Genomic DNA, 57671 nt, shown 5'->3' on the forward strand with positions numbered 1-57671 from the left:
ACCGTATCAACATCGTAGATACCCCTGGACACGCCGATTTCGGTGGTGAAGTTGAACGTATCATGTCAATGGTTGACTCTGTTCTTCTTATCGTTGACGCAGTTGACGGTCCAATGCCTCAAACTCGTTTCGTTACGCAAAAAGCTTTCGCACACGGTCTTAAGCCAATCGTTGTAATCAACAAGATTGACCGTCCAGGTGCTCGCCCTGATTGGGTTATGGACCAAGTATTCGACCTATTCGATAACTTAGGTGCAACTGACGAACAACTAGACTTCCAAGTAGTTTACGCTTCAGCTCTTAACGGTTGGGCTACACTAGAAGAAGGTGAAACTGGCGAAAACATGGAACCACTGTTCCAAGCTATCGTTGATAACGTAGATGCTCCAAACGTTGACGTTGACGGCGCACTACAAATGCAAGTTTCTCAACTAGATTACAACTCTTACGTAGGTGTTATCGGTGTTGCACGTGTTACTCGTGGTTCTGTTAAGCCAAACCAACAAGTAACTGTTGTAAGTGCTGACGGTTCTAAACGTAACGGTAAAGTAGGTACAGTATTAGGTTACCTAGGTCTTGAGCGTCACGAAGTTGAACAAGCTAACGCTGGTGACATCATTGCAATTACAGGTCTTGGCGAGCTTAAAATCTCTGACACTATCTGTGACGTGAACAACGTTGAAGCGATGACTCCACTTTCTGTTGATGAACCAACAGTAACAATGACTTTCCAAGTAAACACTTCTCCGTTTGCTGGTAAAGAAGGTAAGTTCGTTACTTCACGTAACATCCTTGAACGTCTAGAAAAAGAACTTGTTCACAACGTAGCACTACGTGTTGAGCAAACTGAAGATCCAGACAAATTCCGCGTATCAGGCCGTGGTGAACTTCACCTATCTATCCTGATCGAAAACATGCGTCGTGAAGGTTTCGAGCTAGCAGTATCTCGTCCAGAAGTTATCATCAAAAAAGATGAAAACGGCAACCTAACAGAACCATTTGAAACCGTAACTATCGATGTTCTTGAAGAGCACCAAGGCGGTATCATGGAAAACATCGGTATCCGTAAAGGTGAGCTAACTGATATGGCACCAGATGGTAAAGGCCGTGTTCGTATGGACTTTATGATGCCTTCTCGTGGTCTTATCGGTTTCCAAACTGAGTTCATGACTCTAACTTCAGGTTCTGGTCTTCTTTACCATACGTTTGATCACTACGGTCCTCACAAAGGCGGTACTATCGGTCAACGTAACAACGGTGTTCTAATTTCGAACGCAACTGGTAAAGCACTGACTTACGCACTGTTTAACCTACAAGAACGTGGTCGTCTATTTACAGAGCACGCTGATGAAGTATACGAAGGTCAAGTTATCGGTATTCATAACCGTTCTAACGACCTTACAGTTAACTGTCTGAAAGGTAAGCAACTAACTAACGTTCGTGCTTCTGGTACAGATGATGCGCAAGTACTTTCTCCAGCAATCAAGTACACACTTGAGCAAGCTCTAGAGTTCATCGATGACGACGAACTAGTAGAAGTAACACCTGAAAGCATCCGTATCCGTAAGCGTCACCTTACAGAGAACGATCGTAAGCGTGCAGGTCGTGCACCTAAGTAATTCTTGATTTGGATTTAGCTTTTAGTTAAATCACAAATCTAATAAAATTTAAAATCCCTTTGTAGGCAACTACGAAGGGATTTTTTTTATCTGTTATGATAATACCAACCCAAATAAGTCGATGATCATTCTTGCTTGTTAAAATAGCTTATAACAGCGTTATAAACTTTATAATTAGGCCCACTAGTTATTGCAGTTTATGCCTTGTTTTAATCTATTTTTCCTACGCAATATCTGGACACATACTTATTTGGATTGGTATATGTAAGAGTTGATATATGTTAAAGAGTGAATTGATGGAAGATAAAATAAAACACAAGCTGAGGATTGGCTGGTCATATCTACTTTTCTTAAAGCAAAGAGTTATTCATGACAGGTTAACGGTAAGTGCTGGTTATATGGCTTACATCACTTTGCTGTCTTTGGTGCCGTTAATTACGGTTCTGCTGTCTGTATTGTCGCAATTTCCTGTTTTTTCTGGGGCAGGAGAGACGGTACAAGCCTTTGTTATTCAAAATTTTGTACCCGCTGCCAGTGATGCAGTTGAAGCGAGCTTAAAAGAGTTTATTTCAAATACGGGTAAGATGACGGCAGTCGGTTCTGGTTTCTTATTTGTAGCCTCTGTAATGCTGATCTCATCGATAGATCGCAGTTTGAATTACATTTGGCGAGTAAAGAAAAAACGTCGTCCAATGTATTCATTTTCATTGTATTGGATGATCTTAACTTTAGGTCCTTTATTGGTTGGCGCAAGTTTGGCGGCAACGTCATACGTAACGTCACTAAAGATCATGGATGATGAAATAGTTTCCAGTTTTTATCGGACTTTATTGGGTTGGTTACCTATCATATTGTCATTCTCTGCATTTGTTGGTTTGTATTTATTAGTGCCGAACAAAAAAGTTCGAGTGACTCATGCGCTTATTGGTGCCATGTCTGCGGGTTGTCTATTTGAGTTTAGTAAGGTGGGTTTTGCTCAATACATAACGCAATTTCCTTCATACCAAGTCATTTATGGCGCATTAGCAGCCGTTCCTATTTTGTTTGTTTGGGTATATTTGTGTTGGATTATCGTTCTTATTGGTGCCGAAATTACCGCAAGTTTAGGTGAGTTTGAAGGATGGCTAACGGGTAAGGTCAGCGTTAATATACTTGAGTCAGATATAAAAGCATTAACAGAACAACAAGGGTTGATAGAAAGTGATAGCACTGATCCAGAGAGTAAGTGAAGCCGCTGTAAAAGTAGATGGCGAAGTGACTGGTGAAATTAATCAAGGTTTATTAATTTTATTGGGCGTTGAAAGAGAAGATGACGAAGCAAAAGCTAAGCGTCTAATGGAAAGAGTATTAACTTACCGAGTATTTGAAGACCAAGACGGTAAGATGAACTTAAATGTGCAACAAGTAAATGGTAGCGTATTAGTTGTATCGCAATTTACGCTGCCTGCAGATACTAAGAAGGGTACTCGTCCAGGTTTTTCAAAAGGAGCGCATCCTGTGGACGCTGAGCGCTTGTATGATTACTTCTCAGATCTATGTGAAGAGAAGTTGCATACGCAGCGAGGACGCTTTGCTGCGGACATGAAAGTGTCGCTAGTGAATGATGGGCCTGTGACGTTTTGGTTGCAGGTGTAAGGGTAGGGGCGAGATTTTAGGACGCTTCGCTCGAGGGGCGAGGAAAAGCAGAAGACTATACGCTTCGCTGACTAGAAACTAGAGACTATAAGAACGAGAGTGTTGATGTGGTGAGTTTTTAGGTTTCAGGAAGGGCAAGAACTGAGTTTGGTTTGCTTTTGCTCTTCCTGAAACCTGAAGCCTGAACCCTCGCTTTTTGCTCTTATAGTCTCTAGTTAGCGTAGCGTATAGCTTCTAGTTTCAGATTAATTCGTTGAAATCACAACGATTACCCCTGCAAGGGAGCTTGTGACCGATCTGAACCCTAAGCTCTTCCTCGAGGACGAAGTCCGTACTCATCTCTCGAAGCGTAGCGCTCTCGCCCCTAACAACAATAAAAGGATTTATATGTTTCGATTGATTACACCAACAACAGAAGCTGAATTAAAAGCTTACTACCATTTTCGTTGGAAAATCTTACGTGAGCCTTGGCGCCAGCCGGAAGGTTCTGAACGCGATGCGTATGATGATATGAGTCAGCATCGAATGATTTTAGATGGTCGTGATCAGCCTGTTGCCGTCGGACGTTTATATTTAACTCCTGATAATGACGGTCAAATTCGCTATATGGCGGTTGCACCGCATTGTCGAGGAAAAGGCATTGGTGCATTGATTATGGTTGCTCTGGAGTCTTATGCACGCCAAGAGAACGCCAAGCGCCTTGTATGTAATGCTCGTGAAGATGCAATTCCATTCTATGTAGGAAATGGATTTACTAGCCAAGGTGAATTGAGTGATGAGAGAGGACCTGTCCGTCACCAACAAATGCTCAAACATTTAGATCCATTAGCTGATGTGCTGCGACGTCCTGACTGGTGCGCAGAGCTTCAAAAGCGTTGGGAAAATGAAATCCCAATCAGCGATAAAATGGGAATTAAAATTACCCAATACACAGGTTATCGTTTTGAAGTCAGTGCCATTTTAAATGCCAACCTTAATCCACATAATAGTATGTTCGCTGGTAGTATTTTCACCATGGGTACATTAACCGCTTGGGGAATTGTTTGGTTATTGCTAAAAGAACGAGGTTTGGATACCACCAGTATTATGTTGGTTGATAGCCATATTAGATATCGCCAACCTATTGTTGATAACCCTAAAGGCATTACGTCGTTGAATTGTTTGGAAGGGGATTTTGATCGTCTGCAATCAGGTAAGCGTGCGAGAGTGAAAGTAAAAGTCGATTTGTGTAATGGTGATAATCCTGCTGCGGAATTTACTGGAACCTTCATGTTGATGAGGGATTGAGATTAGGGGCGAGGACGGACTTCGTCCTAAAGGTTTCAGGGTTCAGGAAGAGCAATAGCAAGAGCAGAGTTTAGATCGCTTCGCTTGCAGAATTCAGAGTTGCTCGCTGAAATTACAGTGACAAAGAATGGTTCTCCCCTTTATCGCAATAGTTATAAGATCGATATAGTGAATACAAGGGGAGTTAGAGGGGGTTGGTGATGTTGTTTCATATTATGCAGACAAACAAAGTATCATCATTTACAACCTCTCCTAGCCTCCCCTTATATTGGCAGTTTCTACCAAATTACATTGGTGAAAAAGGGAGGAACAGTATTGTGATCGCTTTGGTTGCCACGATCACCCCTGAATCCTGCAAGGGAGCTTGCGACCGATCTGAATCCTAAGATCTCACTCTTAATCCGCAGCCTGCATCGTTTCCCACCAAGCATCATCAGCAATAATTTGTCCAGTTTCATCCAACTGCGGAAAAGGAAGACCTTTACGTTTGGCTACTTTCGCAAGAACAGGGTGGCCGCGTTCAAACAACACCTTATTGATGTATTCCTTTGGCAGCATACTCTCTTCACGATCATACATACCCGCTAAATCACGCTGACGCTGTGCTTCATATAAAATAAGCGCGCTTGCAACCGATACATTTAACGATTGCACCATACCAACCATAGGAATGATGATGTCTTGATCAGCCATTGCTAATGCTTTTTTGCTGATGCCTGTTTTTTCACTTCCAAGAATGATGGCAGTTGGTTTAGTGTAATCAATTTCACGAAAATCTACTGCTGTATCCGATAGATTTGTCGCTAGAATCTGCATGCCTTGTTCTTTAAGCGTAGCAAAAGCATCTTCAATATTTTTATGTGTTTCCACATCAACCCAATTACGAGCACCAGCAGAAGTATGCCCTAGCATCTGCATCTGCTCTGTAGGCCAAACGGCATGAATTTTATGGATGCCTGTTGCATCAGCAGTACGAACAATCGCAGAAACGTTATTGGCTTTATGTACTTCTTCTAAACAAAGAGTGAGATCAGTTTGACGAGCTTTTAATACAGAAGTAATTCGTTGGTAGCGTTCTAAATTCATAATTTTAATTCTTGAGATAGGTTGGAGGGACTAGGTTCTAGGGACGAGAAAGAGGTAGTCAAAATGGAACTAGAAACTATACGCTAGCGCTAGCTAGAGACGATAAGAGCATTATATGACTAAAGTTGAACGTCATTCTTAAATAGGTAATGCTTTTGATTTTATAGTTTCTAGAGCGAAGCGTTCTAGTTAGCGTAGCGTATAGATCTAACTAAAAGGACGAGGTCCGTACTCGAACCTCGTCCCTCGCATCTAGTTCTTATGTCTACGTACTTTAAGTGCGTGTGGCATAACACGGATACGACGCATTATTTCAGCTAAATGCTTACGATCTTTTACCGTAAGTTCGATGGTTACTGTATATAAGCGTCCATCTTTTTCTTCTGTTGAAATACCACGGATATTTGATCCTGTACCTGCAATCACATTCGCCAAATCAGCTAATGCACCTTGGTGGTTTTGGATATCAATATCTAATGCCGTATCAAATTCTTGATCGAATTCATCAGCCCATTCAACGCCCATGTACTTATCAAGTTCTTTTTGATAACCACGAACATTTGCACACTCTTCCATATGAACCACAAGGCCACGGCCAGGACTTACGTGAGCAATAATGTGATCACCCGGAATAGGGCGACAACAGTTTGCAAATGTCAGTAAGATGCCATCAGCACCACGGATTGGTAGTTTTTTACCAGTGGTGGTTTCAATGTTTGAGGTTTGTTCCGTTAATTCATCAGCAGAGCCTAATAGGCGACGAGCAATAACAATACTCATCAACTCACCTAAGCCGATAGCGGCCAGTAAGTCATCCAGTTCTGCTAATTTAAGATCAGATAAAACGTGATCAATATTCTCTTGAGAGATATCGTCTAGTGATACGTTATGACCTAAAGCGTGATTCAATAGGCGACGACCTAATACTACAGAATCTTCTCTACGCATGGTTTTTAGCACTTGGCGGATCTTCGTACGTGCTTTTGATGTCACTACGTAGTTCAGCCATGCTGCATTTGGACGAGCACCTGGAGCACTGATGATTTCAACCGTTTGACCATTTTTAAGTGGTTTACTTAGTGGGTAAGGTTGACGGTTAACACGTGAACCAACACAACTGTTACCAACATCAGAGTGAACGGCGTAAGCAAAATCTACAGCCGTTGCGCCAACAGGCAGTTCAAAAATACGGCCTTTTGGAGTGAAAACGTAAATTTCGTTCGGGAAGAGATCCGATTTTACGTTTTCAATAAATTCAAATGAGCTACCTGCACTTTGTTGAAGTTCAAGTAAGCTTTGCATCCAGCGTTGTGCTCGGATTTGAGCCGTCGTGCTAGAGTTATCGCCTTCTTTGTACGACCAATGTGCAGCAACACCTTTGTTCGCCATTTGCTCCATATCTTCAGTACGAATTTGTACTTCAACAGGAACACCGTGAGGGCCAACCATAGAGGTATGAAGCGATTGGTAGCCATTGGCTTTTGGTACAGCAATATAGTCTTTAATACGACCCGGACGAGGTTTGTAAATGCTGTGAACTTGGCCTAATGCTCGATAACAAGTATCGACATTATCGGTAATTACTCGGAACGCATAGATATCCATAATGGTATGGAAACGCTGTTCTTTATTTTTCATTTTATTGTAAATAGCGAACAGGTTTTTCTCTCTACCAATCACTCGACCTGTGATGCCAGCTTCAGCAATACGGCCTTCAATTTCTGAGTGAATTTTTTGGATCATCTCTTTACGGTTACCACGAGCTGACTTCACCACTTCTTTTAATACGCGATAGCGATTAGGGTAAAGGGCTTCAAAACCTAACTCTTCAAGTTCAGTTTTAATATTGTGGATACCAAGGCGATGCGCCAAAGGAGAGAAGATTTCTAAAGTTTCACGAGCAATGCGGCGACGTTTATCAGGGCGTAAAGCACCCAACGTGCGCATGTTATGAGTTCGGTCAGCAAGTTTGATCAATATAACGCGGATGTCTTGCACCATCGCCATGACCATTTTTCGGAAGTTTTCAGCCTGTGCTTCTTTTTTATCGCGGAACTTAAGTTTGTCCAGCTTAGAAACACCATCCACTAATTCGGCAACCGTATCACCAAACTGCTCTGCGAGCTCTTCTTTGCTAACTTCTGTGTCTTCAATAACATCATGAAGCAGCGCAGCCATCAGCGTTTTGTGGTCGAGCTTCATTTCTGCAAGGATTCGAGCCACAGCTACTGGGTGGATGATATAAGGTTCGCCACTTGAGCGAGTTTGCCCTTCATGGGCTTCTTTTGCTACCAGATAAGATCGACGAAGAGCCTCAATGTGAGGCTCTGGCAGGTAATCTTTGGCAACATCTTTCAGGCTATCGAATAAATCCAAATTTCGCCCCGTCAGGTTTGCTGTTTTACAATCTACAAGAGATTATAAAGATTAACGATTGTGTGTGATTGAGCTTACTGCTGCTAATTCAGCTGCGTCTTGCTCTTGTTGCTCTTGGCGCTCACGAGCATCTAGTAATTCTTTAGTGATCAGGCCTTCTTCAATTTCACGAAGAGCGATAACAGTTGTTTTATCGTTCTCTTCAGGCACTAGCGCATCTTTACCACCAGTTTGCATTTGACGTGCGCGACGAGAAGAAATAAGTACTAGATCGAAACGGTTGCCGATTTTCTCAACTGCGTCTTGAACGGTTACACGTGCCATGAGGACTCCAATTTATTAACAAAAATAGTTATATGATGAGAAAGTATACAAGTAACCCGTATAAGTTTCTAGCTAGGGTTACAAGATACTCGTAGAAATATGAAGAAATTAGTCCGCTAATAGCGCTTCTAACATGCCTTTATATTTCGTTGTTTGTTTGTCTTGTTTTAAGCGTTCTGCACGGATAATTGAACGGAAGTCCATTTGTGCAGTATCAAAATCGTCATTAATGATCACATAATCGTATTCATCGTAATGTGAAATTTCAGATTTTGCTTCGCTCATGCGCTTAGCAATAACAGCATCGCTGTCTTGGCCACGTGCATTTAGGCGTCGTTCTAGTTCTCCATTTGATGGAGGTAGAATGAATACGCTTTTTGCTAAAGGCATTTGTTCACGGATTTGACGAGCACCTTGCCAATCAATATCTAAGAACACATCAATACCTTTATCAAGGGTCTCTTCGATCCATACTCGAGATGTTCCGTAGTAGTTACCGAACACTTCGGCATATTCTAAGAATTCACCTTTTTGAATCAGTTCTTCAAAATGCTCTTTCTGAATAAAGTGATAATGAACACCATCAGTTTCTCCTGGGCGCATACCACGAGTAGTATGAGACACAGAGACTTTCATAGCATAAGTTGGGTTGCTTTCTAACAGTGCCGAGATCAAACTCGACTTACCAGCACCACTTGGGGCTGACACAATATAAAGTGTACCTTTGCTCATGATAGATTCTCTTGGGAGTTATGGCATTTCTCTTAATATACCATTTTTTTAGATATTGAGAGGAAATGCGAAGCATAGAAAATTGGGTGGCGAAGAATAGCACAATCAAGAATCAATTTGAATGAAAGAAATACGCTAATTCAAATAATAATTTTGTGTTAAATCGAGTTGGCACTATCATTAAGGCTTAATTAATCCTCAACCTTAATAATAGTGGATATTTTAGTTATGCCTTCTCATCTGCCGAAATCATTTAGTAAACCGTTTTTAAAAGTCTTTCATATTTTAGAAGCCATATTATTGGTTGCTATCACGCTAGCTACCTTATTTGCGATGGTGAACGAATTCATTCATGTTTTTGTCGAACAGCAAATTCAATTAACAGACATCCTTTTAATGTTTATCTACCTTGAAGTGTTAGCCATGGTGCAGCAGTTCGTGATGAACGGTAAAATCCCGGTTCGTTATCCTATCTACATCGCTATGATGGCCATTGCTCGTTACATTACATTAGGAATGAAAGAGATTGATGCAACCTTGGTGGTTTGGTTAGCGTTAGCCGCATTCATTCTTGCCGCTGCGACGTTATTGATCCGTGTTGGGCACCATTACTGGCCATATGAAATAAACGAAAACAAACATTATGATGAGTAGCCTTAACGCTATTTTTTATTGGTAATAATAAAGCGCCCCTGTAGTGATTAACTACAGGGGCGTTTTAATAACGCATTGATGAAAATAACCGTGCTTTTTTGCTGTAAGGATTGTGTAAAAAAACGTAATGCTTATTGTGAAGTGAGTCGTATGCCGTTATCTTCATTCTTGTATTTATGTCTAACGAGATATTGTGATGCTAATTAGAAAGATAGCCACAATTTGTATTTTAATGGCGACACTATTAGTTTTAACGCTATATAGTGCGACATCTCGTGTAGAAAATTTACCAACTCAGTTCTCTGATAATCACGCTGTGGTTGAAATTAGTCATGTTGATTTTTGTAATCTAGATCTTGGTGATATTCAATCATCAGCAGAGTCGGGGTGTTGTGATCCCGGAGGCTCTTGTTTTGAAAAGCAATGTTGTTCTCATGGGCATGCATCAAGCAGCAGTCTGGTGAGTAATTCACTGTTTGTTAATATAACGCCTTATCATTTTGTATCAGCTCCTATGGTATCTACTACCTACTTAAGTGCTGATCTCGGTTATCTTTACCGACCTCCAATCAGTTAATTCCTATCTCGTGACGATTTTGTCACACCACAATTATATCTATGCGTGAATACACGCGTGCTTTTTTGTCATGCAGGTACATCAATTCGTTGATGGATTTACCTCGCTTTTTGATAGGGATCTGAAAATGTCTTTTAGATTTATTAATTACGTATTTTTCTATTTAACTCAATACGTTTGCTTCTCATGTAATCATTCTATTCGCTCTGTATGTAAAGAAGGAGCGCATTATGAATAAGAAATATTTACCCGCATTATTGTTTGTTTCAGTGTGTTTAATTTGGGGAACAACTTGGCTTGCAATGGAGTTTGCCGTTCAGACGATTCCTCCAATCTTTGCGACTGGTTTGCGTTTTTTAATCGCTTCACCACTACTAATCATGTTGGCTAAGTTGTTTAAGCAATCTCTTTTTTTTCCGAAAGGAAAGAGACTTTGGATGCTGATAGTAGCAATGTTTTATTTCGCTATTCCGTTTACCTTGATGATTTTTGGAGAGCAGTATATTTCATCTGGATTAGCTTCGATTATCTTTGCAAACATGCCAATCGCTGTGATGTTTACATCCAGTCTATTCTTAGGTTTAAAGCTGAGAAAGATTCAAATCGGTGGTTTATTTGTTGCAGTCTTAAGTTTAATTTTAATCTTAACAAAGGAGATGAGTTTAGGCGGAGAGGATTATCTGCTTGGATTTTTGGCTCTAGGAGGTGCTGTTCTTATGCATGCCATCATGTATGTGTTGGTTGAGAAGTTCTGTGAGCGAGTTCCTGTACTTACGTATAATGCGCTTCCTAGTTTGATCGCTTCTTTATGTTTACTTGTTACGTCTATGTTTATCGAGCAACCAGATGTGAGTACATTTTCTGTAGATTCGATAATGGCTGTTGTTTATTTGGGTATATTTGCGAGTGTTGGTGGCATTGTGGCTTACTTTAAACTTGGTCAAGTATCTTCACCATTTACAGCATCTATTTGCTTCTTATTTTTCCCTCTTATCGCTTTAAGCCTTTCTGTTTGGTTTGCGGGAAATAGCATATCTACTACCTCTGTTTTATTGTTGTTGCCTCTACTTTGTGGAATTTTAGTCACTAAGCTTGATGCTTCTTTTTGGACTAAGCTTTTTTCACTAGGTATGGGAGAGAGAAGAAAACAAAAGGTAAGTTAAAGAGCGTATCGTTATTGATAGCCATAAAAAAGCCCTGATAAGTTCAGGGCTTTTTATTAATCTATATTTAGTAGAATCGAATTATTCAATATTCTGAATTTGCTCACGCATTTGTTCGATAAGTACTTTCAGCTCAACACCAGATGCAGTGATATCTGTGCTGATTGATTTAGATGCTAGCGTGTTGGCTTCACGGTTAAACTCTTGCATCATGAAATCCAGTTTACGACCACATGCGCCGCCTTTTTTCATAATACTGTTTGCTTCTTTAACGTGAGAATCTAAACGATCGATCTCTTCAGCTACATCCGATTTTTGAGCTAAAAGGATCAACTCTTGTTCAACACGAGAAGAATCCAGTTCAATTTTCGCATCTTCAAATTTAGTCAGAAGACGGTTACGTTGCCATTCTAGGATCTCTGGCATGCGAGCACGAACTTTTGCTGCTTCTTCAGTAATAGCATCTAAGCGTTGTACGATAAGTGCTTGCATGTTTGCACCTTCACTTGCACGAGCTTCAATGAAGTCATTTACTGCTAGTTCAAAGTGCTCAAGAAGCTCTTTATTAATCGCATCGAAATCCTGCTCAGGAGCTTCCATTACGCCTTGCCATTGCAGAATTTGGAAAGGGTTAATGCTGCCTTCGCCTGATTCAGTTTTTACCCATTGTGCTGCTTTAATCACTTGGCGAGCTAAATCTTCATTAATTTTTAATTCGCTGTTTGATGCATTGTTTGCTTCAAAGCGTAGGTGACATTCTACTTTACCGCGAGCAAGACGCTTACGGAAACGCTCACGAAGAACAGGTTCTAAGCCACGGAACTGTTCTGGCATACGGAAATAAGTTTCTAAATAACGTTGGTTTACTGAGCGGATTTCCCACACAGCGTTACCCCAATCTGCTTTTACTTCGCGGCGTGCATAAGCCGTCATACTGTAGATCATGTAAGCGTCCTCAAATCATCAATAGGAAGGATGATGAATAAAATATCGCGATACTATAACAGATAAGCGCAATAGTGAGTAACTAGAGAAACAGGAGCTATGCTTTATTCTTGGACTTGGGTATAATCGGCGACAATTTGTCATAATCAAGGTATCTGCCATGCGTCCTAGCGGAAGAACAGCTCAGCAAGTCCGTCCAATTACACTTACTCGTAACTTCACTGCACACGCAGAGGGTTCAGTATTAGTTGAATTTGGTAATACAAAAGTAATTTGTACTGCAAGTGTTGAAGAAAACGTTCCTCGCTGGTTAAAAGGCAAAGGGAAAGGTTGGGTAACCGCTGAGTACGGTATGTTACCTCGCGCAACACACACTCGTAATCGCCGTGAAGCAGCAAGCGGTAAACAAGGTGGTCGTACGATGGAAATCCAACGTTTGATCGCTCGTAGTTTACGTGCAGCCGTTGACCTAGAAGCACTAGGTGAACAAATGATCACAGTTGACTGTGACGTTATTCAAGCTGACGGTGGTACTCGTACAGCATCTATTACTGGTGCAAGTGTGGCGTTAGCTGACGCAATTAATCACATGATTGCTACGGGTAAACTAAAATCGAACCCAATGAAAGGTCATGTAGCGGCGGTTTCTGTTGGTATCTACAACGGTGAAGCAATTTGCGACCTTGAGTATCTAGAAGACTCAGCAGCAGATACAGACATGAACGTTGTCATGATGGAAGATGGCAAAATGATTGAAGTGCAGGGCACGGCAGAAGAAGCACCGTTCTCTCACCAAGAATTGTTAGACATGCTGGCTCTTGCGCAACAGGGCATCAATGACATTATTGAGAAGCAGAAAGCGGCGTTGGCCGAATAATTGATTTTAATAGCTCCTAATTTAGGGGCTATTTTTTTATGTGTTTTTAAGAGCAGGGACGAGAACGCTGTGCTCCGAGAGTTGAGGACGGACTTCGTCCTAAAGCAAGAGTAGGATTCAGGACGCTACGCTTGCAGGTTTCAGGTGTATTCGTTTTTGATCTTCCTGAAACCTGTTCTTACCAATTTGAAAGTTATAAATTATTAACCAAAAAGAGAGAATGAAAATGAAAGCATACCAGCGTGAGTTTATTGAATTTGCCCTTGAGAAAGAAGTACTAAAGTTTGGTGAGTTTACTTTAAAGTCTGGTCGTAAAAGCCCATATTTCTTTAACGCTGGCTTATTTAATACCGGTCGTGATTTAGCACGTTTAGGTCGTTTTTATGCAGCTGCATTGGCGGATTCTGGTATTGAATATGATGTATTATTTGGCCCTGCGTACAAAGGGATTCCAATCGCAACAACGACAGCAGTAGCATTAGCTGATCACCATGATACAGATAAGCCATACTGTTTTAACCGTAAAGAAGCAAAAGATCACGGTGAAGGCGGCAACCTAGTTGGTAGCGCACTTGAAGGTCGCATTATGCTAGTTGATGACGTGATCACAGCTGGTACAGCGATTCGTGAATCAATGGAAATCATTCAAGCAAATGGCGCTGATTTAGCGGGTGTTCTTGTGGCTATTGACCGTCAAGAAAAAGGCAAAGGTGAGTTATCGGCGATTCAAGAAGTTGAACGTGACTTCAATTGCTCAATCATTTCGATTGTAAGTCTGACAGACTTAATCTCTTTCTTAGAAGAGAAAGGCGATAATGCTGAGCAACTAGAAGCCGTAAAAGCGTACCGTGCTGAGTTTGGTATCTAATTGATGCTAAAACCCTTTAAGTAGGGTTAATAATGCTTTTTCAAAATAGAAGAGTAAGTGGTTGATGTCGTATCAGCCACTTTTTTTTGCGCTTCATCTTCAACATTTGTTGTCTGTGTCATATCGACATTTAACCACTCTTTCATGTTCTTCCAGAGCGGTTTATCAAGCTCAGGGTAGCGAGCTAAGAAACAGTTCTTTTCTGAAAACATCTCTTGATATGCTTGATGCTCAGACATGGTACCTAAAAGCGGGTACTTCATATGCTGCAGCACTTTATGAACAAACTCAGTACCTTGGTTGTTTTCTTTGCAGCGAGTAATAACAAAGGCTAACTCAACATTATTATGCTTAAACGCAGGGGAATTAATTAAGTCTTTAATGAAGCCAAGCATTGAGTGCACATCAATTGGTGATGGTTGGACAGGGAAGATGATCTTATCAACCATAGAAATATACTTCTCCATCTCAAAACGACTAAAGTTAGAGGGAGAATCAATCACTGTGATTTTAGTGTCCGCTTCCAAACGTAAAGCGAGAGAAAAGGCACATTTGATGATGGTAAAAAACGAGTCGTTCTCACCCCTTCGGTTTTACTGCCCCAAAAGTGGCTTGTACCTTGAGGGTCAAGATCAATGATTTCCGTTTTTACTTTTTGATGAGCGTAGAAAGACGCCATTGCTATTGCGAACGTGGATTTGCCTGCGCCACCTTTACGGTTGATGACAAGAACTTTTTTACATTGTGCTCGTTTATATCCAACTAACATGATGAACTCATCTATAATCATTGACAATATTATAACTAAGCAATCAATATGCCATGTAATTCAAGTTTGGTACGGTAATCAGTCTTAAAGTTTGAACTCGTTACATAAAAAGTAACAATTTCATCTCTCATTTTTTATGAAATACCACTTCAATTGCTTCAAGTTACGAGTAAACTGAAACAAGACATATATTGAGGTTAAGCCCATGCAAGAAAACCATAAGATTTTAGTAGTTGATGATGATGCTCGTCTTCGTTCTTTATTAGAGCGTTACTTGTCAGAACAAGGCTTTCAAGTGCGTAGCGTAGCTAACAGTGAACAAATGGACCGTTTATTGGCTCGTGAAACTTTCCACCTAATGGTATTGGACTTAATGTTGCCGGGTGAAGATGGCCTATCTATTTGCCGCCGCTTACGCAGTGCAAATAATATGTTGCCGATCCTAATGCTAACGGCAAAAGGCGATGAAATTGATCGCATCGTTGGTTTAGAAGTTGGTGCTGATGATTATTTACCAAAGCCATTTAATCCACGTGAATTACTAGCACGTATTCGTGCGGTATTACGTCGCCAAGTTATTGAAGCGCCAGGAGCTCCAAGCGCAGAAGATAAAATGATTGAGTTTGGTGAATTCCGCTTAAATCTAGGTACACGTGAAATGTTCCGTAATGAAGAACCAATGCCACTGACATCAGGGGAATTTGCCGTTCTAAAATCATTAGTGACGAACATGCGTGAACCAATGTCGCGTGATAAATTAATGAATATGGCTCGTGGCCGTGAATATTCAGCAATGGAACGTTCAATTGACGTTCAAATTTCTCGTCTTCGTCGTATGATTGAAGAAGACCCAAGTCGTCCACGCTATATTCAAACGGTGTGGGGATTAGGTTATGTATTTGTTCCTGATGGGGCAGAAGCGTAAGAGTAGGGACGAGAATTGAGTACGTTTCGCTTAAGGGGTGAGGAAGAGCATTAAAAGCAGGTTTCAGGTCTCAGGAAGAACAAAAGTGAGTACACCTGAAACCTGCAAGCGAAGCGTCCTGAAACCTAGGTTATTTCAACACCAACCATATTCGCTGTTGTCGTTTCTAGTTAGCGCAGCGTATAGTCTCTAACTCTCTTCAAATTCATCACCAAACAGAGAACTCCCATGAAAAGTACCTTCGCCAGAACCCTTTTACTCCTTGCATCCCTTCTTATCGCCAGTCAGGTATTCTCTTATCTCGCGGTTTTTAATTACGCCTTATTACCTAGCTTGCAGCAATTTAATCGCATTTTGGCTTATGAAGTACGCTTAATGTTAGCGGAAGATGTCACGCTAGAGAGTGGTAAAAATGTTCATTTAGGGCAGCCTCTACGACGTCAATTATTAGAGCAGCTTGGTGTGAGTCTTCATGATGAAAACGATCCTGATATGAAAGAGTATTATCAGGCCAGTCCGGTTGAATTTTTAAGTGAAGAGATGACTCAGGAGTTAGGAGCACCAACAGAAGTTCGTTTGATTCTGGGGACCGACAGTTATGTATTGTGGATGAAGAGTGAAGCAATGCCTAAATTTTATATGCGAATACCATTATCAGCATTGCAAGAAGATGATTTCGCACCGCTCTTTAGAAACAGTTTATTTATCGCTCTACTCGTCATTCTTGGTGGTTGGACGTTTATTAAAATTCAGAATCGACCATTAATGGCACTGCAAACTGCCGCTCGTAAAGTAGGTAAAGGTGAAATACCCGATCCGTTACCTGAAAAAGGAGCATCAGAGATTCAAGCGGTGACTCGTGCGTTTAACCAAATGTCGAAGGGCATTCAGAAATTAGAGCAAGACCGAGCTTTATTAATGGCCGGGGTTAGTCATGATATCCGAACACCATTAACTCGTATTCGTTTAGCCACAGAAATGATGTCTCCAGAAGATAGCTACCTTGCTGAAAGTATGATTAAAGACACGGAAGAGTGTAATGAGATCATCGGTCAATTCATGGACTATTTAAAGCCTGTCGCAAAGCAAGATTTTACTCAGGTGGATGTGAATATCATAGTTAATGAAGTGATATTAGCTGAGGGGGGTATGAGCGTGAAATTCAAACCAAACTCGCCATGATCCCAAAAGCGATTAATGGTAATGCGGTAGCAATTAAGCGAGTGATCACCAATTTGGTCGTTAATGCGATTCGATACGGTGGTGATTGGATTCAAGTATCAACCAGTGTTTCTGCCGACCATAAGACCGTATGGATTATTATTGAAGATAATGGCCCTGGAGTTGATAACGCACAGTTAGAAACGGTGTTCGAACCTTTTACTCGAGGTGATACGGCTCGTGGTAGTGAAGGTACAGGGCTAGGATTAGCCATTGTTAAGCGTATTGTTACTCAGCATCAAGGTGAAGTGAGTTTATCAAACCGAAGTGAAGGTGGTTTGAAGGTTCAAGTTGAGTTTCCGTTGGGATAAGAGCAGGGACGAGAATCGAGGACGCTTCGCTCGAGGGGCGAGGAAGAGCGTAAGAGCAAAAAGCGAAGGGTTCAGGTCTCAGGTTTCAGGAAGAGCAAAAGCAGAGTTCAGAGGTGATTGTTGTGATAACAGTATCAAATATACAGTTCCCTCCCCTTAGTAAGGGGGGGAGGAGATAAAATCAAAAGCGAGTACACCTGAAACCTGCAAGCGTAGCGCCCTGAAACCTAAAAACTCACCACATCAACTATGCTTGCTCTTATAGTCTCTAGTCAGCGCAGCGTATCGTTCCTAGTAAAAAATAAAAAAGACCGCAGATAATAATCACTTGCGGTCTTTTTCGTTTTTACTCGTCCTTAGAGCGAAGCGAACTTGCCCCTAGTCCCTTTAAGCAATCACATCTTGTTTTGCTTCTTCTTTCACTTCTGCATACGGCAATACGATATTTAAGATAATCGCAGTTACACCACCTGCAGTTACACCTGATGAGAAAATATTTTTAATCATCTCTGGCATGAACTGAAGAATTTCAGGTTTTTGAGCTAAGCCAAGACCCATAGAGAAAGACATTGCCATGATTAGGATGGCGCGACGGTCTAGTTCAACACGTGAGATAATACGCACCCCAGCAGCCGCAATCGTACCGAACATCACAATAGTCGCACCACCAAGTACAGGCTCAGGAATGATCTGCACCATGCTTGCCACACCAGGGAATAAGCCAAGAAGAACTAACATTCCTGCAATGAAATACCCCACATAACGACTTGCTACACCCGTTAATAGGATTACGCCATTGTTTTGGCTGAACGTTGAGTTAGGGAAGCTGTTAAATGCTGCTGCGATTGCTGAGTTAATACCATCAGCCAATACACCGCCTTTAATACGCTTCATATAAACAGGCCCTTTCACTGGCTGGCCTGATACTTCTGATGTTGCTGTAATATCACCAATGGCTTCTAATGCCGTGATTAAGAAGATAAGTACCAAAGGAATAAACAGAGACCAGTCAAAACCTAAGCCATATTGCATAGGAATTGGTAGGGCAATTAGAGCTGCATCATGAGACATTTCTGTATTAAGCATTCCATAGCCCACGCAGCTACCGTACCTACTGTCATTGCGATAACGATAGAAGCCATACGTAGGTAAGGGTTAGTTGCACGGTTTAGTACCACAATAATTAATAATACCGTGCCAGCAAGAGCGAGCTTATCAAGACTACCAAATGTGCCTTCGCCCATAGCAGAATATCCGCCACCCATAGACACTAAACCGACTTGAATAAGAGTAAGGCCAATTAGGGTAACAACAATGCCAGAGACTAATGGAGTAATGATCTTTTGAGCGTATTCGAGAACACGAGATAGGAAAATTTCAGCGGTTGAAGCAACAAGAATGGTACCAAAAATTGCCGCCATCATTGTAGGAACATCAGCACCACCAGCTTTTAGTGCAAGGCCAGCACCAATGATTGGGCCTAAGAAATTAAAACTGGTGCCTTGAACTGAAAGTAAGCCAGAACCGATAGGGCCAAAAGTTTTGATTTGAATAAAAGAAGAAATGCCCGAAGCAAATAAAGACATGCTGATGATGGTATTGGTTTCAGCCGCTGGAACACCAAGAGTCTGACAGATGATCAGAGACGGCGTAATAATCGCAACAAACATCGCCAATAAGTGCTGAAAAGCAGCAAATAAAGTGTGCGGTAGCGGTGGACGATCATCCAATTGATAGATCAATTCAGATGGTTTTGTGGTGCTGTTTTTAACGGTCATGGCCGATATTCCTAGTAGTGTAACGTTGTCTTCAAATCTCGCTGAATGGGAGTTTGAAGTGAGAAGGCGTCAATCTGTGATTGCTGTTAATCAGAACCTTTCTCGATAGGGTTGCATTGTTAAGTTCAAGACTTAATCAATTGGAGCGGTATTTTATAGATAATTTAATGAAAAGCAATCGTTTGCTATTATTTTTTAGAGAGGTAGAACTAGGGTAAATGGAGGAAGTATTCTAGATACTATACGCTGTGCTAACTAGAGCGCTTCGCTTCTATAAGAGCAAAAAGCGAAGCGTCTTGAAACCTCGCCTTTGCTCTTATAGTTTCTAACTCCGCCCCGTCCTACAAACCGTATAAACATCAATACGCTCAACTCCCGCTTTCCTTAATTCCAAACACAACAGATTAATCGTTGCACCTGTTGTCACCACATCATCAACAAGAGCAACGTGTTTTTCTTTGATTGGTTGAGTGATTTTAAATGCGCCGAGTAAATTGGTTTGTCTAAACGAACGAGATAAACCTTGTTGAGGCCTTGTCGCTTTAACGCGTTTCAATATCTTGTTATTACAATGAGTGGTGGGCCACTTAAGATTGAACTCCCTTTCTAATGTCCAACCTAAATGATCACTTTGATTGTAAGAACGCCACCAAAATCGTTTCCAATGAAGAGGAACAGGAAGAATTAGAGGGGCAGGTTCTGGGATGTGCTTACTGAGTAATACGCCTAAATCTTGGGCGAGCCAGAACTGTTGAGCGTATTTAAGTTTATTAATGTATTCGCGTAATGGTTCAGAATAATCACTTACACAATATAAGCGGTCCCATTGTGGTGGGTGCAAAAGACACTCTCCGCAGACATCGGTCTCATGCTCGGTTTGCAAACCACATCGCTGACAGCGAGGCACTGTTTTGATTAAATCTAAGCAAGCTTGGCACCAAATTGTTTCAGATGGTGGCATTGCTTGTGAGCAAAAGTCACAATGACTTACACCTAATTTTTGTATTGATCTTCTAATCCACCTGATGAACACTAAACCACCCATACTAATTAATCATTAACAGGCAGTGTAGATGACAACACCTCTTTATTGGCAAACGGAAGGCGAAGGTTCCGATCTGGTTCTCATTCATGGATGGGGAATGAATGGAGCGGTGTGGCAGACCACATCTGAAAAGCTTAGCCAGCATTATCGTGTGCATACTGTCGATTTATCTGGTTATGGTCACAGTGCAGAGTTAGGCAGTGCTGATTTTGATGAAATGGTAAAACAAGTTCTTGCTCAAGCACCTAAAAAGGCTGCATGGTTAGGTTGGTCATTAGGGGGATTGATTGCGACAAAAGCTGCGTTAACTTCTCCCGAGCGAGTATCACAACTCATTACCATTGCGAGTTCACCACGGTTTTCAGCAGAGAAAGGCTGGCGAGGCATAAAACCTCTCGTATTATCACAATTTACTGAGCAGCTAAAAACCGATTTCACATTAACCGTTGAGCGCTTTATGGCACTACAAGCTATGGGTAGTCCTAATGCTAAGCAAGACATTAAGTTAGTAAAAAAGGCTGTATTTTCAAGGCCTATGCCTGATCAGCAAGCATTAGCTACAGGTTTAATGATTCTGGCCGATATAGATCTACGAGAAGCTGTATCTCAATTGTCGATGCCGGTATGTCGTATGTATGGACGACTGGATGGATTGGTGCCAATTAAAGTCGCTCATGATATGGATGAACTTATGCCGAATTCGGCTAAAATCGTTTTTGAGCAAGCATCACACGCACCTTTTATTTCGCATAATGACGAATTTATTTCTGAGCTACGCACTTTTTTAAATCAACACGCTTAGTTTTTATTTAGTTAAGGAAACGCTTTATGATCTTTTCACCTAACAGTGTCAGTGTGCCGCTTATCGCACCTTCTGTTAATCTGCCAACAGAACAAGTAGCACGTGAAAACCGTGTTAAAAAGCCTGTTGCGCCGACGACAAAGATGAGCGAAACCACATCTGAAAAAGCAATCAAAGGTGATGATAAGCAACATAAGCGGGATGCTTGGGAGCCATCAGATCACCCTGGTTATGATGTGATGGAAGAGAAAGAGGAGCCTAAACCTCATTTCGCCACTCTGTATGATATCGATGATGATTTAGCTAAATTAGCTCGATTGTTGTCGTTGGATACTTACGCTCAAGGTGAAGGAACGGGTTATACCATCCGTTTTAATTTGCCAAAGAATTTATTAGATAAACTTGAAGAGATGGGACGAATGGTTCGCCGCCGTAGTGTGATAAGTTTTCACTATGATAAGGCTGTGGTTCCGAATAATCCGTCGGATATATTGGCGGTGCTTTAAGGGGTTAAGAGCAGGGACGAGAGGTGAGTACGCTTCGCTCGAGGAGCGAGGGAGAGCGTAGGATTCAGGTCTCAGGTTTCAGGAAGATCAAAAGCGAGCACACCTGAAACCTGCAAGCATAGCGCCCTGAACCCTAAAACCTTTTTCTCTGCTCTTACTCGCCCCTAGAAGCGCAGCGCTCTCGTCCCTCGAAACTTACTTCTTCGCCTTCGCAAAAGCAGCTGCAAACGCACCACCCATTGCACCGCCGCCAACATCGTTATTACGTTGCTGTCTTGGCGCTTGAGAACGCTCATTGCGCTGTTGTGGTTTATTTGATTGGCGTTGAGGACGATTGTCTTCTCCTGGCTTATCGTTTAAACGCATAGAAAGAGCGATACGCTTACGTTGCACATCCACTTCCATAACCTTCACTTTTACAATATCACCGGCTTTAACGACTTCTCTAGGGTCAGAAACAAACGTATCACTTAATGCAGAAATATGAACTAAGCCATCTTGGTGAACACCGATATCAACGAATGCACCGAAGTTGGCTACGTTTGATACAACACCTTCTAATACCATGCCTAATTCAAGGTCAGATACCGTATTTACGCCATCAGCAAAGGTGGCTGTTTTAAACTCAGGACGAGGGTCTCGACCCGGCTTATCTAGCTCTTTAATGATGTCAGTGACTGTTGGCAAACCAAAATCTGCACTGATGTAATCGTTAGCCGCAACCGAGCGTAAAAACTCAGTATTACCAATAATCGCATCAATAGCTTTGCCATTTTTCTCAGCAATGGTTTTTACTACTGGGTAAGCTTCAGGGTGAACCGCAGAAGCATCCAATGGGTTTTTACCGTTCATTACACGTAAGAAACCAGCACATTGTTCAAAGGCTTTAGGCCCTAAACGAGCGACTTTTTTCAGTGTCGTACGGTTTTCAAAGCGACCGTTTTCATCACGGTAATCCACAATGTTTTGTGCAATCGTTGCTGATAAACCTGCAACACGAGTTAATAGAGCAGGAGAGGCTGTATTTACGTCAACACCAACGGCGTTTACACAGTCCTCGATGACGGCATCTAATTTTTTCGCTAGTTGGCTTTGGCTTACATCGTGTTGATACTGACCAACACCAATGGCTTTAGGGTCGATTTTTACTAGCTCTGCCAGAGGATCTTGCAGACGACGAGCGATAGATACCGCACCACGGATGGATACATCTAAATCAGGGAACTCTTTCGCTGCTAATTCAGAAGCAGAATATACCGATGCACCCGCTTCACTTACGATGATTTTCGCCGTTGATAGACCAGCATCTTTTAGTAGATTACCCACAAAAGCATCGGTCTCACGTGAAGCTGTACCGTTACCAATTGCGATTAAATCCACATTGTGTTGTTTGATTAATGCTTCGATAATCTGTGCTGATTTTGCAATTTGATTATGGGGTTGGTTAGGGTAAATCGTATCTGTTGCTAGTACTTTACCTGTAGCATCAACCACGGCGACTTTCGTACCTGTACGTAGGCCTGGATCAAGTCCAAGTGTCGTTTTAAGACCTGCTGGAGCTGCCATTAATAGGTCTTTAAGGTTAGTAGCAAATACATCAATCGCTTCGTTTTCTGAGCGTTCTTTTAGACCACCCATTAATTCCGTTTCCATGTGCATTAAAATCTTAATGCGCCATGTCCAGCTGATCACTTGTTTACGCCATAAATCAGCAGGTTGAGAACCTAGCGTAATACCATAATGATTTGCGATGATGATTTCACAGTACGAGCCACGAGCACCTTCTTCCTGAGTTGGGTCAGCGTTAATAGAAAGCTGTAAGAAGCCTTCATTGCGACCACGTAGCATAGCAAGAGCACGGTGAGAAGGGACTTTCGTTAATGCTTCATGGTGATCAAAGTAATCTTTGAATTTTTCACCCGCTTGCTCTTGGCCATCCACCATCTTAGATACAAGCTCAGCATTAGCAGTTAGATAAGTACGTACTTTTTCAAGTAAGTTTGCGTCTTCTGCCATGCGTTCCATAAGAATGGCACGAGCACCGTCTAATACTGCCTTAGTATCTGCAAAGCCTTTTTCTTCATCAATGTAAGATTGAGCGGCATCTTCAGGTGTATTCTCTGGCTGTGTCCACAGTAAATCAGCCAGTGGTTCAATACCCGCTTCAATGGCGATTTGGCCTTTAGTACGACGCTTACGTTTAAATGGTAAATACAGATCTTCAAGACGCGTTTTGCTGTCCGCATCTAAAATCTCACGTTCTAATTCAGGCGTCAGTTTGTCTTGTTCTTTAATCGATTTTAAGATCGACTGACGGCGGTCATCCAACTCACGTAAGTAAGTTAAACGAGTATCAAGCGTACGAAGTTGCGTATCATCTAGGCCATCTGTTACTTCTTTACGGTAACGAGCAATAAATGGGATGGTGCTACCTTCGTCAATCAGTTGAACGGCAGCAGAAACTTGTTGAGGGCGAACGTTAAGTTCTTTAGCAATTATGTTTATTATCATTTTGATTCTTTTTATTTAATTTATTTAAAGCGTGTGATTGGGCTGTTTTAATTAGGTTTCAGGTTTCAGGTTTCAGGTTTCAGGTCGCTCACTGTAATTTCAACGATCACCATTTCGCTCTTCCTGAAACCTCATCTTCCTCGTCCCTCGAGCGAAGCGTCCTCGAATCTTGTCCCTACACCTAGTACCTAATCGAATTCACAAACCACTCTTTATCCCCATCAGGCGTTTTTACAATCACATCTTCATCCACTTCTTTTTTGATCAGTGCGCGAGCCATTGGGGAATCGATAGAGATATAGTCGTTGCGGCCAAATATTTCATCAGGACCAACGATGCGAAAAGAGAGGATATCGCCTTGTTCGTTTTCGATTTCAACGAACGCACCGAAAAAGATTTTTCCGTCTTGCTGTGGGGAATAGTCGACCACTTTTACTTGGTCTAAACGTTTACGAAGATAGCGAACACGGCGGTCTATTTCACGAAGGCGTTTTTTGTTGTATTGATAATCAGCGTTTTCACTGCGATCACCAAGGCTAGCCGCCCAAGTCACTTTTTTTGTGACTTCTGGGCGTTCTTCTTTCCATAGAAACGTGAGTTCATCTTGTAGCTTATTAAAGCCTTCACGTGTGATTAAATTGGTTTTCATTATTTGTCCTGACACGCCCTAATCGTAGCGGATGCCTTTTTTAACGTTTGGGTCTTCCATTGTTTTAAAACGTTTATGTAGCCACATCCATTGAGGAATACAACGTAAAATGACACGTTCTACCGCTTTATTCATTACCGTAGCAACACCAACGGGATCTTTCTTCGGAAATTGGTCACTGATGTCATTATCAATTTGTAAGTGATAATTATTGTAAGTTCTAAAGCCCGATGCAGTAACAACGGCACATTTACTTGCACTGATTAAGATATCCGAACCTACGGTGGTACAAGCATCTGGAACCGCAAAGAAAGGAACAAAGACCGATTTATTGCGGTTGTAATCGTGGTCAGGCATATACCAAAGACGCTCGCCATTACGTAATACACGCAACATACCTTTGACGTCTTTTCTGTCGATCATCTGGTTGCCGTTATTGGTACGGCCCCAATATTGAATGAAATCGTAAGCTGGGTTGTTATGTGGGCGGTAAACACCATAACCGGGAGCAAAGAAAGTGAAAGCTCTTGCTGTTAGCTCTAAGTTAAGAGCGTGAAGGCAAACAACTAAAACACCGCGGCCTTCGGCTTCAAGGTCGAGAATATGTTGTCTATTTTCATAGCTAAAATGTTTTTCAACACGCCAATCAGGCCATACCCAAGCCATTGCGGTTTCAAAAATCGCAAGACCGGAGTTTTTGAAATTCTCAACGATAATGGCTTCACGCTCAGATGATTCCATTTCTGGAAAAGCGAGTTCTAAATTACGGCGAGCTACATGGGCTCTTGATTTTCCGAGTTTTAATCCAAGTAACCCAAGAGAGCGACCAAGTTTGTAAGTTACTTTATAAGGCAATAGGGTGACGATGGCAAAAAGGAATCCGAATCCAAACCATACCCCCCAATATTTCGGGTGTAGAAGAGCAATAGAGAATTTAGGTGCTGGATACTTTGACATCGTGAGCCTATTTTATCTAATTAATTATTGGATCTGAGCACTGAGTAATGCCCAATATTCGTTAAAGTTTTCAGTCGGCTGATATTTAAAATCAGAACGGACAAAACGACAGAAACTCCCCTCGACTTGACCTACAAGCTGAGCGGCTAAAATACTTTCATCAATTGGGAATGCTTTCCCTTCACGTAATTTACGTTCACGTAAGATTTGTTTGAATTGAAGTTCAATACGCTCAAATATTTGATTGATGCGGCTTCTTAAGCGTTCATTTTCAAACATCAGCGCATGACCTGTCATAATTCGAGTTAATCCAGGGTTACGTTCAGCAAAGGCGAGCAGAAGTTTTAATAATAACTCAATACGTTTTAAAGTATCTTTTTCATCTTCAAGAATGCGGTTAACACGCGAAAAAATAGATTCTTCAATAAACTCAATTAAGCCTTCAAACATTTTGGCTTTGCTTGGGAAATGGCGATATAACGCAGCTTCTGATACACCAACCTGTTTTGCTAATTTGGCTGTGGTAATGCGAGCTGCGCCTTCATTTGACTCTAGCATTTCAGCTAAAGCTTGTAGTATTTCATCGCGACGATTTGGTTTTCTTGGGGTCGCCATTACGGTTCCTTTGTCATTTTTTATTATTTTTTGTGGAGCTAGGTTGTTCGTTACTAGAGGCTATACGCTTCGCTAACTAGATCGCTTCGCTCCTATTGAAGAGCAGGTTTCAGGAAAAACGCATCGAGTTCAGTTCTAGCTTCTCCTAAAATCGAATGACTTACGATATCTGCCATTCACGCTTTTATAGTTTCTAGTTAGCGCAGCGTATAGTCTCTAGCTCTTCCTAAAGCCTCTGCGCGAAGCGTCCTGAATTCTGCTTCTACAGTTTCTCTACGATCTCAAGCATAATCGCTTTACCCAACTCCGACTTCGTCGTTAACGGTAGCGCTTTATCACCTTCTTTCCAATATAGGTGAAGCGCGTTGTTATCACTATTAAAGCCTTGTCCCTGAACTGATACATCGTTCGCACAGATCATATCTAAATTTTTGCGTTTTAATTTACCGCGAGCGTATTTTTCAACATCTTGAGTTTCAGCTGCAAAACCAACAGTAAATGGACGCTGACTCGTTAATGCTGCAACTGAAGCGACAATATCTGGATTCTTAACCATATGAAGAGTCATGCCATCTTCATCGTCGGTTTTCTTTAATTTTTGAGTTGCTACTTGGCTTAGTCTGAAATCAGCAACGGCAGCACATGCAATAAAGATAGAATGAGATTGTGCATTTTTCATTACCGCTTCATGCATTTGTTCTGCGCTTTCAATATCAATGCGTTTCACGTTTTCTGGTGTCGCAAGGTTAACAGGGCCACTGACTAAAGTGACCTTAGCTCCTAATTGAGCTGCGACTTCTGCAATAGAAAATCCCATTTTCCCTGAGCTATGATTAGAAATATAACGAACAGGATCAATCGCTTCACGAGTTGGACCAGCAGTAATTAGTAGAGATTGGCCTTTAAGTGGCTTTTCATCAACTTTTGCTTGTTCACAAGAATTAGCTTGGAAAAAATCTTCACATAAATGAACCAACTCCATTGGCTCAAGCATTCTTCCCATACCTACATCGCCACAAGCTTGTTGGCCCGCTGCTGGGCCCAAATGTGCATGCCACGACGAGCGAGTGTTGCTATATTTTCTTGGGTTGCAATGTTGCTATACATCTGTTGGTTCATCGCAGGAGAAACCGCGACAGGAGAATCCGTAGCAAGAACTAAAGTAGACAATAAATCGTTACCCATGCCAGCAGCCATTCGAGCGATTAGATCAGCTGTTGCAGGAGCAAGTAAAACAATGTCAGCCCACTTTGCTAACTCAATGTGCCCCATTGATGCTTCAGCAGCAGGATCAAGTAAACTATCAGCAACTGGGTGGCCAGAAACCGCCTGCATCGTTAATGGGGTAATGAACTCTTTTGCTGCTTTTGTCATTACTACACGAACTTCAGCGCCGCGTTCAATCAATCGACGAGTCAGTTCTGCACATTTATAAGCCGCAATGCCGCCGCTAATACCAAGAAGAATTCGTTTCCCTGCAAGAGATGCCATGACACTAATTACCCTGTTAAGTGGTTCACCATAAAGTAGCGCTAACCATATCATAATTTTTTTTCAGAGTGATGCACTTCCAATCTCTTCCATCAAGTAAATGACCAAAAACATAATTGCAATCAAGGTTTGAAGCTTGCCGAAGGCTAAGTAATCGAGAAAGCGCATAAGATTTAGACATCGTAGGCTGTGTAGATAGCAAGCTATTAATTGAGAAAACTATGTCATTAATGAACCTACCAGAAGAATCTCGACCAAGAGAGAAGTTACTCGCCCTTGGACCAAAGTCATTAACGGATGCTGAATTACTCGCGATCTTTTTAAGAACAGGGATCCAAGGAATGAATGCCATTGAACTGGCAGACAAACTATTAAAGGAGTTCGGCTCATTAAGGAAGTTACTCAGTTCTGATGAAAATGAATTCTGCAGTCATAAAGGGTTGGGAACCGCAAAGTTTGCACAGCTGCAAGCCGTTGTTGAAATGACGGAACGGTATTTATTTGAAAAGATTGAAAAAGAAGATGCGTTAACCAGTCCTGAACATACAAAGCGTTATTTAACTCGGATGTTAAGAGATAGGCATAGGGAAGCGTTTTATGTTTTGTTCCTTGATAATCAACATCGAGTGCTAAAAGGGGAGATATTATTTGAAGGAACAATCGATGCTGCTGCCGTTTATCCGAGAGAAGTTGTAAAAAGATCGATAGATTATAATGCAGCCGCCATCATTTTAGCGCATAATCACCCTTCCGGTGTAGCCGAACCAAGTCAAGCCGACAGAAGAATTACAAAACGTATTTCTGATGCCGTAGAATTGGTGGATATCCGAGTCCTTGATCATTTTGTGATCGGTGATGGAGAAATAGTCTCTTTTGCCGAAAGAGGATGGATTTGAGTGTTTTTTTTACCGATTGAATAAAAAAAATACAAAAAACCGTAAAAAGGATCCCTTAGGGTCTTGAGCAATGCGCAATCACTTAGTATAATGCGCGACCTTTGATAGCCTTGAATTAGAAATTTCCTATGGAATTTCTAGTGGTTTTTCGCCACCAAGGTGATATCGAGCTGAAACGATTTGGAGAAGACAGCAATGTCCCGAGTATGCCAAGTAACTGGTAAGCGTCCTGCAGTTGGTAACAACCGCTCACACGCAAAAAATGCCACCAAGCGTCGTTTTCTGCCGAACCTACAAACTCATCGTTTCTGGGTAGAAAGCGAAAAACGCTTCGTTAAACTTCGTCTTACCGCTAAAGGTATGCGTATCATTGACAAGAAAGGTATCGAAACCGTTCTTGCAGATATGCGTGCTCGTGGCGAGAACGTTTAAGAGGAATCTGAACAATGGCTAAAGGCGCACGTGAGAAAATCAAGTTAGTATCAACTGCTAACACTGGTCACTTCTACACAACTGACAAAAACAAACGTAACATGCCAGGCAAAATGGAGATCAAAAAATACGATCCTGTTGTACGCCAGCACGTTCTTTACAAAGAAGCAAAAATCAAGTAATTCGATTACTGATTGCAACTTTGATAAAATTGAAAACCCAGCCTTGTTGCTGGGTTTTTTTTTGCGTGAAGAGCAGGGACGAGAGGTGAGGACGCTTCGCTCAAGGAGCGAGTAAGGTCAAAAGCCGAAGAGCGAGAGTTCAGATCGTTACGCTTGCAGAATTTAGAGGTACTTGTTTTAATCTTCCTGAAACCTCGATCTTGCTCTTATCGTTTCTAGTTAGCGAAGCGTATAGTCTCTAGAACTCGCCTCTTCTCGAATATCGAGAGAAGCCTTCTCGCTTCTAGTCCCAGCTCTTAAAAAGGATTTAAAATGAAAAAAACACCACGTCGCAAATACAACAACATGCTGATCATCTTCGTGTTGCTTTTCATTGCAGTACTTCAAGCTCCTCAGCTAATAAAAACATATTTAATAGAACCAAAAGAAAATATTGAAGTAGTTGAAGGTATTAAGCCGTTATTTGAAGGTGAAAATGCGATTCAAAAAATGCATTTTTCAGAATACGATTTAAGCGCTAATACTTCAGAGCAAGAGAGCCAACTCATTGAACGTTGGTTTACGCTAGAAGGAACCCTTCTTAATGATGATTCAGTAAAAGCATTAAAAGAAAAGTTACCCGCTCCAAGCTCTGTTGAAGTCTGGCTTGAAGATCAAGAAGAGCCTCAACGAATTACTATTTACCAAGCTCCAAGTTTTTGGATGATGCAAAATTGGGAAGGTGAGTGGATCGCAGTAAGTGCGGAAGAAGGGTATTTGTTTAGGTAAGAGCAGGGACGAGAGGCGAGGACGTTGCGCTTGCAGGCTTCAGGAGTGCTTGCTTTTGATTTTCCTGAAACCTCGATGTTCGTCCCTCAAATTATAAAAAAGGATTTAAAATGCCAGAACTACCAGAAGTAGAAACCAGTCGCCTAGGAATCACCCCACATCTGCAAGGTCAGACAATTAAAGCTATTGTGGTTAGAACGGATAAGCTTCGTTGGCCAATTCCTCAAGAATTGCAAAAATTAGTTGGACAAAGAGTTCAGTCAATTCGTCGCCGTGCAAAATATTTAATGATAGATACCCCGAAGGCAGTGCGATTATTCATTTAGGAATGTCGGGCAGTTTACGAGTTTTAGATGAAGAAGTGCCGTCAGCAAAACACGATCATGTTGATCTAGTCTTAGAAAATGGCAAAGTTCTTCGTTATAACGATCCACGCAAGTTTGGCGCTTGGTTATATTCTGAGGTAGGTGTAGCGCATCAAGTGCTTTCGAAGCTAGGGCCTGAACCACTAACAAATGAATTTAATAGCGAGTATTTTGCAGAGAAAGCCAATAATAAAAAAACCGTAGTGAAACAATTTATAATGAACAATGCTGTAGTGGTGGGTGTTGGTAATATTTATGCCAGTGAATCCTTATTTATGGCTCAAATTCATCCTAAAACGCCGGTAGGTTCATTAAAAGCGTCTCAGATTACTGTTCTTGTGGCTGAAATAAAAAAAGTGCTAGAAACCGCAATTAAGCAAGGTGGAACAACACTAAAAGATTTTAATCAAGTTGATGGCAAACCTGGCTATTTTGCACAGGAATTGAAAGTGTATGGGAGAGCAGGGAAAGAGTGCCCAGTTTGCTCTAGTAAAATAGAAGAAGAGAAAATTGGGCAACGGAATAGTTTTTGGTGCGGAAAGTGTCAGTTTTTAGCTGAAGGTTGACCTGATAAGTCAAAATATTTTTGAGCAACTAAAAGGGAGATTAATTTCTCTCTTTTGCTGTCTTTAAATTGTTCAACCCATTGGTTAGCATTTTTAATGATCTCTAGAGCTTCATCTTCATGCTTTGTGTAATAATCCATTTTTTCAATTAAGTCTGAAAAATCATCTTTCACTTCAACAAAATGAATCCCCGCTTGTAGCTTTCCTTCCATAAACCAAGTTTCATAGCGTAGTTTTGGAGTGAAACATAGCGAGTTTGAAGACATAATCCATTTCAGGTTAGTTGCAACGTCCATGCCCTCTAAGCTTAAAATAAACTTATATTCCAACTGTTCTTCAATCGACATCGAAGGTAGAACGTAACCAAGTTGCTCTTCTGAATCGTCTTTTGTATCAACACGACCAATATTGCATTTTGGGTTGTTGAAATGAGTTGAAAGTAATAATCGACGATTTGGACGAAAGCCCGTTCCTCGCCATACCACAGCATCTTTCTTTTCTTGAAAGCTTTTATTGTCATTAATGAAGTTGTAGTGACGGATTGCATTTAGCTTTAATAATACTGATGCCGCATTATCCCCATCAATTGGTCTACTTTTTAAAAAGCTAGGCTCAGCTGGAACATCAATAACATCCCCATTAATGTAGTTAAAAAAGTAAGAAGGGCTAAACGCTTTAATTACCTTAAAGAGATCTAAGTAATAAGCACTGCCACCTGTTTTTTTAAATTGGCTAACTTGTGTCGCTTCTTGGTTATCTATAGAAAATGGAGCATCCAATTTATTGTAATAATTAACTCGCTGCTCAATATAGTCTTGATCAAATGAGGTTTTGCTTTGCAGCGTTTTTTTGCCAAGAGCTTGGAGAATAAAAGCAGGTATTATCGTAATGCTACCATTGGTAACATAATAACGAAATTTCTTTAAGCTCATTGTTTCACCTTTTGATAGATAGCTGAAGCTACGTATGGATGAGCAAATTGATCAATTTTACCGCCGTGGATAGCCGTTTCTCTTACGATGGTAGAAGATAAAAATCCATGCTCTTCAGGTGGCGTAAGGAAAATGGTTTCTAGCTCAGGCATTAGCTTTTTGTACATGGTGGTTAAGCCAAGCTCATATTCAAAATCCATCGTAGTGCGTAAACCACGAACTAAGATATTAGCTTGCTGATCTTTTGCTAAATCAACTAACAGTCCAGAAAAACCAACAACAGAGACATTATTCAAATGTGCTGTTGCTTGAACTAACATATCCACACGCTCCTCAAGAGAGAACATGGTTTTTTTACTTGGACTAAAGGCAACACCCACAACAACATGATCAAACATATTAGCCGCACGACTAATAATGTCTGAATGTCCGTGAGTTACCGGATCAAAGGTTCCAGGGTAAATAACACGCTTAGTCATGTTGCTCCTCAAGAAACTGATTAATACCTTGTTCACAACGAGTAAGTTTCTCTGTGATTGTTTTTTCCAAAATAGCGTCATTTTCAGCTAAAGAGGCACGAGAGTTTTCATTATGGAAAAGGTGATAGCCCACGCCTGAAAACTTCAGGTATAAACGACGTTTTTTCGCATTTAGCATACGAAGGACAAACTCACTATCTTCACGTCCCCAACCAACAAATTCTTGGTTAAAACCGTTTACTTCAATGACATCTTCGCGCCAAAAAGCCATATTACAACCACGAGTTGCTTTGTCGTTGTTTCTTTCATAAGAGAACATACGAGACAGCAAAGCACTTGTGATGCAGTTTTTACGGTTACGAATACCAGATGAAAAAATAGTTGGGACGGCACCGTCATTCATGATTTTTTTACTGAATGCTTCTTCGGTTAATACACGTCCGCCTTGAACAAACCAGCCTTTTTTAGCGACATGCTTATGAGATTGAACAAAAGAAGGAGATAACACCATATCACCATCAATCATCATAATATAATCACCAGATGCTTTTGCTATTGCTCTATTACGGCTCATTGAAAGCTGAAAACCATTGTCTTCATGCCAGCTGTGAATTAATGGAATAGGGAAAGTCTTTTGAATAGAAGCAACCATATCGATAGTATCTTGACGAGAACCATCATCGGCAACGATAACCTCATCTGGAAGTTCGGTTTGTCTAAGCACGCTATCAAGGACTGATTTCAATGCTTCTTTCCAGTTATAAGTAGTGATGATTAATGTCGTTTTCATTTCTTTTTTGCCTCTTCACGAAGGTAAAGATCGATATATTTAATAAAAGTAGAATGCGTAGCTAACCAAGCTAAAATGAAGCCATGTTTGCCATCTAAGAAACCACGCTTGATGATATACATCTTAATAAAACAACCCAGCGCATGAATTAATGCCGTGCTTAGCCCTGCTTTTTTCTTTCCTTCACGTTCATCCGTCCATGCTTTTAAGTAGCCGGTTGTTTTGTTGATGTAATGGTGCAAATTATCGTAAGTAAAATGCAGTAAACGACCTTTTAACTTTTCAACACGAACAGAGTCAGAAGTTACTACTTTCTCATGAACCAAAGCATCGTTATATTGAGCTTCATTTGTGCGATATAAGCGAAGAACCCAGTCAGGAGACCAACCCGAGTAATGAATTTCTTTACCAAATGCATCACTTAATCGATTCACTTTATAAGCGACATTAGGCCTGTTATCGCTGATTGCTTTTTGAATGTCCGCTTTTAATTCAGGTGTCACTCGTTCATCAGCATCAAGCCATAAAACATAGTCAGAAGTGATGTGTTGTTGTGCAAGTTGGCGCTGTTTACCAAATCCAGGCCATTCAGGGTTTACAAAAAATTTATCAGTAAACTGACGAGCAATGGCTTCGGTAGAGTCAGTACTACCAGAATCAAGGATAACAATTTCATCCACCCAACCTTGTACGGTTTCAAGGCAAGATTGTAGGTGGTTCGCTTCATTTTTAACGATAAGAGCGACGGTAAGTGTAGGTGTTGTCATTTATATGATTCTCATTAACGTTAGAGTGAAAAGTCGATAACTGCTTTATCAAACATGGCAATAACTTGCTCAGAGCGAATGCGATTCATTGCCTGCTTATCTTGAACACGAGTTCGCCATGATAATTCTGATTTATCTTTTCCTGTTTCAGCCTTAATTGCTTCATCATAAACCGTAACGACATAGTCACGATATTGATAAGGACAGGTGCGATCAGGGTTATGGTGCGCATATAAACCAATAATAGGGGTATTAACGGCATTTGCCATGTGTGCAGGACCAGTATCTGGAGCTATTACTAAATTGGCTTGCTTTAATAGCGCCAACATTTCTTTAAGTGAGCTTTTTCCTACTAAATTTTTAACAGGTGCATTTAAAAAAGATTCAATGTTTGCCGCTAAATCAATTTCAACTTGAGCCGGACTTCCAGCAAGTGTAATCGTCCAACCTTTAGATTGAGCATGATGGATGACATCAGCATAACCTTGAGCATTCCAATTTTTATAGGCTTTACTTGCTGCAGGAACAATGACGAGGTTCTTGTTATTAACATCAGAAAGTTGAGAAGATGCCCATGCATTATCTTCAGAACTGGTCGGAATATCCCACGTTGGGTTCGTGGTATTAATACCAAGCTCTTTTACAAAAGCGATTAATCCATCAAGTACATGTGGTTTTTGTGGAGAGGGCACTTTGTAGTTAGTAAATAGGGTTTGAAAGTCATTACTGCGTTCTTTATCAAAGCCTAATTTATATTTTGCTTTAATACCCAATGTTGCAACACTTGCTCGCAATGCGTATTGCATATGAAGAAGCGCATCAAAACGTTCATTTTTAAGTGTTTTCCACAATTGGGTATAGCCTTTCCAACCCAGTTTTTTATCAAAAACAACCACATTAATATTAGGTAGATCGCCAATTAAATGCGCTTCAAGTTTATCTGTAATCCAAGTTATTTTAGTTTCAGGCCATTGCTTTTGAATCATTTGAACAGCAGCAATGGTATTGCAAACATCACCAATAGCTGAGAGGCGTAAAATACACAAAGAATTAGGAGCTGAAGTGAATAAAGGCATAGAGATGTTAACCTAATAAGAATGAGTTAGAATTATGCTATTAACGGTCATAAATGTAAAATGGCATAGAGCATAGGATTCAGATCGGTCGCAAGCTCCCTTAAAGGGCTCAGGGGAGTTGTTGTTATTTTTGTCATAACCGAAAATACCCCTGAATCCTGCAAGCGAAGCGACCTGATCCCTTGGTTTTTATATGAAAACAATTAGAAATAAAAAACAGATCATTTGGTACGACGACTCTCTTCTTAGTGACTCACCAGAACAATGCTGTGATCCTGACTATTGGCAACAACAAAACAAAGTGATTGGTTCCGCGCAAGGTCGAGGTACAACTTGGTTTGTAGCTTTAGATAAAATGGATGCAGCGTTACGCCATTATCGTCGTGGTGGTTTATTTGGAAAAATCATTAAAGATCATTACATTTTTACTGGTTGGGAAAAGAGTCGTAGTTATCAGGAATTTCAGTTATTAAAGACTTTAAAAGAAGCGGGTGTTAACGTTCCAAAGCCTATAGCAGCAAGAACCATAAAACGAACGTTTTGTTATCAAGCTGACTTATTAAGTGAAAAGATCCCAAACGCGCAAGATCTTGTTTCTATCTTGCAAGAAAAGCCATTATCAAAAGAGATGTATCAAAAAATTGGTAATGAAATCCGAAAAATGCATGCAGCTCAAGTCAATCACACCGATTTAAACATTCATAACATTTTGATTGATGACAACGACAAAGTTTGGATTATTGATTTCGATAAATGCTATCAGCAGAAAGGCGATGACTGGAAGAAAAGCAATTGGCATAGATTAAAACGCTCGTTTGTAAAAGAAGTAACTAAACGAAATATTCATTGGAGTGAAGAAGAATGGGCTAGCTTAGAGAGCTAACCCATATGTAAATTAAGATTTTTTGGGTTTGGTATTAAAGCAAATTTAAGGTTTTAATTACTGCACCAGAGTTTTTTGAAATAAAGTCTTGTGCATTTTTCCCCATTCTCTCTGCATATTCTGGTTGAGTCATTAATTGCTTTAATAGGCTTGCCAGCTCTTCAGCAGAAGTGATAACTTTCGTTGCGTCTTCTTTGATTAGCGTTTCAGCTATCTCTAAGAAATTATAATAACTTGGGCCAGTAATGGACGGTTTAGCTAGTGCAGCAGGCTCAAGTAAATTATGACCACCCACTTTATCACCAAGTAAACTTCCGCCCATAAAGCAGATATCAGAAGCACCAATGAGCGTAAGCATTTCTCCCATCGTATCACCAAGATATATTTGACAATCTGGTGTTAATGTCTGATTTGAAGTGCGTTTAACAGTTTTAAAATCAGCGCCTTGGCAAAGCTCAAATACTGAATTAAAGCGCTCAGGGTGACGTGGAACTAAAATTAATAACGCATTAGGTATCTTATGCAATAAAGAGCGATGGGCCACTAGAACTTGCTCATCTTCACCTTTATGTGTACTGGTCGCAATCCAAATAGGGCGATCTTCTCCAAGTTGCTTACGAAGAATAACCCCTGATTCTTGTATTTGCTGCGTAATTTCGATATCAAATTTTACCGAGCCAGTCACATGCACTTTCTCAGGTTGAATACCAAGAGCAACGAAACGATCTGCATCATCTTTATACTGGCAACAAACATGAGTTAGGTGTTTACCAAGTAGATCAAATATAGGCTGTACTTTTTTGTAGCCTAAAAAGGATTTTTCAGAAAGACGAGCATTTAATACTGAAATAGGAATGCCAAATTTGGCAACGGTATGCAGCGTATTTGGCCACAGTTCTGTTTCCATAATTAGCATCTTTTCAGGTTTAGTCGCTTTTAAAAAACCACGAACCGCAAAGCAAAAATCAATCGGCATGTATCTGTGTTCAACCAAATCACCTAACTTTTCAATTTGCTCAGCGCCAGTACTTGTCGTCGTCGTGACAAGAATGGGTTGTTCAGGGTTTTGTTTCTTTAATGCTTTAATAATAGGAGCAGCAGCAATGGCTTCACCAACCGATACCGCATGAATCCATATTGGAGCCTGCGTTGTATTGAGTGATGGGGTACAACCAAAGTGCTCTTTCCATCGACGACCAAAAGCAGGCTTTCCTTCTTTTTTCTTATAAAGAGAATAGAGAAGTAAAGGAGAGATAAAGATTAAAAGTAAGCTATACAAAAAGCGCATTATTTTCTCTTTTTGAAAATATATTTTTGCCAAGTATATATTTTACCAAGTAATCCCATATGCTTAGATTTTAAATAAATCGCTTTTCTTGGATCTTTCCAGCTATGCTGAAACCAATGCACTAAGTATGAATTATCAGGAGTAGTAAATTCTTGTCCATTACCAAGATAGCAATAGAAGTATTCAACTGGGAAAATGAACGATTTCTCAATATCTTTCATCTTATTGTCAATTAAGGCATGAGTCATTATTCCCGGTCCCATATACAATGGAGAACTTAGAATTTTATGCTCGTAAAAATCGATAAGATTAGCCAAAATTTTTGATTCTTTTTGCGCATAAATACACGCTGTTCCAATCATAGACTCTGATTCATATCCAACAGCAAACTGGCATTCTTCAAACAACGGGAATGGATTTTTTTGCACAGTTACATCTGTATCTAAATACAGTCCACCTTCATGTTGTAATATCTTCAGGCGTAAATAATCCGTAACAAAAGCGAACAACCCACGCTTATAGCACTCTTTTGCAAACTCACATCCATCAATCCACTCAGTGATTAATGAGTCTTCTTCCGTCCATACTTTGTATTCATAACCCTGTTTTTTCCAGTCTTCAATACAAACTAAAGCAAGAGGGGTTAGCTTATTACCTAACCATATTGCATGGATTTTATTCTTCATTATAAAACCTTTTAATACTTGACGTTAAATATAATGAATATGTAGCAGCACAAAAAATGGTAAACATATAGAGCCCTGTTTTAAATAACCAGAAAGACTCAAACATATTAATTATAATAAAGTATGTGATAAATATAAGAATTAAATAGTAACTTTCGCCTTGGTCAAAATCCCGTACACTATATGCACTCTTAATTAAAGTGACACAAACAAACAATAATAAAGAAAAACCAAGTAAACCATATGAAACTAATATCTCAATATGACCATTATGTAAATGTGAAAAATTAGCTTTAATATGGTCAGGAATATTTTGTGATTCTTGAATTACTAAATTACGAGTATCTTCACCAAAACCAAGAATTGGATATTTTTTTATCCATGGAATTGATTCATACCAAAAATGAATTCTTGCACCAATGCTTGTATATGGAACAGTATCAATATTTCCTGATATAATTACTGAAAATACTGCAGATTCAGTATTTATTCTTTCTTCAATAACTGGTATTTTACTGATCAAAGAAATCGTAATTAAAAAAGAAAGAATAATAGCTATTTTTTTCTTAAAGTTTCCCTCTTTAATTATCTCATACCCAATATATAGAATCAGTATTAGGAAGATAGCCAACCAAACTTGTCTTGCTTTAGTTACAATTGCAATAAATATAAAAGGAGAAGTTATTAATAAATATAAAAAGACAGATAATAGTTTTGATTTAAAGCTACAGTTTGATTTTATTTTTTTTATTGCATAATAAGATGCTAATAATATAGCGCATCCAGCTAATGCAGCTGAGTGATTTGCATTAATAAAATTAAAATCGACTCTTTCTCCATTAAATCCATTGTAAATATCTAAAACGATATCAGAGGAATGAGTAAATAAAGTCATCAAAAGACCGATTAAAAATAGAAATAAAAAAGTTCTTATGTTTTTCAAGTCTGCTTTTAACCAATAAGCAATCATTATAAAAAAGAAAAGATTACCTAGAAAACCAATATTAGGGCTACTTTTAGCTAATGATGGGTCACTAACTATAGAGTTTGTCCAGCTTAGAATTGAAACAATAATGGATGCAATTAGAGATAAAAAGATCTTATCTTGAAAGAAATACTTACGATAAACATAAATTGCAAGTAGGCTACCAACAACGACACATGATTGGAAAATGTCTCCAATGTAACGGTTGGATTCTTTAAATAACACATAGCCAAATAAACAAAAAAGCATTATTTGTTGAAAATGATGGTTATTAATAAACCGCTCTAATTTAGATGCTTTTATCATAATATACGGATTACTTCTTTGTAGGAAAGTTCTTTCAAACACTTCAAATGACCTAGAGGACATTCACGCTTAAAACAAGGACGACACTCAATATCAGTGCTTACAATATCGACTTTTTCCGCTAATGGTGGTGTGTACTTTGGTGATGTAGAACCATAAACACCAACCACATGGCAGCCTACCGCAGCGGCAACATGCATTAAGCCAGAATCGTTACTTACCACGGTTTTACAAGCGGCAAGTAGATCAACCGCTTCAATTAAGCTTGTATCTCCAGCTAGGTTAAATATTGCGGCTTGGTTATCTGCATCCACTAAAGCTTTAATACTTTCAGTTGTCTCTTTATCTTTGGTTGAACCAAATAACCATACTTGATGGCCACGGTTAATCATTTCGTTAGCAACGGCTGCATAATGCTCAACAGGCCACTGTTTTGCAGGACCAAATTCAGCACCCGGGCACAAACCAAGAACGGGTTTATCAAGAGTTAAAGAAAACTTCTCTAGAGTGTTTTTTTGAATTTCCGCATCAATTGATAGAGCTGGGCGAGGTAAATTCTCTAATCCACCTAGTGAACTTGAATCAATCATTTCAGATTTAGGATGAGCTAATGCTACATAGCGCTCAACCATGTATTGGAATGCTTTTTTATTTGGACGTAAGTCGTTTAATAACCCATAACGCATTTCACCTTTCCAACCCGTACGAACCGGGATCCCTGCAAACCAAGGAATAAGTGCTGATTTTGCAGAGTTCGGGCAAATGTAAGCATGTGTATAGTTATTATTTTTTAACTCTTTACCAAGAGCACGACGGCCCAACAGATTGAAATCTCCATGACCAAGAGGCATTTCAATCGCTTGGTTAACCTCAGGCATTCTTTCAAGAATTGGTTTGCACCAAGCCGGTGCCATCACATCGATAATCGCTTCAGGATGCTGTTGTTTTAATGTGATATACAGTGATTGAGACATCACCATATCACCTACCCATGATGGGCCAATGATCAGGATTTTCATTACTTATTTTTCCAATGCAAACTTTTCATTAGGGATTCATAGGTACGAAACAGTTCAATATATATTTTATTGAATGGAGAAATACCGCTTTTGTCTTTACGTGTTGAACCTATCGTGGAAGTAATATCGGCACGCGTAAATAGGTCAGGTGAGACACTATAAGTTTGTACCTGATGTCGCCAAGGCTTTTCCATATAGTCATCGACAGGTTCCAAAAACGCTTGAGCATTATCAATAAAGCGTTGGGCTGCTTTAGGGCTAATGATATACGCTGTTGTACCGCAGGTTTTTTTCTTATAACCGCCAAGTTGAAACTCAGGGGTTAAATCTAGAATACGATGGAATGGAGACTTATGAGTTGCTGATAATTTGATGTAATCATAAGTTTGGATATGTTCAAAACTTAATTCAATTATCTGTTTGGCGTTTGCGATAGGGTCAACATTGTCTTCCATAATGACGATAGATTCATTTAAGGAAACGCATTTTTGCCACATCGCATAGTGGCTTGCAAAACAGGCGATTTCACTGGTTTTAAGTGAGTAGCCTTTACGTTTTTTTGTGGTAACAGGGCGAGCATGATCAGAATATTGAAAGTTTTCAATTGATCCATCAATTGCATCAAAAAACTCAAAAGAGATATCAAGAGCGTCTAAATGCTTTTGAATGCGCTCACGGCGATCAACCGAACGTTTTAAACTGACAACAAATACTTTCATATATCCTATATACCAGAAAAATTAAATTGGATGATTTTTAAGAAACTAGAAACGATAAGTTCAAGAGCAGTTGTAGTGCTCTTGAACTGATTTACGCTCTTACTCGCTCCTCGAGCGAAGCGTTCTCGTCTCTCGTCACTTAAATCTACTTATTAATCATCGCCATATATTCAGCAACACCATCAGCTACTGACTTAAACTCAACATCACAACCAGCAGCACGAAGCTTAGTTAGATCAGCTTGAGTAAACTCTTGGTATGCGCCTTTTAGGTGCTCAGGGAATGGGATAGTTTCCACTTCACCTTTACCGTGGTGTTTAATTACCGCTTCAGCAACAGCACGGAATGGTTCAGCACGGCCAGTACCACAGTTATAGATACCAGATACACCATTTTCCAAGAACCAAAGGTTAACCGCAGCTACATCACCAACGTAAACGAAATCACGTTTAAACTCGTCACTACCTTCAAACAGTTTAGGGTTATCGCCCGCATTCATTTGGTTATTTAAATGGAAAGCAACCGAAGCCATAGAACCTTTATGTTGTTCACGAGGACCATACACATTGAAGTAACGGAAACCCGTAATTTGAGATAGTGTTTCGTTATGCTCTTCAGCATCAGCCCATAGGCGACGAACGTAGTTATCAAACTGTTGTTTAGAATAACCGTAAACGTTTAAAGCACCTTCGTATTCACGTTCTTCGATAAACGTATCTGTTTCACCGTAAGTAGCTGCTGATGACGCGTAAAGGAATGGAATTTCACGCTCAATACAGAAATGAAGCAACTCTTTAGAGTACTCATAGTTGTTCATCATAATGTATTTGCCATCCCACTCGGTCGTAGCAGAGCAAGCACCTTCATGGAAAATAGCTTCGATAGGACCAAAGTCATCACCCGCCATAATTTGCGTAATGAAGTCTTCTTTATCCATGTAATCAGTGATATCAAGATCCACTAGGTTCTTGAATTTTTTACCATCTTTTAGGTTATCAACCACTAAAATGTCGTTAAAACCTTTGTCATTTAAAGACTTAACAATGTTGCTGCCAATCATGCCAGCGCCGCCAGTTACAATGATCATTTTGATACCACCGAAAAATAATATAATTGATTGAATTGTAGCAAAGAAAGGAATGAAAGGCAGCGGTAATTTTTAGACTAAATATTAGAAGTAAGTTTACTAGAGACTATACGCAATGCTAACTAGAAACGATAAGAACATGTTGTTATGAATGATTCATGAGATATGAACCGAAAAGCAAGTTGTAAGTTGGATGAATGAAATGGATTTGAGAAATATCAGATTTTTAATGGATAAAAATTGAGCTATAAAAGCTAAGAACCGAGACGCTAGAGTTAGTGATGTGTTTGATTATTTAGTATTACTTTCTTTTATAGTTTCTAGTCGCGAAGAGAAATAGGTAGCAAAGCGTATAGTTTATTTTTAGAAGGTATTCCCAATGTTCACACAATCACAAAACTCAAACCTGGAAATAAACCTCAAACATCATGGTGGAAAATTCGGCGTCACAGGCTCTTGCCATGAGCTCAGTATTAAGCACAACGGCAACAACCACGGAATCTTAATAGATTGCGGTTTGTTTCAGGGGAGAGATGCCAAAGATAAAAATGGAAACGAGAGAAAGCTCGATATTGAATTTCCCATCGCACATATAAAAGCGCTCATTCTTACTCATACACATATCGATCACATTGGGCGACTGCCTTGGTTATTAGCAAAAGGTTTCAAGCAACCCATCTACTGCACCCCAGCAACAGCAGAGCTCGTACCGCTCATGTTAGATGATGGATTAAAACTGCAACTAGGATTAAACAAAGGTCAAAGAGAAAGAGTATTAGCATTAATAAGAAAACAGATAAAACCCATCCCATACAACCAATGGCACCGAATTAAGCTCATTTCTACAGTTAAATCTTCTAGCTCTTCCTCGCCCCTCGAAGCGAAGCGTCCTTGTCCCTCGTCCCTTTATCTCCGTTTCCAACCCGCAGGCCATATCCTCGGTTCTGCTTATGTCGAAATTAAACTTCCCAACAATGAAATCATCGTATTTTCAGGTGATTTAGGGCCATCAAAAACGCCACTATTGCCTGACCCAACGCCACCGAAACGAGCCGATCTATTAGTCATAGAAAGTACTTACGGCAATAAAATTCATAACAGCGTAGAAACCAGATCTATTCGTTTACAACAAATCATCGAGCGTTCATTAGAGGATGGGGGAGCCATTATTATTCCTGCATTTTCTGTGGGCAGAACTCAAGAGCTACTGTTTGATATAGAGCACCTAATTCATCATAAAAAAATAGACTCAAAAATCCCCATTATTCTTGATTCACCATTAGCCAATAAAGTAACCAAACAATATCGACGTTTTAAAAAATTATGGAGTAAAGAAGCCACAACTAAGTTAAACAATCATCGTCATCCACTTAATTTTGAGCAATGCATCGTTATCGAAAGCCACAAAGAGCACATGAAAATAGTCAATCGACTAAAAAGCACTGCAGAGCCATGCATTATTGTCGCCGCAAGTGGCATGTGTGCCGGAGGTCGAGTCATGAATTACCTTGAAGCATTATTACCAGATAAACGAACCGATATTATTCTTGCAGGTTATCAAGCTAATGGAACGTTAGGGCGAGATCTTCAAAACCAAGAACATCAAGTATGGATAGATAACCAACCGATTGATGTTAATGCGCAAATCCACACCATGTCTGGATATTCTGCCCACGCCGATCAATCTGATTTGATTAAGTTTGTTGAGGGAATAGAAGAGGGAAGAAAAGAGATAGTAGTGGTGCATGGGGAGGACGATGTGCGTAGGGAGTTTGAGAGGGTTTTAGAGACTAGAAACTATACGCTGCGCTAGCTAGAGACGATAAGAGCGGGTATGTATATCGGCGAGAGTTATTTAATCATTTATACAAAATAAAGGTGAAAATGTGTTATTTGAAAAGTTGAAGATATGGCAGCGTTCTGCTCGGTTAGCTTGCGATGTTATTGAATTATTTGAAGCAAATAAGAATTATGCATTAAAAGATCAAATTTTACGTTCTTCGTTATCTATTCCATCAAATATATCAGAGGGTGAAGAGAGAGAAACGCTTAAAGAAAAAATACGATTTTATTATTATGCAAAAGGTTCATGCGGAGAGTTACTTACACAGCTATTAATTGCAATTGAAACCTCAAGCGTACCAAAAGAACCCGCTCTTTTATTGGTTAAAGAAACAAGAGAAATCGCAAAGGTGATTGCAACCATTATCCAAAAGGATAAAAGAAATAACTGAAAATACTGGCTTTTGATCTTATAGTCTCTAGCTAGCGCAGCGTATAGTTTCTAGTCTCATATGCTTTTTTCAGTTACAATTTTAAATCATTTGAATTTATTTGGCGCGGGAAAGAGCAATGAAAACAAAAGATAGAATCATTCACGGTGCCTTAACCCTTTTTAATGAAAACGGTGAGCGCAGCGTAACAACCAACCATATTGCAGCGCATCTTGAGATAAGCCCGGGCAACCTGTATTACCACTTCCGTAATAAAGAAGAGATCATCAGCGGCATCTTTGATAACTACGCAAAAGAGCTAAAAACTCGATTCCAACCAATGGCAGAAGATCAACAATTAAATATGCCAAGCGTTCAGGTTATGCTGAGTTACTTAGATTCAATCTTTGAATTGATGTGGAACTACCGTTTTTTTTACGCCAACCTACCTGATATTTTGAGCAGAGATGAAATACTAAAACAAAAATACACTAAAGCTCAGCTTGCATTACACGATAACTTAATAGCAATCATGAATAATTTTCGTGATTCTGGTTTAATCACGCTCGAAGATGATGAGCTACAAGCGTTAACTAAAACGCTGCACCTAGTTGCATCATGTTGGATAAATTATCAGACAGCCTTACTTTCAGACAAAGAGATAACAGAAAATATTATCTATCAAGGTATGCTACAGATGCTAAATGTAGTTAGGCCAATGGCGACAGAGAAAGGTAGAGATCAGATATTGACGTTAGAAGCGCATTATAAAGAGAGGCTATATAATTCAGAATAGTCGCAAGTCTCCTTGTAGAGTTCAGACGTATTAATTGTAACTTAATACACTTAAAGTTAGCATTTCTGGATTTTGCTAGAGAAGAGAACTGAAGCTTCTTTTCTTTTATATCTTTCGATTATGTACACTCCTATATGATTTACAAACAAAAAATAAAATTTGGAACGAAATGAACGCTCAAATATCACAGCAGTTTCAGCAGTGCCCCTTACCGCCATCATATCAGAATGATGAAATTGATTTAAAAGAACTTTTCTTAGTTTTATGGGCGGGGAAGTTATGTATTATTGGTGTTACGCTTTTGTTTGCAGTTGGTGCAACAATATTTGCAATTCAATCACCAAATATTTATGAATCAAAAGCAGTGTTAGTTGTTAATGTGGACCCGTATGGATTTATTGAAGATAATGGTTATATGGACGGTTTGGAATTAATACATAAAGCTAATGCTGAATTCCCTTTTATTAGCGGAAAGTCGATGAAGGACATCGTTGGAAAATTGGCGAATAGTAGTGGCTCTGATTTTAATAAGCTGTCTTTTTCGATAGATAAGAGAAGTGGTCAAATTTCTGTATTTCAGCAAGGACAGAAAGCAGAAGATGTTTATCAGAATGTATTGAGTTTCAGTCAATATGTAAATCAAGCTTATAAGCAGAGTGAATTAGCTAAAGTCACTATTGAGCTAACATTAACAAAAGCGCTATTGGACCAAAACCAAATAGAAAAAGTGCAAAATATTCTTGCAGAAAAGTATGCGCAACAGCTTTATAAAGTTACGATTTTGAAAAATTTAAACACTAAACTACTTCGTGTAATCCAAGAACCAGTGAAAGCAACTAGCCATATCAAACCAAAGCGAGCTTTAATTATTGTGTTAGGTATGTTATTTGGGGGAATACTAGGTGTAGCTATAGTACTAATTCTATTTGTGTTTAGAAAAGAATAATCAAGAAGAATTATGGAAGATAAGGAATTAGATTCCTTATTTTTTGGAAGAAGTCTCATGTGAAAAATAGAGTAAGATGAGGTTTTATTAAATAAATCAAAATAGTTTATACGCTTTGGGTATGCGTTAGAACCTATGGGCGGTAGCGTATCAAAATTTTACAAAAAGGATTTAAATGTGCTGATATCATCTTAAACTCTATTGTTGATATACAAGGCAGATTTACAAAAGTAGATGATGTGTTATCACAATTCATTATTGATAATTTTTCTTTAACGCCAAGCTGGATTACTAAGAAATTTAATCTGGATAAACTAAGCGCTGAAACTTTCTTTTATGTTGATGTTGCATCTCGTGGTCAGGTTGGTCAAAGTGACTATCCTTGGGAGCAGTTAGACGAGTTAGATAAGTTTCAATTAATTGAGTAAAATTATTTCAATAGTTGATTATCTTTTTTCATTTTAAGAGAATTAAGTTTTTAGCAATTTAATTTTTAGTATGTGTGATAGCTTTCGTTATTTTTCTGATTTAGAAACTTTCATACGTATGCTGTGGTTAATTAATATATAGAGATTATTATGGTTAGGAAAAAAGTTCTTACGGTTTTTGGCACTCGTCCCGAAGCTATAAAAATGGCACCTTTAGTTCATGCTCTTGCCTGTGATGAAAGGTTTGAATCTAAGTGTTGTGTTACGGCACAACACCGTGAAATGCTTGACCAAGTGTTAGAGCTTTTTGAAATTACACCAGATTATGATCTTAACTTAATGAAAGCGGGCCAAACGTTAAATGATGTAACAGCTCGAATAATTCAAGAGTTAAAACCAGTATTACAAGAGTTTAAACCTGATGTAGTTTTAGTTCATGGTGATACAGCAACAACATTTGCAACAAGTTTAGCTGCATATTATGAGCAAATTGAAGTTGGTCATGTAGAGGCTGGCCTGCGAACTGGAAATGTTTATTCACCCTGGCCAGAAGAGGCAAATCGTCGTTTAACAGGTGTTTTGACTAAGTATCATTTTGCACCGACGGAAACATCTAAAGAAAATCTTCTTCGAGAAAATATTAATTCAGATGATATTACAATTACAGGTAATACAGTGATTGATGCTCTATTAATGATAAAACATAAAATTGAAACAGATATAACTTTACATGAAATACTTACGTCACAATTCTCATTATTGGATGAAAGTAAAAAACTAATTTTAGTTACAGGACATCGTCGAGAAAGCTTCGGTAGTGGTTTTGAGCGTATTTGCCAATCATTAGCTCAAATTGCACAAGCATACCCTGAGGTGCAGATTGTTTACCCAATGCATTTAAATCCTAATGTCCGTGAACCTGTGAATCGTATCTTGTCTGGGATTGAAAATATTAAGCTGATTGAGCCACAGCAATATTTACCATTTATTTATTTAATGATGCGTGCAGATATTATTTTAACTGACTCTGGTGGTATTCAAGAAGAAGCCCCTTCATTAGGAAAACCAGTGTTAGTGATGCGAGATACGACAGAGCGTCCAGAGGCAGTAAGTGCTGGTACTGTTAAGTTAGTTGGCACTAATATTGAAATAATTACAACTGAATTAAATAAGTTACTTACTGATGGAAATGCATATAAAGAAATGAGTTATGCTCATAATCCATATGGTGATGGTAAGGCTTGTAAACGAATTTTAGAAAAATTAAGTAAATAATTATTAGGAGTCGATGAATGTCATTTAAAACTATTGCAGTTGTTGGTTTAGGTTATATTGGTTTGCCAACTGCTGCTATGTTTGCTTCACGTAAGAAGAAGGTAATTGGTATTGATGTTAATCAACGTGCTGTAGATACTATAAATCAAGGTAAAATACATATTGTAGAGCCAGAACTTGATATGATTGTTCATGCTGCTGTGAGTGGAGGTTATTTAAAAGCAACAACTCAACCAGAACCAGCTGATGCATTTCTAATTGCAGTACCAACGCCATTTTTACCTTGCGAGGAGGGGAATATTCCTGCTCCTGATCTTTCTTATATCGAAGCTGCAAGTAAAGCAATTGCTCCAGTATTAAAGAAAGGCGATTTGGTTATTTTAGAGTCGACCTCACCAGTAGGAGCTACAGAACAAATGGCGGCTTGGCTTGCCCAAGATCGTACCGACCTGACTTTTCCACAAACTCATGGTGAAGATGCAGATATTAGCATTGCACACTGTCCTGAGCGTGTTTTACCTGGTCATGTTGTACGTGAACTTGTTGAAAATGACCGTGTGATCGGTGGGTTGACTAATAGATGTTCTGAGCGAAGTGTTGAGCTTTATAAAACGTTTGTACAAGGCGAATGTATTATTACAAATGCTCGTACAGCCGAAATGGCAAAATTAACAGAAAATAGCTCTCGCGATGTACAAATTGCATTTGCCAACGAACTTTCAATTATTTGTGACAAGCTTGATATTAATGTATGGGAGCTAATTTCTCTGGCTAACCGTCATCCACGAGTGAATATTCTACAGCCAGGACCCGGTGTCGGTGGTCACTGTATTGCGGTTGATCCTTGGTTTATAGTATCAAAAACACCCGAAGAAGCACAAATGATTCATACAGCACGAAAAGTAAACGATAGCAAACCTAGTTGGGTTGTTCATAAAGCAAAGATAGCTATTGCGGACTTCCTACAAGAGAATGCTGATAAAACGGTAAAAGATATTACAATAGCTTGTTATGGTTTAGCATTTAAACCGGATATTGATGATTTACGGGAAAGCCCTGCTTTAAATATTGTTAAGGATATTATTAAGATGCATACGGGTAAAATACTTACAGTGGAGCCTAATATCTCGAACTTACCTGAATCGCTGTCTTGTCAGTTAGTGGCATTAGATGATGCAAGAGAAGCGGATATACATATTATGCTTGTTGACCATAAAGAATTTAAAGAGCAATCAAAACCAGTTGGAATAGTAATTGACACCAAGGGTATTTGGTAATGTGTGGCATTATCGGCGAGTTTTTTAAAATTACCCCCTCAAAGTTAGATGGATTTTTAGGACGTGTAGATAGAATTAAACATAGAGGCCCAAATGGACAGGGGATATCTTTTTTTAATAAAGAAAAAAAGTATGAAATAAGATCACCTCAAGGGCTATCTTCTTACGATGAAAATTTAAAATATTTATACACTGATGCTCTAGCTCATGTCCGATTAAGTATTATAGACCATAGCCAAGATGGTCTTCAGCCATTTGTAGATGGTGATTTATCGTTAGCATTTAATGGAGAAATATATAATTATATTGAAATTCGCGAAGAACTAAGAAATCTTGGATATGAATTCTCTACGGATACTGATACTGAAGTTGTTTTAAAGTCATATATTGAATGGGGCACTGATTGCTTTCGACGATTCAATGGAATGTGGGGGGTATGTATTTATAATAGAAGAAAGGAAACTGTAACATTATCTCGTGATAGGTTTGGTGTAAAACCTCTGTATTATATGGATACCGACACTAGTTTTTTTGTTGCTTCAGAAATTAAAGCTCTTGATATCTCATTTATAAATAATGATTTTCTTGCCCTATTTTTAGAGCAGAACTATATCGATTTTGATAAAAATACACTTTATGAAAGCGTGTATCAGGTTGAACCAAGTACTGTCTTAATTATCGATAAGCTTCGAGCGAAAACTGAATTTAAGTATTTTGATGTTGACTCATATGAAGAGAAAAATGAGTCTGTTTGTGATCTTATTTATGATTCTATAAAGTTAAGAAATAGAGCTGATGTTAAAATTGGAGGGTTGCTTAGTGGGGGGATAGATTCCTCTGTTATTGCTGGTGTGACTAAAAAGTTCAATAGTGATTATAAATTATTTTCAGCGGTATTTAATGATGGGCGTTTTTGTGAAAAGAAATATATACAAAAAACTGAAGAATATTTAAACCTTGATGTGGAGTATTTAACTCCAGAAGTGGATAAATTGTCAGAAAGCGTTGCTCAACAAGTGTATATTCAAGAGAGTCCATTAAGAAGCATGGCTCAAATATATCAATATCAATTGTACAAATATATAAGTGAAAATACAGATATCAAAGTTGTTTTTAACGGTCAGGGTGCAGACGAGACTTTTTCTGGATATAATGAGCATATCATTTGCTATTATTTAGAGCTATTAAGAAATTTCAATTTTTCTAAATTTTCGAAGGAAATCTCTGAATATAGAATAATAAGTGGTTTAAGTAGAATAAATATATTAAGAAAAATAATATCATTAGCTTTATCTAAACCTAAAAAGCCTAAGGTTACATTATTGAAAAGTCGTTCGATGCTCCCTCCTAGAACTCTTCAAAATAGATTAAAGTTTAATCTAATGTGTTCGGCGTTACCAGAATATCTCAAGTATGATGATAGGAACTCAATGGCCGTAGGTATTGAATCTAGATTACCATTCTTAGATTATAGGCTTGTTATGCGAGCTCTTAGCATTTCTCCTGAATTAAAAATATCAGAAGGTATTGCTAAGATACCACTAAGAGAAATTGCTAGAAAGGATAAGCTTGTAGATCCTAAAGTATTGGATAGAAAAGATAAAGCAGGTTTTGTTTCGCCTCAAGATATATATATGAGAACAGAACTTAAGAAAGATATTATTGAACGTATAAATAATATTAAAAAATATAATCAATTTTTCAATGTAAGTGCGATTGATTCGATGATTTATGATTTTTTGAATGATAATCCTGTAGATTATAATATGATTTTTCGACTTTATACAACGTCGATATGGATTGATAAGTATAATTTGAGATTCAAAAATGAAGCGTAAGATATACTATATAACTAGAACATATACTCACGACTCTAATAGTGGTGGTGCCTTAATGCGAGAAGGTGCAGTAAAGCAATTTTGTGAACATGGTTATCAAGTAGAAGTTATTTCTCTTTCTAAAACGTTAAATAATATATCACTCGATAACCAATGCTTGACACTTTTCGATAATGGTAAGGGGTCAGATAAAGTAAATTGGACGAAACAGAGGTTTGGCTTTTCAGAAGACTACTTGGACGAATGGGCTAATAATTGCGTTAACTATTTACTTCCTAAGGTAAATAAAGAGGATATCGTATTTGCTACAACAGGGGGAGATCTTGCTTCCTTGAAAGTTGCTAGTCTAGTAAAGGATAAAACTGATTGTGTATACATTGCTAATTTTAGGGATCCTGTTCTTCATACCACAGTGCATAATAAAAGCTTATCACCATTTCTTCACGTAAATCGTGACCATTTATTAATTAAATATTTAAATAATGCCGATTTAGTTGTTACGAGCTGTAATTCATATAAAGAATATATTGAAGGGAAGTTTCAAGGAAGAATTATAAACAATCATTTTGGATTTTTAGATAATGAAAGTAATCGAGATTATTCCCACTTACCAAATAACAAAAAGTCACTTAACATAGTTTATGCTGGGACTCTGAATAAATATCAAGGTCCGAATTACTACCCTAGTATATTTTCAGGGTTAAAGAAAACAAGCTTAACAGTTTACTCTAATAGTGACCCGTTTAAGCGGGAGCATGATAATATTTATATTAAAAGTTCTGTGACTAGAGATGAATTATATCGATGTATTGTGGAAAATCATAATGCAGGTTTTGTATCCCTTTCTAATCCATACTTTTCAGTTTGTGTACCATCAAAAATATATGAATATATAAATATCGGACTTCCTATATTTGGATTTCTTCCAGATGGAGAAGCAAGAAGCATTGTTAATGATAATAATTTTGGTTATATAGCAAAGGTAGGGAAATATTCAGAGTTGAGACAAAAGTTAGACTATTATTCAAATAAGTTAGAACTAGTAGATGACTTAAAGGTGAATGTGCAGAATTCTCGTGATAAATGGAGTATGAAACATCTATTTTCTGGTCTAATTAAAGAAATTAAATTATTGGGAAATTGATTGTAATGAATGATATTGTAATTCTAGACCTTTTTGATAGTAAGGGGTATAAACAACAAGTCGAAATCATTCAACAAGACTCTGATAGAGTTTTGATTGATTTATCTAAATACTTTATTCTAACACATAAAAGTTGTCGAAAACTAAATAAGATAATGTTTGACGAGTTTTGTGTGTCGATAGATCCTAGTTTATATCTTAGTTTATTAAAGTTAGCGGATAAAGATATTTTTGAATGTTGTAGATTATTAGAAATAGCTAAATCTTATCAAGATAAGAATGTTAATATCGTTATTAAAACAGAGAGGGAAAGCTTAGTTAAAGAGATTTATTGTTTACTTAAACTTGATATTAAAAGGGTTAGAGTCGAAAGGGTGAAATCTACACGAAGTGTAACTAAGTATGCTATTGGAAAATTAGCAAAATTATCACTGCTTTGCATAAATAGATTCAAAGTAAAAAAATATAAAGTTAAAAAGGTATTCTTTCTATATGATAATTTAGTATCATTTGAATATGTAAGACCTTATTTAAAAAACGGTATAACATATCCTTTTTTAACTGAAAAAAATAGTTATGATAATGTATGTTATGACCAAGACAAATTTATAAATCACAAGTTCATTTGTCACGAACTTATCCCTAGTTCATTTTATAGATTTATAGATAATCGAGAATCTATACTTAATTCTAGTATACCAATTACGTTAAAAAAACTGTTGATTCATTATCTAGTCGAGTTAGAAATACAAGTTTTATGTTTTGAAAGTTTAGTGATTAAGTTCGATTCATTGAAAGATATTATTGGATTATTTGATGCATACCCTTGCATTGACTATGTAACTAAGGTTTTAAATGATAAATTTGGAGTAATGACGACTTGTATTCCGCATGGAATAAACTTTAAATATAAAGTTCATTATATTTCTTATGGGACTAACATTTACTCTTTTTGGAGTGATGACCACAAAAATAGGTTAGATCAAAGTGTTATATATGATGATACTAAAAATAAAATCATAACTGGTAATGTGCTTTTTGAGGCGATCTCTAAGGATGTTAAATCTAGAAATGTAAGTGAAAGGAATATTCTTATTGTTGGTGAATACTTTTCAAAAGATGGTTTATATTCATCCCCATTTAATGAAAGTCATACTAGAAGAATGATGTCTATATTAAAAAAGTTTGCTTTAGATAATAGCGATATAAAAATAAAGATTCGTACAAGACTTAATGATGAATACTCGGAAATATGTAACGACTATAAATGTGAAAATATTACAATCGTTAGTCCGGATATTCCGGTTGAAAAAGAAATTATAAATAGCTCTCTAGTTATTTCAGTATTTTCAAATGTATTACATGAAGCTTTGATAATGAGAAAGCCTGTTCTTCAAGTAAATATGTTTGGTATAGAGAATTATAGAGACTTAGCAGCTGATGGATTAGTTAGTTATGCAACAAATGAGAAAGAGCTATTATTGGCTTTAAAAAGCTGGGAAGAAAATAGTTTTAAACATGTTAATTATGATTTTCATGAAGAAAAGTATTGTAATCGTTTGGTATTTAATCCTATCAAATCGATGGTAGATTGAATGAACTTAATAAAAACAATAATCAAACATTCTTCAAAATATATGACTGGCTCTATAATTGCTTCAGTAACTACATTTATTATGATGAAATATTATACATATGTTTTTACTCCTGAGCAGTTTGGAATCCTTTCATTATATCTAGTTGTATTCAAATACTTTATAACGATATGCTCTTTAGATGTCCAAAGTAGCGTTAGTCGATTATATTTTGATTACAAAGATAAAGATAGAAAAAAATATATATCAACGATATTCTGGTTTTTGGTTGCTATTTGTTCTGTTACTTTTACTATCGGCATCACTACATCTGAAAGCATCTCAAATTTGATCTATCCTGATAGTAAGGGAATGTTTATTCTTACTATCATTGCTGCGATATTCTCAGTATTTTTAACCTTTTTTACTCGCATACTTTATAATGAACAAAAATCAACAATTGTACTTAAGTTGTCGATTGTACAGACTACACTGAACCACGGTTTATCGGTAGTTTTTATCGCACTTTTATCTTTAGGAGTTTCTGGTCGTTTATTAGGCCAGACTTTAGCATCGTTGCTTTCATTATTGTACAGTTACATTAATACTAATCGAATAGGTGTAGTTTCCATTTCTCGTGTATTTCAATGGAGTATGCTGAAGTCAACATTATCATTATCTATGCCTACCTTGTTATTGGCAGTGCAGAGTATGATTTTTTTATATATGGATCGCTTTCTGATAAAGTATTATATCGGGGAACATGCTTTAGGAATATACTCATTTGCATTTATGCTTGGTCAAGGATTGTCCATTATATATGAGGCAATTTATCAAGCTATCCTTCCAGACGTGTATAAAAATCTCAAGTCGGATTATGAAGCCTCGTTGAAGTATATTAGTGTTTTTTTTAAAAAATATTTTTCTTTATATTTTTTATTACATTATGTATTTCTCTTTTTAGTGATCTTATTTTAGTTGTTATATCCAACCCAAATTATTATGAATCCTCAAAGGTTATACCTTATATAATATTCGGTTTTATGATGGGAGGGCTATATAAAATACCAACACTAATAATAAATTTCCATAAAAAAATATGGATATACCCAATAGCAAGTGTGCTTTCTTCCGTGTTGAATTTGTTGCTAAACTTATCATTAATCCCTGTTTATGGAATTGTGGGAGCCGCTTTTGCAAGCTTTGCAAGCTTATTTATGTACTCAGGTATTCTACAATATTATTCTAGTAGGTATTATGGTAATAAGAAAGGAGTATTCGTTAGAGTAAGTTATGCCACAGTTTTTATTATAATTATTTCGAAGTTTATTATAGATGCAAATGTTTATAACTATGGATAATTTTGAGAAGTTTTATTATGAGATTAAAGACTTGATTCTTAAAGATTTCACTAATAAGTTAGATCATCAATATCATTATGGATGTATGTACTTGTCTGCTTCCCTTCTAGGAAAGTCTCCTATGATTTGGCGAGAGCGTATTATTGAACAGATTGATACTGCATATGAATTAGGTACCTTAGATTTTATTGAGGAATCAATAGTGCTGTCGATGCAGTATTCGGATAAGCAAGATAGGGAGTTACTTCAATTCATAAGAGATAAGCGTAAGAATTGTAAGCCTCGTGAATATCATGCTTTAGATTACGAATATCTTGAGAAATTCAACGCTAACAAGACTCAAGAGTTACTGAATGCTGTCAAGTGTTGTAAAGAGTCAGGTCTTTTATATGACACTTTTGATGGTGTTCAGGGAAGTAAAGATTTAGTTTATCACTGCCGAAATCTTGAAATTTTGATTAAGTCTAATCTTATCTTGGATGAAAAAGGCTTAGAAATTATTAGCAAAGCGGTTTCCTTAATTATGAAATTATTTGAAGTCGGAACTACAGCTTTGTTTTTTGGCCGTTCGCAAAATTCTTCATACGGACTAGGCTCGTTATATTTTATTTTGAAGTCTGTATGTTTCGAAAATAAAGAGCATCAAGATAAACTAGAACTGTATCGTAAGAGGTTAGAAAGTAAAATACAAAGTTCCTATATTGAGAATTGTGGATTTAGAATGAATTTTTCTTCTGGTCGTTCTGGTGCTGATAGCTATATGTATAGAAATGTGTATTCATCTTTTTTATTATCGAGGTTATTACTTTCAAGTAAGATAAAGCAAAACTCTATTACTTTAACTCTTCGCGATGTGTCGTTTAATAAGTACTTTCAAGTTAAGAAAGTACTGAATTTGAAGTTTGTCATAAATAATAACGAAGGGAATTTTTCTCCTATTTTTCCTAATGATATCAGATACGGTTCTAATGCTTTAGTCAGTTATTTGAAAAACGGCTTTGAGTATTCTCCAATCCCATTTTTTACTTTTCCCTACTCGCCGTTAGATAAGCTTTTTACACGAAAAACCAGATTAATTGCCAATTCAATGATCTATCGATTGTTGTCAATGTTTTATAAGTTGAACGTTTTTAGCTCTGTTAGCTTAGAAGATATAAGGGAGGCTAAAAAGGTTATGGTTACAGATGAAGGTGCTTATCTGGTTAGTTACAGGAGAATTAATCTGGGTATAGTTCCTAGTAACTTATTAGACGTGATTAAATCTGAGTATTTAAATATTGTCGGATTTAAATTGCCAACCTCTACAGGTATGGAAAAATTTAGAGTCATAATTTATTGGTAGGTGATTATGAAAGAAAAATTGAGAAAGTATTACTATTTGTTTTTGGGGGCGATTAAAGGAGGTACACTACGTCCTTTGATGTTTGAAATAAATGAGAATAAAAGTTTAGAAAGCCATTCGTATGATTTCCTCATCGTATACTTGAAGCACCAGGCACATTTACTTGAGAAGTGTACTAAAAATGAGTTCTTGGGCGTTGATCGAGGAGCATCGAAATTTGAACGAGTCAAAGCTATACTCGATGAATTAGATTTAAGGGGATGTAAAGAAAGTGAATTGCTCTCTTGGGCTAGTGATGTTTGTGGAAAATATGAAAACTGGATCAGCCAGAAAATGATTCAGGTTGAACAGTGTGGTAAAGGTCAATCTACTACAGATAGTATTTTTGATATTGCTTCAGTGCGATTTTTTTCACAAAATATACCCTCAATTGATTTAATTATTTCATGTATCGAGAATGCCCAAAAGGCATCAGCTTCTTGTAATAGGCAAGCATTTAAAGTGGGTATTATTGAAAATGAAGATATTTTCTTTGGTGAAGCTAATAATAAGAGCTTGTTCGATAAGTCTCCATATAGGTTATTTATATTCTCTAATACATCAAATTATAGTGAAAAATATGCAGATGCAATCGATATCGGTATGTTTAGCCAGAATTTTATGTTGAAAGCTAATATGCTCGGGTTAGGTAGCTGCTGTTGTTATGCTGCCGAACATTTAGATAAATCTCAGAATCATTACCGCAAAATGTTTGGACTTTCTAGAGAGTATTATTGCTATTTATCAATTGTTGTTGGATATCCGGCAGAAATTGCTGAAAAACCTCCTAGACGAGGTGTAGCTGAAATTATCAATTTTAAGAAGACTAGCTAAATGATAATCATAAAATGTTTAGAAATTGATACAACAAAAGAGTTGGTAATAAGCCTCGTGCTTATCGAACGTCTACAGGTTTCAAGTGTATTAAAGAACTATCTATATTCTTTTTATATACTCCTTTTCTTTTTCTGTATTCCATTTTCGTATAACGTAACTAAGTTTTACGTAAAGACGGTTGTTAAATAATGAATATTGCATATTTACTATCCCATGATATAACTAGGAATGATGGTGTTACTCTAAAAATACTCACACAGGTGAGTGAATGGAATAATCAAGGACATAATGTTAAAGTATTTTGTCAAGTGCCATCAAAAGGTGATAGTATTCTTAAATCGAATCAATATGAAGTAGGTAATTCGTATATTAAGTCTCGATTGTATCCAAATAAAATACTTTTAAATGATATTTCTGATTTTAATCCTGATGTTATTTACTTTCGTTATGATACCTATAGTCAAACAATTCAAAAGTTACTTTATAAATATAGTATAGTTACTGAAATTAATACAAATGACTTATCTGAATTTTACATTTTATTTAAAAAAGAAAGGACAATTAAATCTTTTATTCGTTATCTAATTTATATTTTATTTAGAAATGCTATCTTTAATAATGTGAAAGGTATTATTGCAGTGACCAAAGAATT

Annotated in this window: 56 protein-coding genes and 4 pseudogenes (2 of these 60 cut by a window edge); 35 read left to right on the top strand and 25 right to left on the bottom strand. The window is 38.3% G+C overall.

Annotated elements, in window-relative coordinates; all coding sequences use genetic code 11:
• The 4 genes from typA to AAFX60_000510 form a co-directional block, all read left to right on the top strand.
• Positions 1-1619 carry the 3' portion of a translational GTPase TypA gene (gene typA, locus AAFX60_000495; GenBank protein XDF77754.1) on the top strand. 214 nt of this gene lie to the left of the window's left edge, so the window shows 1619 of its 1833 coding nt (coding positions 215-1833); the start codon falls outside the window, past its left edge; it ends in the stop codon at positions 1617-1619.
• Between the two features lie 296 nt (positions 1620-1915).
• The gene (locus AAFX60_000500; GenBank protein XDF78865.1) at positions 1916-2848 is read left to right on the top strand and encodes a virulence factor BrkB family protein; all 933 of its coding nucleotides are present in this window, start codon (positions 1916-1918) and stop codon (positions 2846-2848) included.
• Positions 2820-3254 (top strand): D-aminoacyl-tRNA deacylase, encoded by a 435-nt coding sequence (gene dtd, locus AAFX60_000505; protein ID XDF77755.1) that lies wholly within the window; start codon positions 2820-2822, stop codon positions 3252-3254. Before AAFX60_000500 ends, dtd begins: the two co-directional genes overlap by 29 nt.
• 387 nt (positions 3255-3641) lie before the next feature.
• Positions 3642-4541 (top strand): bifunctional GNAT family N-acetyltransferase/hotdog fold thioesterase, encoded by a 900-nt coding sequence (locus AAFX60_000510; GenBank protein ID XDF77756.1) that lies wholly within the window; start codon positions 3642-3644, stop codon positions 4539-4541.
• A 396-nt stretch (positions 4542-4937) separates the two neighbouring features.
• Here the strand turns inward: AAFX60_000510 and trmH are convergent, their stop codons facing one another.
• The 4 genes from trmH to gmk all read right to left on the bottom strand — a co-directional run bounded on the left by trmH (position 4938) and on the right by gmk (position 9059).
• Positions 4938-5627 carry a tRNA (guanosine(18)-2'-O)-methyltransferase TrmH gene (gene trmH / locus AAFX60_000515; GenBank protein ID XDF77757.1) on the bottom strand — a complete coding sequence of 230 codons (690 nt, stop codon included), beginning with the start codon at positions 5625-5627 and terminating at the stop codon, positions 4938-4940.
• A gap of 252 nt (positions 5628-5879) precedes the next feature.
• Positions 5880-8003 carry a bifunctional GTP diphosphokinase/guanosine-3',5'-bis pyrophosphate 3'-pyrophosphohydrolase gene (gene spoT / locus AAFX60_000520; GenBank protein ID XDF77758.1) on the bottom strand — a complete coding sequence of 708 codons (2124 nt, stop codon included), beginning with the start codon at positions 8001-8003 and terminating at the stop codon, positions 5880-5882.
• A 51-nt stretch (positions 8004-8054) separates the two neighbouring features.
• Positions 8055-8327 carry a DNA-directed RNA polymerase subunit omega gene (gene rpoZ / locus AAFX60_000525; GenBank protein ID XDF77759.1) on the bottom strand — a complete coding sequence of 91 codons (273 nt, stop codon included), beginning with the start codon at positions 8325-8327 and terminating at the stop codon, positions 8055-8057.
• Between the two features lie 108 nt (positions 8328-8435).
• Positions 8436-9059, bottom strand: coding sequence for a guanylate kinase (gene gmk, locus AAFX60_000530; protein XDF77760.1), 624 nt, complete (start codon positions 9057-9059; stop codon positions 8436-8438).
• 228 nt (positions 9060-9287) lie between these two features.
• Between gmk and AAFX60_000535 the strand changes: the two genes are divergently transcribed.
• From AAFX60_000535 to AAFX60_000545, 3 genes are all read left to right on the top strand, one after another.
• Positions 9288-9713, top strand: a complete 426-nt coding sequence (locus tag AAFX60_000535) for a phosphate-starvation-inducible PsiE family protein (protein XDF77761.1) — start codon at positions 9288-9290, stop codon at positions 9711-9713.
• Positions 9714-9945: 232 nt separating this feature from the next.
• Positions 9946-10290, top strand: coding sequence for a hypothetical protein (locus AAFX60_000540; protein ID XDF77762.1), 345 nt, complete (start codon positions 9946-9948; stop codon positions 10288-10290).
• A gap of 230 nt (positions 10291-10520) precedes the next feature.
• Complete coding sequence (locus AAFX60_000545) at positions 10521-11453, top strand: DMT family transporter (GenBank protein XDF77763.1); 933 nt, start codon at positions 10521-10523, stop codon at positions 11451-11453.
• Positions 11454-11534: 81 nt separating this feature from the next.
• Here the strand turns inward: AAFX60_000545 and AAFX60_000550 are convergent, their stop codons facing one another.
• The gene (locus tag AAFX60_000550; protein XDF77764.1) at positions 11535-12398 is read right to left on the bottom strand and encodes a YicC/YloC family endoribonuclease; all 864 of its coding nucleotides are present in this window, start codon (positions 12396-12398) and stop codon (positions 11535-11537) included.
• Between the two features lie 160 nt (positions 12399-12558).
• Here AAFX60_000550 and rph point away from each other — a divergent pair, with 160 nt between their 5' ends.
• Together rph and pyrE are read left to right on the top strand one after the other, a co-directional pair.
• A complete protein-coding gene (gene rph, locus AAFX60_000555) occupies positions 12559-13275 on the top strand; it encodes a ribonuclease PH (protein ID XDF77765.1) in 717 nt (238 codons plus the stop codon).
• A gap of 226 nt (positions 13276-13501) precedes the next feature.
• Positions 13502-14143, top strand: coding sequence for an orotate phosphoribosyltransferase (pyrE, locus tag AAFX60_000560; GenBank protein XDF78866.1), 642 nt, complete (start codon positions 13502-13504; stop codon positions 14141-14143).
• Between the two features lie 26 nt (positions 14144-14169).
• On the opposite strand, the gene AAFX60_000565 is transcribed toward pyrE, so the two are convergent.
• Together AAFX60_000565 and AAFX60_000570 are read right to left on the bottom strand one after the other, a co-directional pair.
• Complete coding sequence (locus AAFX60_000565) at positions 14170-14592, bottom strand: hypothetical protein (protein XDF77766.1); 423 nt, start codon at positions 14590-14592, stop codon at positions 14170-14172.
• A gap of 50 nt (positions 14593-14642) precedes the next feature.
• Positions 14643-14912, bottom strand: a complete 270-nt coding sequence (locus AAFX60_000570; GenBank protein ID XDF77767.1) for a ParA family protein — start codon at positions 14910-14912, stop codon at positions 14643-14645.
• Between the two features lie 205 nt (positions 14913-15117).
• On the opposite strand from AAFX60_000570, the gene ompR reads away from it, so the two are divergent.
• Both ompR and envZ read left to right on the top strand, forming a co-directional pair.
• Positions 15118-15837, top strand: coding sequence for a two-component system response regulator OmpR (gene ompR / locus AAFX60_000575; protein XDF77768.1), 720 nt, complete (start codon positions 15118-15120; stop codon positions 15835-15837).
• A 228-nt stretch (positions 15838-16065) separates the two neighbouring features.
• Positions 16066-17369, top strand: a pseudogene (envZ, locus tag AAFX60_000580) (two-component system sensor histidine kinase EnvZ).
• Positions 17370-17756: 387 nt separating this feature from the next.
• Here the strand turns inward: envZ and AAFX60_000585 are convergent.
• Both AAFX60_000585 and AAFX60_000590 read right to left on the bottom strand, forming a co-directional pair.
• Positions 17757-19147 (bottom strand): annotated as a pseudogene (locus AAFX60_000585) (uracil-xanthine permease family protein).
• Positions 19148-19472: 325 nt separating this feature from the next.
• On the bottom strand, positions 19473-20108 hold the full coding sequence (locus tag AAFX60_000590; protein XDF77769.1) for a ComF family protein: 636 nt from the start codon (positions 20106-20108) through the stop codon (positions 19473-19475).
• Between the two features lie 112 nt (positions 20109-20220).
• Between AAFX60_000590 and bioH the strand changes: the two genes are divergently transcribed.
• Positions 20221-20994 (top strand): pimeloyl-ACP methyl ester esterase BioH, encoded by a 774-nt coding sequence (gene bioH / locus AAFX60_000595; protein ID XDF77770.1) that lies wholly within the window; start codon positions 20221-20223, stop codon positions 20992-20994.
• A gap of 26 nt (positions 20995-21020) precedes the next feature.
• Entirely contained in the window at positions 21021-21500 is a 480-nt protein-coding gene (locus tag AAFX60_000600) for an ATP-dependent Lon protease (GenBank protein ID XDF77771.1), read from the top strand.
• 195 nt (positions 21501-21695) lie between these two features.
• On the opposite strand, the gene AAFX60_000605 is transcribed toward AAFX60_000600, so the two are convergent.
• The 5 genes and pseudogenes from AAFX60_000605 to coaBC form a co-directional block, all read right to left on the bottom strand.
• Complete coding sequence (locus tag AAFX60_000605) at positions 21696-24011, bottom strand: Tex family protein (GenBank protein ID XDF77772.1); 2316 nt, start codon at positions 24009-24011, stop codon at positions 21696-21698.
• A gap of 181 nt (positions 24012-24192) precedes the next feature.
• On the bottom strand, positions 24193-24660 hold the full coding sequence (greB, locus tag AAFX60_000610; protein ID XDF77773.1) for a transcription elongation factor GreB: 468 nt from the start codon (positions 24658-24660) through the stop codon (positions 24193-24195).
• Between the two features lie 18 nt (positions 24661-24678).
• Positions 24679-25617, bottom strand: a complete 939-nt coding sequence (locus AAFX60_000615) for a Kdo(2)-lipid IV(A) acyltransferase (GenBank protein XDF77774.1) — start codon at positions 25615-25617, stop codon at positions 24679-24681.
• Between the two features lie 24 nt (positions 25618-25641).
• On the bottom strand, positions 25642-26232 hold the full coding sequence (gene slmA, locus AAFX60_000620; protein XDF77775.1) for a nucleoid occlusion factor SlmA: 591 nt from the start codon (positions 26230-26232) through the stop codon (positions 25642-25644).
• 262 nt (positions 26233-26494) lie between these two features.
• Positions 26495-27723, bottom strand: a pseudogene (gene coaBC / locus AAFX60_000625) (bifunctional phosphopantothenoylcysteine decarboxylase/phosphopantothenate--cysteine ligase CoaBC).
• 221 nt (positions 27724-27944) lie between these two features.
• On the opposite strand from coaBC, the gene radC reads away from it, so the two are divergent.
• From radC to AAFX60_000655, 6 genes and pseudogenes are all read left to right on the top strand, one after another.
• Positions 27945-28619 carry a DNA repair protein RadC gene (gene radC, locus AAFX60_000630; GenBank protein ID XDF77776.1) on the top strand — a complete coding sequence of 225 codons (675 nt, stop codon included), beginning with the start codon at positions 27945-27947 and terminating at the stop codon, positions 28617-28619.
• Between the two features lie 195 nt (positions 28620-28814).
• The gene (gene rpmB / locus AAFX60_000635) at positions 28815-29051 is read left to right on the top strand and encodes a 50S ribosomal protein L28 (protein XDF77777.1); all 237 of its coding nucleotides are present in this window, start codon (positions 28815-28817) and stop codon (positions 29049-29051) included.
• A gap of 14 nt (positions 29052-29065) precedes the next feature.
• Positions 29066-29233: a 50S ribosomal protein L33 gene (rpmG, locus tag AAFX60_000640; GenBank protein ID XDF77778.1), complete on the top strand. Its 168-nt coding sequence runs from the start codon at positions 29066-29068 to the stop codon at positions 29231-29233.
• 312 nt (positions 29234-29545) lie between these two features.
• Positions 29546-30001 carry a hypothetical protein gene (locus AAFX60_000645; protein ID XDF77779.1) on the top strand — a complete coding sequence of 152 codons (456 nt, stop codon included), beginning with the start codon at positions 29546-29548 and terminating at the stop codon, positions 29999-30001.
• A gap of 110 nt (positions 30002-30111) precedes the next feature.
• Positions 30112-30854, top strand: a pseudogene (gene mutM, locus AAFX60_000650) (bifunctional DNA-formamidopyrimidine glycosylase/DNA-(apurinic or apyrimidinic site) lyase).
• A 6-nt stretch (positions 30855-30860) separates the two neighbouring features.
• Entirely contained in the window at positions 30861-30932 is a 72-nt protein-coding gene (locus AAFX60_000655) for a zinc finger domain-containing protein (protein XDF78867.1), read from the top strand.
• Here the strand turns inward: AAFX60_000655 and AAFX60_000660 are convergent.
• Genes AAFX60_000660 through AAFX60_000680 form a run of 5 tightly spaced genes read right to left on the bottom strand, consistent with a single transcriptional unit; the run spans position 30911 to position 34976 of the window.
• The gene (locus tag AAFX60_000660; GenBank protein ID XDF77780.1) at positions 30911-31864 is read right to left on the bottom strand and encodes a glycosyl transferase family 90; all 954 of its coding nucleotides are present in this window, start codon (positions 31862-31864) and stop codon (positions 30911-30913) included. The genes AAFX60_000655 and AAFX60_000660 overlap by 22 nt on opposite strands.
• Positions 31861-32343 (bottom strand): pantetheine-phosphate adenylyltransferase, encoded by a 483-nt coding sequence (gene coaD / locus AAFX60_000665; GenBank protein ID XDF77781.1) that lies wholly within the window; start codon positions 32341-32343, stop codon positions 31861-31863. The genes AAFX60_000660 and coaD overlap by 4 nt, the downstream gene beginning before the upstream one ends.
• A complete protein-coding gene (locus tag AAFX60_000670) occupies positions 32336-33133 on the bottom strand; it encodes a glycosyltransferase family 2 protein (GenBank protein XDF77782.1) in 798 nt (265 codons plus the stop codon). Before AAFX60_000670 ends, coaD begins: the two co-directional genes overlap by 8 nt.
• Positions 33130-33900 (bottom strand): glycosyltransferase family 2 protein, encoded by a 771-nt coding sequence (locus AAFX60_000675; protein XDF77783.1) that lies wholly within the window; start codon positions 33898-33900, stop codon positions 33130-33132. Before AAFX60_000675 ends, AAFX60_000670 begins: the two co-directional genes overlap by 4 nt.
• A 20-nt stretch (positions 33901-33920) precedes the next feature.
• Positions 33921-34976, bottom strand: coding sequence for a glycosyltransferase family 9 protein (locus tag AAFX60_000680; protein XDF77784.1), 1056 nt, complete (start codon positions 34974-34976; stop codon positions 33921-33923).
• A 193-nt stretch (positions 34977-35169) separates the two neighbouring features.
• Between AAFX60_000680 and AAFX60_000685 the strand changes: the two genes are divergently transcribed.
• Positions 35170-35859 carry a 3-deoxy-D-manno-octulosonic acid kinase gene (locus tag AAFX60_000685; protein XDF77785.1) on the top strand — a complete coding sequence of 230 codons (690 nt, stop codon included), beginning with the start codon at positions 35170-35172 and terminating at the stop codon, positions 35857-35859.
• Positions 35860-35893: 34 nt separating this feature from the next.
• Here the strand turns inward: AAFX60_000685 and waaA are convergent, their stop codons facing one another.
• The 6 genes from waaA to rfaD form a co-directional block, all read right to left on the bottom strand.
• Positions 35894-37147: a lipid IV(A) 3-deoxy-D-manno-octulosonic acid transferase gene (waaA, locus tag AAFX60_000690; GenBank protein XDF77786.1), complete on the bottom strand. Its 1254-nt coding sequence runs from the start codon at positions 37145-37147 to the stop codon at positions 35894-35896.
• A complete protein-coding gene (locus AAFX60_000695; protein XDF77787.1) occupies positions 37147-37833 on the bottom strand; it encodes a glycosyltransferase in 687 nt (228 codons plus the stop codon). Before AAFX60_000695 ends, waaA begins: the two co-directional genes overlap by 1 nt.
• Complete coding sequence (locus AAFX60_000700) at positions 37823-39166, bottom strand: O-antigen ligase family protein (GenBank protein XDF77788.1); 1344 nt, start codon at positions 39164-39166, stop codon at positions 37823-37825. Before AAFX60_000700 ends, AAFX60_000695 begins: the two co-directional genes overlap by 11 nt.
• A complete protein-coding gene (gene waaF / locus AAFX60_000705; GenBank protein XDF77789.1) occupies positions 39121-40143 on the bottom strand; it encodes a lipopolysaccharide heptosyltransferase II in 1023 nt (340 codons plus the stop codon). The genes AAFX60_000700 and waaF overlap by 46 nt, the downstream gene beginning before the upstream one ends.
• Positions 40143-40862, bottom strand: coding sequence for a glycosyltransferase family 25 protein (locus AAFX60_000710; GenBank protein XDF77790.1), 720 nt, complete (start codon positions 40860-40862; stop codon positions 40143-40145). Before AAFX60_000710 ends, waaF begins: the two co-directional genes overlap by 1 nt.
• 145 nt (positions 40863-41007) lie before the next feature.
• Positions 41008-41949: an ADP-glyceromanno-heptose 6-epimerase gene (gene rfaD / locus AAFX60_000715; GenBank protein XDF77791.1), complete on the bottom strand. Its 942-nt coding sequence runs from the start codon at positions 41947-41949 to the stop codon at positions 41008-41010.
• 379 nt (positions 41950-42328) lie between these two features.
• Here rfaD and AAFX60_000720 point away from each other — a divergent pair, with 379 nt between their 5' ends.
• The 15 genes from AAFX60_000720 to AAFX60_000790 all read left to right on the top strand — a co-directional run.
• The gene (locus AAFX60_000720; protein ID XDF77792.1) at positions 42329-43762 is read left to right on the top strand and encodes an MBL fold metallo-hydrolase; all 1434 of its coding nucleotides are present in this window, start codon (positions 42329-42331) and stop codon (positions 43760-43762) included.
• 73 nt (positions 43763-43835) lie between these two features.
• Complete coding sequence (locus AAFX60_000725) at positions 43836-44183, top strand: four helix bundle protein (GenBank protein ID XDF77793.1); 348 nt, start codon at positions 43836-43838, stop codon at positions 44181-44183.
• 118 nt (positions 44184-44301) lie between these two features.
• Positions 44302-44958, top strand: a complete 657-nt coding sequence (locus AAFX60_000730) for a TetR/AcrR family transcriptional regulator (GenBank protein ID XDF77794.1) — start codon at positions 44302-44304, stop codon at positions 44956-44958.
• Between the two features lie 169 nt (positions 44959-45127).
• Complete coding sequence (locus tag AAFX60_000735; GenBank protein XDF77795.1) at positions 45128-45904, top strand: Wzz/FepE/Etk N-terminal domain-containing protein; 777 nt, start codon at positions 45128-45130, stop codon at positions 45902-45904.
• Between the two features lie 209 nt (positions 45905-46113).
• On the top strand, positions 46114-46332 hold the full coding sequence (locus tag AAFX60_000740; protein ID XDF78868.1) for a methionine adenosyltransferase domain-containing protein: 219 nt from the start codon (positions 46114-46116) through the stop codon (positions 46330-46332).
• Between the two features lie 150 nt (positions 46333-46482).
• Positions 46483-47607 carry a UDP-N-acetylglucosamine 2-epimerase (non-hydrolyzing) gene (gene wecB / locus AAFX60_000745; protein XDF77796.1) on the top strand — a complete coding sequence of 375 codons (1125 nt, stop codon included), beginning with the start codon at positions 46483-46485 and terminating at the stop codon, positions 47605-47607.
• 17 nt (positions 47608-47624) lie between these two features.
• Positions 47625-48884: a UDP-N-acetyl-D-mannosamine dehydrogenase gene (gene wecC / locus AAFX60_000750; protein XDF77797.1), complete on the top strand. Its 1260-nt coding sequence runs from the start codon at positions 47625-47627 to the stop codon at positions 48882-48884.
• A complete protein-coding gene (gene asnB, locus AAFX60_000755) occupies positions 48884-50722 on the top strand; it encodes an asparagine synthase (glutamine-hydrolyzing) (GenBank protein ID XDF77798.1) in 1839 nt (612 codons plus the stop codon). Before wecC ends, asnB begins: the two co-directional genes overlap by 1 nt.
• Before the next feature lie 55 nt (positions 50723-50777).
• Entirely contained in the window at positions 50778-51866 is a 1089-nt protein-coding gene (locus tag AAFX60_000760) for a hypothetical protein (protein XDF77799.1), read from the top strand.
• Between the two features lie 5 nt (positions 51867-51871).
• Positions 51872-53461: a hypothetical protein gene (locus AAFX60_000765; GenBank protein ID XDF77800.1), complete on the top strand. Its 1590-nt coding sequence runs from the start codon at positions 51872-51874 to the stop codon at positions 53459-53461.
• Positions 53462-54418, top strand: coding sequence for an oligosaccharide flippase family protein (locus AAFX60_000770; GenBank protein XDF77801.1), 957 nt, complete (start codon positions 53462-53464; stop codon positions 54416-54418).
• A gap of 53 nt (positions 54419-54471) precedes the next feature.
• Positions 54472-54801, top strand: coding sequence for a polysaccharide biosynthesis C-terminal domain-containing protein (locus tag AAFX60_000775; protein ID XDF78869.1), 330 nt, complete (start codon positions 54472-54474; stop codon positions 54799-54801).
• The gene (locus AAFX60_000780) at positions 54794-56143 is read left to right on the top strand and encodes a hypothetical protein (GenBank protein ID XDF77802.1); all 1350 of its coding nucleotides are present in this window, start codon (positions 54794-54796) and stop codon (positions 56141-56143) included. Before AAFX60_000775 ends, AAFX60_000780 begins: the two co-directional genes overlap by 8 nt.
• 6 nt (positions 56144-56149) lie before the next feature.
• Positions 56150-57016, top strand: a complete 867-nt coding sequence (locus AAFX60_000785) for a nitroreductase family protein (GenBank protein XDF77803.1) — start codon at positions 56150-56152, stop codon at positions 57014-57016.
• A gap of 191 nt (positions 57017-57207) precedes the next feature.
• A protein-coding gene (locus AAFX60_000790) for a hypothetical protein (protein ID XDF77804.1) crosses the window boundary here: on the top strand, positions 57208-57671 show its 5' portion. It continues 607 nt past the right edge of the window; 464 of the gene's 1071 nt are visible here — the first part of the coding sequence; it begins with the start codon at positions 57208-57210; its stop codon lies beyond the right edge, outside the window.

This window comes from Aliivibrio fischeri (assembly GCA_038993745.2).
GTDB classification, from domain to species: Bacteria; Pseudomonadota; Gammaproteobacteria; order Enterobacterales; family Vibrionaceae; genus Aliivibrio; species Aliivibrio fischeri_B.

Coding starts and splice junctions, on each gene's coding strand:
- AAFX60_000500 (XDF78865.1), top strand. CDS start 1,916: ATGGAAGATAAAATAAAACACAAGCTGAGGATTGGCTGGTCATATCTA.
- AAFX60_000510 (XDF77756.1), top strand. CDS start 3,642: ATGTTTCGATTGATTACACCAACAACAGAAGCTGAATTAAAAGCTTAC.
- trmH (XDF77757.1), bottom strand. CDS start 5,627: ATGAATTTAGAACGCTACCAACGAATTACTTCTGTATTAAAAGCTCGT.
- rpoZ (XDF77759.1), bottom strand. CDS start 8,327: ATGGCACGTGTAACCGTTCAAGACGCAGTTGAGAAAATCGGCAACCGT.
- gmk (XDF77760.1), bottom strand. CDS start 9,059: ATGAGCAAAGGTACACTTTATATTGTGTCAGCCCCAAGTGGTGCTGGT.
- AAFX60_000535 (XDF77761.1), top strand. CDS start 9,288: ATGCCTTCTCATCTGCCGAAATCATTTAGTAAACCGTTTTTAAAAGTC.
- AAFX60_000540 (XDF77762.1), top strand. CDS start 9,946: ATGGCGACACTATTAGTTTTAACGCTATATAGTGCGACATCTCGTGTA.
- AAFX60_000545 (XDF77763.1), top strand. CDS start 10,521: ATGAATAAGAAATATTTACCCGCATTATTGTTTGTTTCAGTGTGTTTA.
- AAFX60_000550 (XDF77764.1), bottom strand. CDS start 12,398: ATGATCTACAGTATGACGGCTTATGCACGCCGCGAAGTAAAAGCAGAT.
- rph (XDF77765.1), top strand. CDS start 12,559: ATGCGTCCTAGCGGAAGAACAGCTCAGCAAGTCCGTCCAATTACACTT.
- pyrE (XDF78866.1), top strand. CDS start 13,502: ATGAAAGCATACCAGCGTGAGTTTATTGAATTTGCCCTTGAGAAAGAA.
- AAFX60_000565 (XDF77766.1), bottom strand. CDS start 14,592: ATGGTTGATAAGATCATCTTCCCTGTCCAACCATCACCAATTGATGTG.
- AAFX60_000570 (XDF77767.1), bottom strand. CDS start 14,912: ATGTTAGTTGGATATAAACGAGCACAATGTAAAAAAGTTCTTGTCATC.
- ompR (XDF77768.1), top strand. CDS start 15,118: ATGCAAGAAAACCATAAGATTTTAGTAGTTGATGATGATGCTCGTCTT.
- AAFX60_000590 (XDF77769.1), bottom strand. CDS start 20,108: ATGCCACCATCTGAAACAATTTGGTGCCAAGCTTGCTTAGATTTAATC.
- bioH (XDF77770.1), top strand. CDS start 20,221: ATGACAACACCTCTTTATTGGCAAACGGAAGGCGAAGGTTCCGATCTG.
- AAFX60_000600 (XDF77771.1), top strand. CDS start 21,021: ATGATCTTTTCACCTAACAGTGTCAGTGTGCCGCTTATCGCACCTTCT.
- AAFX60_000605 (XDF77772.1), bottom strand. CDS start 24,011: ATGATAATAAACATAATTGCTAAAGAACTTAACGTTCGCCCTCAACAA.
- greB (XDF77773.1), bottom strand. CDS start 24,660: ATGAAAACCAATTTAATCACACGTGAAGGCTTTAATAAGCTACAAGAT.
- AAFX60_000615 (XDF77774.1), bottom strand. CDS start 25,617: ATGTCAAAGTATCCAGCACCTAAATTCTCTATTGCTCTTCTACACCCG.
- slmA (XDF77775.1), bottom strand. CDS start 26,232: ATGGCGACCCCAAGAAAACCAAATCGTCGCGATGAAATACTACAAGCT.
- radC (XDF77776.1), top strand. CDS start 27,945: ATGTCATTAATGAACCTACCAGAAGAATCTCGACCAAGAGAGAAGTTA.
- rpmB (XDF77777.1), top strand. CDS start 28,815: ATGTCCCGAGTATGCCAAGTAACTGGTAAGCGTCCTGCAGTTGGTAAC.
- rpmG (XDF77778.1), top strand. CDS start 29,066: ATGGCTAAAGGCGCACGTGAGAAAATCAAGTTAGTATCAACTGCTAAC.
- AAFX60_000645 (XDF77779.1), top strand. CDS start 29,546: ATGAAAAAAACACCACGTCGCAAATACAACAACATGCTGATCATCTTC.
- AAFX60_000660 (XDF77780.1), bottom strand. CDS start 31,864: ATGAGCTTAAAGAAATTTCGTTATTATGTTACCAATGGTAGCATTACG.
- coaD (XDF77781.1), bottom strand. CDS start 32,343: ATGACTAAGCGTGTTATTTACCCTGGAACCTTTGATCCGGTAACTCAC.
- AAFX60_000670 (XDF77782.1), bottom strand. CDS start 33,133: ATGAAAACGACATTAATCATCACTACTTATAACTGGAAAGAAGCATTG.
- AAFX60_000675 (XDF77783.1), bottom strand. CDS start 33,900: ATGACAACACCTACACTTACCGTCGCTCTTATCGTTAAAAATGAAGCG.
- AAFX60_000680 (XDF77784.1), bottom strand. CDS start 34,976: ATGCCTTTATTCACTTCAGCTCCTAATTCTTTGTGTATTTTACGCCTC.
- AAFX60_000685 (XDF77785.1), top strand. CDS start 35,170: ATGAAAACAATTAGAAATAAAAAACAGATCATTTGGTACGACGACTCT.
- waaA (XDF77786.1), bottom strand. CDS start 37,147: ATGCGCTTTTTGTATAGCTTACTTTTAATCTTTATCTCTCCTTTACTT.
- AAFX60_000695 (XDF77787.1), bottom strand. CDS start 37,833: ATGAAGAATAAAATCCATGCAATATGGTTAGGTAATAAGCTAACCCCT.
- waaF (XDF77789.1), bottom strand. CDS start 40,143: ATGAAAATCCTGATCATTGGCCCATCATGGGTAGGTGATATGGTGATG.
- AAFX60_000710 (XDF77790.1), bottom strand. CDS start 40,862: ATGAAAGTATTTGTTGTCAGTTTAAAACGTTCGGTTGATCGCCGTGAG.
- rfaD (XDF77791.1), bottom strand. CDS start 41,949: ATGATCATTGTAACTGGCGGCGCTGGCATGATTGGCAGCAACATTGTT.
- AAFX60_000720 (XDF77792.1), top strand. CDS start 42,329: ATGTTCACACAATCACAAAACTCAAACCTGGAAATAAACCTCAAACAT.
- AAFX60_000730 (XDF77794.1), top strand. CDS start 44,302: ATGAAAACAAAAGATAGAATCATTCACGGTGCCTTAACCCTTTTTAAT.
- AAFX60_000735 (XDF77795.1), top strand. CDS start 45,128: ATGAACGCTCAAATATCACAGCAGTTTCAGCAGTGCCCCTTACCGCCA.
- wecB (XDF77796.1), top strand. CDS start 46,483: ATGGTTAGGAAAAAAGTTCTTACGGTTTTTGGCACTCGTCCCGAAGCT.
- wecC (XDF77797.1), top strand. CDS start 47,625: ATGTCATTTAAAACTATTGCAGTTGTTGGTTTAGGTTATATTGGTTTG.
- asnB (XDF77798.1), top strand. CDS start 48,884: ATGTGTGGCATTATCGGCGAGTTTTTTAAAATTACCCCCTCAAAGTTA.
- AAFX60_000760 (XDF77799.1), top strand. CDS start 50,778: ATGCGAGAAGGTGCAGTAAAGCAATTTTGTGAACATGGTTATCAAGTA.
- AAFX60_000765 (XDF77800.1), top strand. CDS start 51,872: ATGAATGATATTGTAATTCTAGACCTTTTTGATAGTAAGGGGTATAAA.
- AAFX60_000770 (XDF77801.1), top strand. CDS start 53,462: ATGAACTTAATAAAAACAATAATCAAACATTCTTCAAAATATATGACT.
- AAFX60_000780 (XDF77802.1), top strand. CDS start 54,794: ATGGATAATTTTGAGAAGTTTTATTATGAGATTAAAGACTTGATTCTT.
- AAFX60_000785 (XDF77803.1), top strand. CDS start 56,150: ATGAAAGAAAAATTGAGAAAGTATTACTATTTGTTTTTGGGGGCGATT.